This window comes from Eisenbergiella porci, assembly GCF_009696275.1.
GTDB lineage: Bacteria > Bacillota > Clostridia > Lachnospirales > Lachnospiraceae > Eisenbergiella > Eisenbergiella porci.
On record NZ_VUMI01000046.1, the window covers coordinates 1 to 46,510 of the forward strand.

Annotated in this window: 41 protein-coding genes; 9 read left to right on the forward strand and 32 right to left on the reverse strand. The window is 49.3% G+C overall.

Annotated elements, in window-relative coordinates; translation table 11 throughout:
• The first annotated feature begins 235 nt into the window (after positions 1-235).
• Together FYJ45_RS21595 and FYJ45_RS21600 are read left to right on the forward strand one after the other, a co-directional pair.
• On the forward strand, positions 236-1,174 hold the full coding sequence (locus FYJ45_RS21595) for a hypothetical protein (RefSeq protein WP_025490607.1): 939 nt from the start codon (positions 236-238) through the stop codon (positions 1,172-1,174).
• A 302-nt stretch (positions 1,175-1,476) separates the two neighbouring features.
• On the forward strand, positions 1,477-2,865 hold the full coding sequence (locus FYJ45_RS21600) for a transglutaminase-like domain-containing protein (RefSeq protein ID WP_154467185.1): 1,389 nt from the start codon (positions 1,477-1,479) through the stop codon (positions 2,863-2,865).
• A 373-nt stretch (positions 2,866-3,238) separates the two neighbouring features.
• Here the strand turns inward: FYJ45_RS21600 and rhaM are convergent, their stop codons facing one another.
• The 5 genes from rhaM to kduI form a co-directional block, all read right to left on the reverse strand.
• Positions 3,239-3,550, reverse strand: a complete 312-nt coding sequence (gene rhaM / locus FYJ45_RS21605) for an L-rhamnose mutarotase (RefSeq protein ID WP_025490606.1) — start codon at positions 3,548-3,550, stop codon at positions 3,239-3,241.
• 80 nt (positions 3,551-3,630) lie between these two features.
• On the reverse strand, positions 3,631-5,418 hold the full coding sequence (locus FYJ45_RS21610) for a heparinase II/III family protein (RefSeq protein WP_195841930.1): 1,788 nt from the start codon (positions 5,416-5,418) through the stop codon (positions 3,631-3,633).
• A 167-nt stretch (positions 5,419-5,585) separates the two neighbouring features.
• Positions 5,586-6,377: a DUF7402 domain-containing protein gene (locus FYJ45_RS21615; RefSeq protein WP_035321544.1), complete on the reverse strand. Its 792-nt coding sequence runs from the start codon at positions 6,375-6,377 to the stop codon at positions 5,586-5,588.
• 237 nt (positions 6,378-6,614) lie between these two features.
• A complete protein-coding gene (locus FYJ45_RS21620; RefSeq protein WP_154467187.1) occupies positions 6,615-7,418 on the reverse strand; it encodes a gluconate 5-dehydrogenase in 804 nt (267 codons plus the stop codon).
• Between the two features lie 28 nt (positions 7,419-7,446).
• Entirely contained in the window at positions 7,447-8,310 is an 864-nt protein-coding gene (gene kduI, locus FYJ45_RS21625) for a 5-dehydro-4-deoxy-D-glucuronate isomerase (RefSeq protein WP_021635356.1), read from the reverse strand.
• A gap of 334 nt (positions 8,311-8,644) precedes the next feature.
• On the opposite strand from kduI, the gene FYJ45_RS21630 reads away from it, so the two are divergent.
• Complete coding sequence (locus FYJ45_RS21630; RefSeq protein WP_154467188.1) at positions 8,645-9,508, forward strand: helix-turn-helix transcriptional regulator; 864 nt, start codon at positions 8,645-8,647, stop codon at positions 9,506-9,508.
• Positions 9,509-9,513: 5 nt separating this feature from the next.
• Here the strand turns inward: FYJ45_RS21630 and FYJ45_RS21635 are convergent, their stop codons facing one another.
• A complete protein-coding gene (locus FYJ45_RS21635; RefSeq protein ID WP_154467189.1) occupies positions 9,514-11,235 on the reverse strand; it encodes an ABC transporter ATP-binding protein in 1,722 nt (573 codons plus the stop codon).
• 222 nt (positions 11,236-11,457) lie between these two features.
• On the opposite strand from FYJ45_RS21635, the gene FYJ45_RS32830 reads away from it, so the two are divergent.
• Entirely contained in the window at positions 11,458-11,613 is a 156-nt protein-coding gene (locus tag FYJ45_RS32830; RefSeq protein ID WP_276918010.1) for a DUF1905 domain-containing protein, read from the forward strand.
• A gap of 170 nt (positions 11,614-11,783) precedes the next feature.
• Positions 11,784-12,095, forward strand: a complete 312-nt coding sequence (trxA, locus tag FYJ45_RS21645; RefSeq protein WP_025490601.1) for a thioredoxin — start codon at positions 11,784-11,786, stop codon at positions 12,093-12,095.
• A 141-nt stretch (positions 12,096-12,236) separates the two neighbouring features.
• Here the strand turns inward: trxA and FYJ45_RS21650 are convergent, their stop codons facing one another.
• The 5 genes from FYJ45_RS21650 to FYJ45_RS21665 all read right to left on the reverse strand — a co-directional run bounded on the left by FYJ45_RS21650 (position 12,237) and on the right by FYJ45_RS21665 (position 17,305).
• Complete coding sequence (locus FYJ45_RS21650) at positions 12,237-13,154, reverse strand: glycoside hydrolase family 43 protein (RefSeq protein ID WP_025490600.1); 918 nt, start codon at positions 13,152-13,154, stop codon at positions 12,237-12,239.
• Positions 13,155-13,227: 73 nt separating this feature from the next.
• On the reverse strand, positions 13,228-13,680 hold the full coding sequence (locus tag FYJ45_RS31010; protein WP_235930943.1) for a hypothetical protein: 453 nt from the start codon (positions 13,678-13,680) through the stop codon (positions 13,228-13,230).
• An 8-nt stretch (positions 13,681-13,688) separates the two neighbouring features.
• Complete coding sequence (locus FYJ45_RS31015; RefSeq protein ID WP_235930944.1) at positions 13,689-13,970, reverse strand: hypothetical protein; 282 nt, start codon at positions 13,968-13,970, stop codon at positions 13,689-13,691.
• Positions 13,971-14,345: 375 nt separating this feature from the next.
• Positions 14,346-15,815: an alpha-glucosidase/alpha-galactosidase gene (melA, locus tag FYJ45_RS21660; RefSeq protein ID WP_154467190.1), complete on the reverse strand. Its 1,470-nt coding sequence runs from the start codon at positions 15,813-15,815 to the stop codon at positions 14,346-14,348.
• Between the two features lie 161 nt (positions 15,816-15,976).
• A complete protein-coding gene (locus FYJ45_RS21665; RefSeq protein WP_154467191.1) occupies positions 15,977-17,305 on the reverse strand; it encodes a glycoside hydrolase family 27 protein in 1,329 nt (442 codons plus the stop codon).
• Between the two features lie 190 nt (positions 17,306-17,495).
• Here FYJ45_RS21665 and FYJ45_RS21670 point away from each other — a divergent pair, with 190 nt between their 5' ends.
• The 3 genes from FYJ45_RS21670 (at position 17,496) to FYJ45_RS21680 (ending at position 22,431) form a co-directional block, all read left to right on the forward strand.
• Positions 17,496-18,347 (forward strand): helix-turn-helix domain-containing protein, encoded by an 852-nt coding sequence (locus tag FYJ45_RS21670; RefSeq protein WP_154467192.1) that lies wholly within the window; start codon positions 17,496-17,498, stop codon positions 18,345-18,347.
• A 266-nt stretch (positions 18,348-18,613) separates the two neighbouring features.
• Positions 18,614-21,013, forward strand: coding sequence for a glycoside hydrolase family 2 TIM barrel-domain containing protein (locus tag FYJ45_RS21675; protein WP_235930945.1), 2,400 nt, complete (start codon positions 18,614-18,616; stop codon positions 21,011-21,013).
• A 29-nt stretch (positions 21,014-21,042) separates the two neighbouring features.
• The gene (locus tag FYJ45_RS21680) at positions 21,043-22,431 is read left to right on the forward strand and encodes an MATE family efflux transporter (RefSeq protein ID WP_154467194.1); all 1,389 of its coding nucleotides are present in this window, start codon (positions 21,043-21,045) and stop codon (positions 22,429-22,431) included.
• Between the two features lie 58 nt (positions 22,432-22,489).
• Here the strand turns inward: FYJ45_RS21680 and FYJ45_RS21685 are convergent, their stop codons facing one another.
• Together FYJ45_RS21685 and FYJ45_RS21690 are read right to left on the reverse strand one after the other, a co-directional pair.
• Positions 22,490-22,888 carry a helix-turn-helix domain-containing protein gene (locus tag FYJ45_RS21685; RefSeq protein WP_207708442.1) on the reverse strand — a complete coding sequence of 133 codons (399 nt, stop codon included), beginning with the start codon at positions 22,886-22,888 and terminating at the stop codon, positions 22,490-22,492.
• Positions 22,827-23,321 (reverse strand): helix-turn-helix domain-containing protein, encoded by a 495-nt coding sequence (locus FYJ45_RS21690; protein WP_025490592.1) that lies wholly within the window; start codon positions 23,319-23,321, stop codon positions 22,827-22,829. The genes FYJ45_RS21685 and FYJ45_RS21690 overlap by 62 nt, the downstream gene beginning before the upstream one ends.
• Positions 23,322-23,537: 216 nt before the next feature.
• Between FYJ45_RS21690 and FYJ45_RS21695 the strand changes: the two genes are divergently transcribed.
• Positions 23,538-24,146: a hypothetical protein gene (locus FYJ45_RS21695; protein ID WP_154467196.1), complete on the forward strand. Its 609-nt coding sequence runs from the start codon at positions 23,538-23,540 to the stop codon at positions 24,144-24,146.
• Between the two features lie 9 nt (positions 24,147-24,155).
• On the opposite strand, the gene FYJ45_RS21700 is transcribed toward FYJ45_RS21695, so the two are convergent.
• The 19 genes from FYJ45_RS21700 to FYJ45_RS21785 form a co-directional block, all read right to left on the reverse strand.
• Positions 24,156-25,079, reverse strand: a complete 924-nt coding sequence (locus tag FYJ45_RS21700) for an AraC family transcriptional regulator (protein WP_021635376.1) — start codon at positions 25,077-25,079, stop codon at positions 24,156-24,158.
• A 71-nt stretch (positions 25,080-25,150) separates the two neighbouring features.
• Positions 25,151-26,185: a LacI family DNA-binding transcriptional regulator gene (locus FYJ45_RS21705; RefSeq protein ID WP_154467197.1), complete on the reverse strand. Its 1,035-nt coding sequence runs from the start codon at positions 26,183-26,185 to the stop codon at positions 25,151-25,153.
• Between the two features lie 243 nt (positions 26,186-26,428).
• Positions 26,429-28,180, reverse strand: coding sequence for a glycoside hydrolase family 35 protein (locus FYJ45_RS21710; protein ID WP_154467198.1), 1,752 nt, complete (start codon positions 28,178-28,180; stop codon positions 26,429-26,431).
• Between the two features lie 40 nt (positions 28,181-28,220).
• A complete protein-coding gene (locus tag FYJ45_RS21715) occupies positions 28,221-28,382 on the reverse strand; it encodes a hypothetical protein (RefSeq protein WP_235930946.1) in 162 nt (53 codons plus the stop codon).
• 43 nt (positions 28,383-28,425) lie between these two features.
• Complete coding sequence (locus tag FYJ45_RS21720; protein WP_195841933.1) at positions 28,426-28,704, reverse strand: hypothetical protein; 279 nt, start codon at positions 28,702-28,704, stop codon at positions 28,426-28,428.
• 102 nt (positions 28,705-28,806) lie between these two features.
• Positions 28,807-30,477, reverse strand: coding sequence for a DUF3502 domain-containing protein (locus tag FYJ45_RS21725; RefSeq protein ID WP_154467200.1), 1,671 nt, complete (start codon positions 30,475-30,477; stop codon positions 28,807-28,809).
• A 108-nt stretch (positions 30,478-30,585) separates the two neighbouring features.
• Complete coding sequence (locus tag FYJ45_RS21730; RefSeq protein ID WP_154467201.1) at positions 30,586-31,512, reverse strand: carbohydrate ABC transporter permease; 927 nt, start codon at positions 31,510-31,512, stop codon at positions 30,586-30,588.
• Positions 31,513-31,531: 19 nt separating this feature from the next.
• On the reverse strand, positions 31,532-32,494 hold the full coding sequence (locus tag FYJ45_RS21735; protein ID WP_235930947.1) for an ABC transporter permease: 963 nt from the start codon (positions 32,492-32,494) through the stop codon (positions 31,532-31,534).
• A 486-nt stretch (positions 32,495-32,980) separates the two neighbouring features.
• Positions 32,981-33,988 carry a hypothetical protein gene (locus FYJ45_RS21740; RefSeq protein WP_235930948.1) on the reverse strand — a complete coding sequence of 336 codons (1,008 nt, stop codon included), beginning with the start codon at positions 33,986-33,988 and terminating at the stop codon, positions 32,981-32,983.
• Positions 33,924-34,319: a hypothetical protein gene (locus FYJ45_RS31020; protein ID WP_235930949.1), complete on the reverse strand. Its 396-nt coding sequence runs from the start codon at positions 34,317-34,319 to the stop codon at positions 33,924-33,926. The genes FYJ45_RS21740 and FYJ45_RS31020 overlap by 65 nt, the downstream gene beginning before the upstream one ends.
• Positions 34,316-34,699 (reverse strand): hypothetical protein, encoded by a 384-nt coding sequence (locus FYJ45_RS21745; protein WP_154467202.1) that lies wholly within the window; start codon positions 34,697-34,699, stop codon positions 34,316-34,318. The genes FYJ45_RS31020 and FYJ45_RS21745 overlap by 4 nt, the downstream gene beginning before the upstream one ends.
• 114 nt (positions 34,700-34,813) lie before the next feature.
• Positions 34,814-36,130 carry a hypothetical protein gene (locus tag FYJ45_RS21750; RefSeq protein ID WP_154467203.1) on the reverse strand — a complete coding sequence of 439 codons (1,317 nt, stop codon included), beginning with the start codon at positions 36,128-36,130 and terminating at the stop codon, positions 34,814-34,816.
• A 34-nt stretch (positions 36,131-36,164) separates the two neighbouring features.
• Complete coding sequence (locus FYJ45_RS21755; protein ID WP_154467204.1) at positions 36,165-36,782, reverse strand: tetratricopeptide repeat protein; 618 nt, start codon at positions 36,780-36,782, stop codon at positions 36,165-36,167.
• Positions 36,783-36,932: 150 nt separating this feature from the next.
• Positions 36,933-38,726, reverse strand: coding sequence for a S8 family peptidase (locus FYJ45_RS21760; protein WP_154467205.1), 1,794 nt, complete (start codon positions 38,724-38,726; stop codon positions 36,933-36,935).
• A gap of 133 nt (positions 38,727-38,859) precedes the next feature.
• Positions 38,860-39,501: a type I phosphoribosyltransferase gene (locus FYJ45_RS21765; protein WP_154467206.1), complete on the reverse strand. Its 642-nt coding sequence runs from the start codon at positions 39,499-39,501 to the stop codon at positions 38,860-38,862.
• Positions 39,502-39,877: 376 nt separating this feature from the next.
• Complete coding sequence (locus FYJ45_RS21770) at positions 39,878-41,587, reverse strand: coiled-coil domain-containing protein (RefSeq protein WP_154467207.1); 1,710 nt, start codon at positions 41,585-41,587, stop codon at positions 39,878-39,880.
• A 684-nt stretch (positions 41,588-42,271) separates the two neighbouring features.
• Positions 42,272-43,114, reverse strand: coding sequence for a carbohydrate ABC transporter permease (locus FYJ45_RS21775; protein WP_154467210.1), 843 nt, complete (start codon positions 43,112-43,114; stop codon positions 42,272-42,274).
• 59 nt (positions 43,115-43,173) lie between these two features.
• Positions 43,174-44,034 carry a carbohydrate ABC transporter permease gene (locus tag FYJ45_RS21780; RefSeq protein WP_276893452.1) on the reverse strand — a complete coding sequence of 287 codons (861 nt, stop codon included), beginning with the start codon at positions 44,032-44,034 and terminating at the stop codon, positions 43,174-43,176.
• Between the two features lie 12 nt (positions 44,035-44,046).
• On the reverse strand, positions 44,047-46,398 hold the full coding sequence (locus FYJ45_RS21785) for an extracellular solute-binding protein (protein ID WP_154467208.1): 2,352 nt from the start codon (positions 46,396-46,398) through the stop codon (positions 44,047-44,049).
• Positions 46,399-46,510 lie beyond the last annotated feature (112 nt).

The following is a 46,510-nucleotide window of genomic DNA, read 5'->3' on the forward strand; positions in this document are numbered from 1 at the left end:
TTTGAATTACATTTTAAAATCCCATGGCAATGGGTTTATTAAGGTTACCCTTTTTTACATCAGCTGCTTGAAAAAAACTTTGTAAACATTTTTCATTTTACCTATTGACATTTCTTAGCTGGACTTTATATCCACTTCGCGTTCACTGGCTTTACAATAAATATATTTCCAACACTGAACAAAAAGAAGCGGGATGCATAGGATATAGTAAGTATTTTTATAAGGAGCATTCCATATGCCTAACTGCAAATCCAAAAACTGCAAATGCTGCTCAAAAAGATATGTCAGCTGCGGTATTGACAAAAAAGGCAACTGCCTGGATGTCTGCACGGATCCTATCTGCGGTGACCCGGACTGTCTTACGGTCCTGACCCCGGTTGTATATGATGAGCTTGGTATCAACCTCTGCCGGAATATCCCGCTGGAGCCGCCCTCCACAAATGTAGAAAGCATTTCCGTACAGGTTATGGATATCACATTTGAAACCTGCGGCGACGCAGCCGTATCCGCTGTCCCGATCAGCGGAAGGCCCAACTGCTATCTTGTGACGCTGACTAATCTGCAGGTTGTTTTTTTCGTAACTTTTTACGACTGTGCAAAACGGGTACTCTGTACACAGACCGTATGCGCAAACTACCTGCCCTATGACGAGTCCTCCGCAGACTACGAATACATGGATGAAGATACCAATCCCTCCTCTGTGGAACTGGAAATTTATGCACCTTACGGCGTAGCCCATGCCGATACGGCCGATCTCCCGGCTATTGTCCACGTTATCGGCTTCGGAGCCTGCAATACCTCGCTGACCCAGGGACTGAACCTGATTGCAATCCCCAAGGTCCTTAACTATGATACAGAAGATGATATTGCCACAATCGGGCTGAGCGTTATCCTGAAATCCGTTTATTTCTCCCAGTATAAGCTTCCCCACAATGGAAAAGCGGTGGTCCCCAAGGCCTGTACCCGTCCTACGGATGATACTATCTGCCTTGATTTTGTATGCGGTGATCTTCTTGATCTGGCCATTAAACCGCTGGAGCTGGGCCCGCCCAAATACGAAGAGACTCTTAAGGATTCCTGCGATGTCCCCTGTGACGTTCCCTGCGACCCCTGCTGCGCCGCCACACCAGGTTCCAAGGGCTGCAAGCAGACGCCGACGGCGGAAAACGACTGACCTTCCGGCAGCAGAAGGGTGCTGCTAAACCAGCACCTTTCAAGCTGCGGTTCAGCCATACAAAAATGATTGCCCAACTGCCTTCAGCGCTCCGCTTTCCATGGCCAATCCGTCCATTCCTTTCCACATGGCAAAACTGCTGCCTTATTTTACTTTTTTGTCGCCCGGAACGGTAAAGTATGATAAAATCAGTAGAAAAGACATAACTGTTATATATTAAACAAACAGTTATTAAACCTGCCCATTTGCCGCCGGGCTCAGGCGGATACCAGTGCTCTCCCCAGCAAAAGAAAGGACATGCCATGACTATCAATGATAAAATCCCGTATCTGTCAACCCCGCTCCCGGAAGATATCCTGCGTTTTAGCAGGGCCGGATATTTTTCAAAGGCGCTTTCCCTCATCGAAGGCTATCTGGCTGAAGATATTCCCGAAGCCCTCCGGGGACGTCTGGAGCTGGAAAAAATCAGGCTTATCCACCTTCCCGCGGATTTTCCCTACACCTATCCACAGGCAATGGCGCTCATCCATGAAACCATTCCTGATTTTACCGACGAAGAATTTGCCGCCCTGGAGGATGCCGGACGAATTGACTGTCTTTTTGTGGAGGGGGAGAAAAAATATTTTTCCCGTTTCTTTGAAACGCTCACCGCCACCCACCCGGACATCGCAGCACGCTCCAATCCCTCGCTTACCCTGGAAGCCGTCCGCAAAGCGCAGTTCCGACGGGAAACCATGAAAAAGATCATGGAAGACGGCGGACTGCAGTATCACATCCATCTCCGGGCCGGACTGCAGGTCAAAGACGAATTCTTTGCCCCCGGAAAGGAAATGCTTGTCCACCTTCCCTTCCCCAAGGAAAGCAGCCCTACCTCCCACATCCGCATTCTCCGGACAAGCCATAATCCTACCGCGCTCGCGCCCGTGGATGCGCCGTCCCGGACCATCGCCTTCCGGACCACGCTTACGGAAAACGCCGCCTTCTGGGTGGAATATGAATATGACAGTACGATACGTTATCAGAAGCCCGAGCCCGACGGGGTATCCCCCCTGCAGCCGGACTTTGATACGGACGAAGTGCTTCCCCACATCCGCTTCACGCCCTTTTTACGTTCTCTTGCAGAGGAAATCACCGGCAGTGAAACCAATCCTCTTTGCAAAGCGGAAAAAATATATGACTACATCACCACCCACGTGAAATATTCCTTCATGAAAGAATATTTTCTGCTGGATGATATCCCGGAATACTGCGCCATCAACCGGAAGGGGGACTGCGGTGTCCAGGCGCTGCTTTTCATCACCCTCTGCCGTATCGCAGGAATCCCTGCGCGCTGGCAGTCCGGGCTGTCCGCCACGCCGGAATCCATTGGCCCCCACGACTGGGCACAGTTCTATATCGCCCCTTACGGCTGGCTGCATGCCGACCTCTCCTTTGGCGGAAGCGCCTTCCGCGCCGGGGATGAGGAACGCAGGAAATTCTATTTCTGCAATCTGGATCCCTTCCGCATGGTTGCCAATACGGAGTTTCAGGCGCCGCTGCTTCCCGAAAAGAAAGGGCTGCGGGCAGATCCCTATGATAACCAGGTAGGGGAATGTGAGATTGAAGGCGTGGGGCTTTATACCACACAGTTTGAATATTTCCACCAGATGATCGATATCCATCCGGTTCCCTGCGATTTCCCGGAGGAGTAAAGACGTGACGGAAGCTGCCCCTGGAAACCATTTTTAAGCTGGATGCCATTCGGAAGACATCCCGGAAGCCGTTTTTAAGCCGGAAGCTATGAAGCCGGGCTTATTCTTCCGGCCTAAAAACGCTGCCGGCATCAAGGTGCCTGCGGCAATCAAATACTCCGCTGCAAGCAGCGGGGTATTTGACCCTCGCGGCAGTCGCCAAATATCCATGCAAGCATGGCTACTTGGCTCGTTGCTCGCGGGAATAAAAAAAGACCGTATTGTACCGGCGCATCCACCGTCCCGAAGACGGCGGCGCGCCGGTTTCCTGCCGTCATGCGGTCAGGAAATGCAATCGGTCTTTTTTCATTCCAAGTTTACAGCCGGTGTTTCCTCAGTCCAGATGAAACACTGTCTGTAAGTCAATGCTCACCGGGCTGTTGTCAGGGTTTGTTTCCATGATATCAGCCATATAATCCCACCATTTTCTGTTGATGGCGGTATCCGCGCCTTTGGCCCAAAGCTCCTCGTCCTCTATCTCTATGTAACCAAACAGCGTCAGCGTTTCCTTATCCAGGAATATTGTATAGTTCTTTCCGCCATGCTCATGAATCATGTCCTTCATTTCCGGCCAGAGCAGGTTATGCCTTCTTTCATACTCCGCTTCCTGTCCTTCATACAGCTTCATTTTAAATCCTTTTACCATTTTTATGCCTCCTGCATATCGCAGGCCTGCCTGCGATACTGCCTTAATAAGTAGTTTAAAGGGAACTTGCCTGCAAAATATTACTTCAGGATTTTTTCCACACGGAACCTGCATGTTCTTTTTTCCGCGGCCGGATCTGCCGGCACCTCCCAGCTGATGCAGTACACGTTTTCCTCCAGGCCCTTGTGGTTCATGTGCTTTTTCTGCTCCCAGCGGATGCTGCCTTCCAGCTCCTCCACCGTGATCAGGCATGCATATTTTTCACCTTCGATCCGTATGGTATTGCCTTTTGCAACGGGGACAAACTGCGTTACAAGGTTCTCACTCATGGGAACCGGCTCCGAAGACTCCGGCGCTCCCCCGGGCAGCTTTGCCGCCGTGAGGCAGTCCTCCACGCAAAGGGTTTCCATCGCACAGTCATAACGGAGCGTACGCGTAAGCTCCTTCACCTTATCATTTCCATAAGCGCCCGCAAAGGAAATGATGGTTTCTCCCCTGCCGTCCGCTTCAAAGCGGCTGCAGGAATATTCCCCGCCTTCCTTCTGTCCTTCGCCGTCAATCACCGGAACGCTGTGTCCAAAGGAATTATTGCAGAGGATCCGGTACCTGCCCTCATGAAAATATTCCTTCGTATACTCTCCTGCGCCCAGATCCGTCAGCAGCATTTCATCTCCCACAAGGTAGAAAAAGCTTCCCACGTCATTATGGTTGTGAGGCTCTCCGTTATTGCCGCCCTTGGCCGCCATACCGCCGCCGGAAGCGCCTTTGCAGATACTCCACTGGGCATCGGCAAGCACGTCGCAGCCGCGCTCCTCCCCGTTTTTCTCCGCCTGGGGAAGGGCGCCCTTTTCCGCCCGTTCCAGATACTGCTGTGTCCAGAGCACATCCCTTATGTTGGCCATAAAACGGTAGCAGCTGTCCCCGTCGAAGCCGCCCGCACAGGACACGGGAGGAATCTCCATCCCGGCATAACGCATGGCAAGGAAGCATGTCAGTCCCATCTTATATTTGTCCCTGCTGTCGCCGTCGGAAAAGCTGAGCGTCCTGCCTGACGGGAAAAAGCATTTCTGCTGGAAGAGGGCGATCTGCCTGCATTTTTCCTGATCCATCAGATCTGTCTTTCCTTCCGTATACCGGTAAAGCATATCGGCAAAACCGGTATAGTAGGTCATACCATATACGAAATAGCTCAATCCCTCCATACATGCGCCGTCATCGGAAAAACCGCCGATATAGGAACGAAGGGAACGCTCCAGACGCTCCAGCAGCGGCTGCAGCCGTTCCGGCTCCTCCTGCATCAGGGAGAGCGCCGCGCAGCCGATGCTGCCGCAGCATACCGCATTCCAGTTATTGTCGCCGCCTTCCCAGAAATTATAGGGCGGCCGGGAATTCATAAAAGGCTCCAGGATACGGCGGAAAACATTGTCCCGTACCTTTTTCCGCAGGCTTTCCGGCAGCCGGTCTCCCACCAGGCTGATGATCTCAGCCAGAGCCTGGGCTGTTTCGGAGGCGAACAAATCCACGCGGATACGCCAGTCCGGATCACTGTCCCTCTCCACATGGGCGGGCAGCGCCCAGCATTCCTCTTCACAGATCCCATCCAGAACCTCTTCCAGCTTATGCAGGTATTCCGGCTTTCCTTCCAATATGGAAAGGCAGCCGAACACCGCCAGCATCTTGCGTCTGGTAAAATACACTTCTTCATAAATCAGCCGGTTCCCTGTCTTCTCATAAAGGGCAAACAGTTCCTCTCCGGCCACCGGCATGGGCTGATCCATCATCTCAGCCGCATGTGCTCTCATACATTCACAATAGGCCTCCAGATAGGCCTTTATCTCTTCTGTCCGCACCTGTTTCTGCTCCGTCATTTCTGCTCCCATCTGCGCACCGCAGCGCGCATATAACTAAAACCGCCCGCCGGTCAGGCCTCCGCAAGGTTACGTCCGGCAGCCGGCGTTTTTTTCCGACAGCCGGACGGCTTTCATTCAGCATCCGAAGGTTCTTTTTCCGGCTTTCCCTCTGTATCAGGCGCGCGTCAGTTGCCTGCGGCCTCTTTGCCGTACACCTCGATCTGTGTCAGGGCCGGGAAAGGAGACGGATCATCCGCTTTGATTAAGTCGCCCATTTCCAGCCAGGTAATGGTTTTCTTTTCAAAAGTAAAGGTATGGGGAAGCACCGATTTTTCCATGGGAAGCTGCATTTCGCTTCCGTCTGAAAATGTGATTTTCCCGTCCACCCACCAGTTGTCGTGGGGGAAATCTGCCCTGGTATACAAAACAATGGTATCCACCTCAACCGGACGGCCGAAATCCAGACGGATCCTGGCGTCATCCTGGCGGTTAATTCCCCAGGAAGCATAGGGCCACGCCCCATGGGAACGGTTTTCCGTCACGCCGTCAATGGCATTCATCGCCGCAAAAACGGACTCTCCCCTTGTTTCCACATTGGCAGAAGCCCTGGGATAGCAGACCTCATTGCCGTGCTGGTCATTTACATTCAGCGCCAGATTGCGGTAGGCGCCGATTTCATAAGCCCTGGCCTTTTTCACACACAGAAGGTGCCTGTCCCCGGAAAACACCTTGGGGGAATAGCAGATTCTTTTTTCACCGAAGGGGATGGTATATTCATAAGTATCCGTCAGGTAAACCAGGGATTTTCCCAGCGCATCATCCACCTGAAGCCAGAGGAAGCAGTTTTTCTCCGTGGTCTCCACCAGGATTTTATCCCCCTCCTCATATGCACTCAGCACGGCCAGGCTGGTTTCCTCTTCCCCGCTGCTCATGCATTTTACCTGCCGGTCTTTATCGATCACTTTTAATGTCAGCAAGATTTTTCCCTCCTAAATCAAGAAAAACGGCAGAAGCCGCAACGATCCGGATAACCGGACTGTTGCGGATATCCGGCCATTTCAAAATCGCTGCGCGATAGGCCGGATGCTTGCTGCCGCCATGTTTTCATACGATACGCGTAACTGTCCAGTACACTCACAGTTACCGTTCCACAGCTTACCCTGATGCTTGCCGTGTCTTCTTGCCGGGACTGTCTGCCGGGGCTATAGGGCTGCTTACTGGGGCTGTTTTCCGATGTAAGCCAGGATACCGCCGTCTACGTAAAGTACATGTCCGTTTACGAAGTTGGAAGCATCGGATGCCAGGAATACGGCAGGTCCCTGCAGATCTGCGGTGTCTCCCCATCGTGCGGCAGGAGTCTTTGCAATAATGAACTGATCGAAGGGATGTCTGCTTCCATCAGGCTGGATTTCACGCAGGGGCGCAGTCTGGGGTGTGGCAATATAGCCGGGCCCGATGCCGTTGCACTGAATGTTGTATTCGCCATATTCGGATGCAATATTTCTGGTGAGCATCTTCAGACCGCCCTTGGCAGCCGCATAAGCGGAAACGGTTTCACGGCCCAGCTCGCTCATCATGGAGCAGATGTTGATAATCTTGCCGTGGCCCTTCTTAATCATGCCGGGAATTACGGCCTTGGATACGATGAAAGGAGCATTTAAGTCCACGTCGATTACCTGACGGAACTGATCAGCGGACATCTCCAGCATGGGGATACGTTTGATGATACCTGCATTGTTTACCAGGATATCGATTACGCCCACTTCTTCTTCAATCTTCTTAACCATTTCCGTTACCGCTTCTTCATTGGTAACATCGCACACATAGCCGTGTGCTTCGATTCCCTCTTCCTTGTAAGCGGCCAATCCCTTGTCCACCAGCTCCTGCTTGATATCGTTGAAAACGATGGTCGCGCCGGCCTGGGCATAAGCGGTTGCAATCGCAAAACCGATGCCGTAGGATGCGCCTGTAACGAGAGCCACCTTGCCTTCCAGTGAAAAATCATTCAAAATTCCCATTTTTGTTTCCTCCTTATATGAAATAAAATTACATCAGTTCCGTCATTTTAACGCCGTCCATGTCATCGAAATCCTGATTTTCCCCGACCATGCCCCAGATAAAGGTATAGGCTCTGGAGCCGCTGCCGGAATGGATGGACCAGCTGGGTGAAATCACCGCTTCTTCATTTCTTACCACAATATGTCTTGTTTCTGTGGGCTCTCCCATGTAATGCATCACGAAAGCATCCTCGGGAAGGTCAAAATAGAGGTAAACCTCCATCCTTCTGTCATGGGTATGGCAGGGCATGGTATTCCATACGCTGCCCGGTTTCAGGGAGGTCATTCCCATTACCAGCTGACAGCTTTCCACCTGGCCGGGAAGAATGTATTTGCAGATAACTCTGTGATTGGATTCCTCCAGGCTGCCCAGTTCCACCTTATTTTCATCCTTAATGATGACCACGCCGTCTTCCGGTGTGCCTTCCCGCTTAATCAGCACGGTGGGGTAGGTTGTATGCGCGGGAGCGCTGTTTAAATAAAATTTTGCAGGATTTCCTGCATCTACGCTTTCAAAGCTGATGTCCCTGGAACCCATGCCTATGTACATGCCTTCTCTGGAAGCCACTTCATAAACTCTGCCGTCAACGGTAATTCTTCCTGCGCCGCCGATATTGATAACGCCCAGCTCTCTTCTCTGCAGGAAATATTCCGCACGAAGCTCGTCTCCTGCCGTAAGTTCCAGCTTCTTTGCAACCGGAGTTGCCGTTCCCGTAATAATACGGTCAATGTGGCTGTATACCAGCTTGATTTCATCTGCCGGGAAAAGCCCCTGAATCAGGAACTCCTCACGCAGTCTTTCTGTTGTGTAATGCTTTACGTCTCTGGGTGATGATGCCGTTCTTAATTCCATTTCTGCTCCCTTCCGCCCGCTTCATCGGGCATGCGGCTGCGCCGCCTGCAGGCAAAAGGCCGGATGCCGCCATTACCGCTTGCACCTTCAGCCCTTTCTGCCCTGTTCCGTCATTTCCAACTGCCTTAACTGCATTTATCATATCATGCTTTATATTCCGGTTCTTGTGTTATTTTCTTTAAAATCTTGCTTATTCTGAACTTATGTCGTATACTGTACAAAAAGGATATTTCTCCTGTAACTATATGCCGCAGATTTACCATAGCGCCGGCTGATTTTCAGGAAAAACAAGGGTTCTTTTACTAAATCAGAGAAAGGATAAAGCGAACACATTATGAAAGAATACAGCTCCTGCAAATCAGCCATTCAGTCCTGCATAGAGAACAAAAGTTTTGCGGTAGCCCACCTGTATAATGATGAGAGACCTATGGATATGCATATCCATGACTGCTATGAGATCTATTATTCCATCTCAGGAGGCAAGCAGTTTCTCATTGACAACCGCTTCTACGATATTCAGCCTGGGGATATTTTTTTTATTAACCAATATGAAAGCCATTACCTGTCCCAGATTGATCAGGCTGTCCATGAACGGATTGTCCTGTCGATTTATCCTGATTTCGTTAAAAGCATTTCCTCCCAGGCAACGGATCTGAATACCTGCTTCCACTACCGCGGCAGCGAGGTTTCCCACAAGCTCCATCTTTCCGAAGAGGAGCAGAACCGTTTCCGTTATTTTATACATAAGCTTACGGGCTTTTCCGGCTTTGGCTCCGATCTGGAGGAAAGGGCCGTTTTTACAGAGCTCATGGTGTTCCTGAACCGTATTTTCTACAGCAAAAGCAAATCCGGTAAGCTGCCGCTTGATGCAGCGGCATACCATACACAGGTGGACGACATTCTTACCTTTATCAACCAGAACATTGATTCCCAGCTGAGCATTGACGATCTGTCCTCCCATTTTTACCTGAGCAGCTCATATCTGTGCCGTATTTTCAAAGCTGCCACAGGCACTACCATCAACAAATATATTACCGCCAAGCGTATTACGGTGGCCAAATCCCTGCTCAGCACCGGTTATTCCGTCACGGAAACGTGCGAGAGGTGCGGCTTTAACGATTACAGCAATTTTCTTAAGGCCTTTACGAAGGCTGTGGGGATTTCACCCAAAAAGTATGCGCAGTGTTCGGCCAGCTGATGGGCTTATTGGGTGTTCTGCATGCGGTAGTAGGTGCCTTTTTGGGCCATCAGCTGGTCGTGGGTGCCGCGTTCTATTATTTCACCTTCCTGAATTACGAGTATTAAGTCGGCATTGCGGATGGTGGAGAGGCGGTGGGCTATGGCTATGATGGTGCGTTTGCCTGTGATGCGGTTGATGGCTTTCTGGATCTGGCGTTCGGTTTCCACGTCTACTGAGGCAGTCGCTTCATCGAGGATGATAATGGGGGACTGGCGCAGGATAGCTCTTGCTATGGCTACGCGTTGTTTTTGTCCGCCGGAGAGGCGCAGACCTCTTTCTCCTACTTTTGTTTCATAACGGTCGGGCATGTGCATGATGTCTTCATGGATGTTGGCGGCTTTTGCGGCTTCTTCGATCTCCTCCCGTGTGGCGTCCGGTTTTGCATAGCCGATATTATCGGCGATGGTGCCGTTGAAGAGGAACGTGTCCTGAAGCACGGGGGAAATGTTGCGGCGGAGGCTTTGGAGAGTGACGTTTTTAATATCCTTGCCGTCTATGAGAATCCGGCCTCCCATCAGATCGTAAAACCGGGACAGAAGCTGTGTCATGGTTGTTTTTCCCACGCCGGTGGGGCCGACCAATGCCACCATCATGCCGGGTTCACAGGAAAAAGATACTTTTTTGAGCACCGGTATTTTATTGGCATAGTGAAAGCTCACATCTTCGAAGGTAATGCTTCCCTGGGCCTTTCCCAGATCCTCTGCCTCCGGTGCATCCTGAATGGCTGAGGGCGTATCCAGAATCAGGGTGACACGTTCCGCTCCGGCCAGCGACTGCTGCAGATTTTCCAGCAGATTGGCAAGTCCGGAAACCGGCGCGTAAAACAGGGAGAGGTACAGCATGAAGGCAACGATGTCTTCTACGGAAAGCTGCCCCCGGTACGCCAGCACGCCTCCGAAAAATACCACGAGCACAGTACCTACAGAGGACAGGAATTCCACGCTGGGGTGGAATACGGCGCTGGCGCGCAGCGCGCGGAGCATGGCGCGTACCTGTTCAAAGTTTTTCTTTTTTACCTGTTCGTCTTCAAATTCTTCCTGGCCGAAGGACTGGATCTCATGCAGGCCGGAAAGGTTATCCTGGAGCTTGGCATTCAGTTCACCCATGCATTTCTGGGAAGCCTTGAAGAAAGGGCGCACTTTCTTGGCAAAAATTACGCCGGAAAAGAGAATCAGCGGAATCGGGCAGCAGGTAATCAGCGCCAGCTTCCAGTTTATCATAAGAAGAATGATGAGGACTCCCGCAAAGGTCACCAGGTTAGTGATCATTTCGGGTATCATATGCGCATAAAGCAGTTCAAAATCCCTGGTGTCATTTACTACCCTGCTCATCAGATCTCCGGTCTGCTTATCATGGAAGAAGCCCAGATCCAGATGCTGCAGCTTGTCATACATCCTGCTGCGCAGATCCCCTACCAGGTACCAGGCAGCTTTATGCGCCAGATAATTGCTTAAAAACCGGAAAGCTATCCGCAGCAGATAGAGTCCCAGCAAAATCAGCGTCAGCTTCGTAATTATGGAGAAGGACGTATTTTCCAGCCTCTTTTCCACTATGCCGGTCATGGTTGACAGTACCTTGGGCGCCGCCAGATTCACCGCGGTCAGACAGAGCGTGGACACGATAGCCAAAATATAGAGTCCCTTGTATCTCGCCGCTTCCTTTGTCAGCTTCCATAGCATTTTCATTGATATTTTTCCCCCTTTATCTGTTATGCCTGTTTTGTTTTGATTTATCTAAAGGATTTCAGATTACTATTAAGTATAACGCCATTCTGCATTGGTAAAAAGAAGAAATCAGATTTCTTTTTCGTTTTTTTCCTGTTATGCGTTTTTTTCCGGACACTGCTCTTGACGGCTGTTACGCCGGCGGATCGGTATTCCGGCAGAAACAGGCGGGAATACTTACTTATACCAGCCCGGTTTGGGGTGAAAACGGCCTATGATGGCAGTCTGGTGCGCATGCAGACGCCGGGACATATTATTGGACTCAGGAAGGATATCCGGAGCCTGATTGGAAAACAGCCGGGAGATACGGTACATGTTGTGATTACGGAAAGGGAATGAACGGGATAATTTTGTTATCTCTCCCATTTTATCCGTTGTGTGACATCGTCACGGAAGTTTACGCATATAACAGTTAAAATAAGACCATGAATTAAAAACACCCGCAACTGTTGAGGTTCGGAACAGTTATGGGCACATTAACAATTATAAGCGTAAAAGGAGTGAATGATATGTCAGTAACAAACATCACATCAGACAATTTTCATAAAGAGGTACTTGAGTCCGAAAAGCCCGTGCTGTTGGATTTCTGGGCGCCCTGGTGCGGCCCCTGCCGCATGTTTTCGCCCACGGTGGATTCTGTGGCCGAGGAGCGTGAGGATATCAAGGTCGGGAAAATCAATATTGATGAAAACATCGAGCTGGCAAACCAATTCGGTGTGGCCAGCATCCCCACTCTTGTCCTTGTGCAAAATGGAAGGAAAAAAGCGGCCAGCGTAGGCCTTCGTTCCAAAAAAGATGTTTTAAAAATGCTGGATGCCTGAGCGGCTGCCCTTGCAGGCTCCCGTCCGGAGTTCATCCAGTCATGATGTGCTTTCCCGATAAATCAAAGCCTTGCTTTGCAGCCGGTAAAAGGCTGGAAAGCAAGGTCTTTTTATCTTTGAAGCAACACGCCTGAAGGCTTTTTATTTTCCCCACTTGCCTTCCAGCGCCTGAAATTCCTCTTCCGTCAGGTTAAGCACGCTGCCATGTCTCTTTTTGCTCTTTCCCAAATCGTATTCCGATTCCTCCGGGATTCTGAATTCGCCGCTTCCGAAATCCGGGCTGAACAGGGGAAGATAGCCTTTTCCCTCCGCAAAACGATCCACAAGGACACACCATTCCTCTCTGTCGTTAAACCGGAAGGATGCGGGTCCTTCCACGCCGGCCAGCGCGTTCAGCACCGGCGCGTACACCTCCGTAAAGCTGTCCTTATCCAGGCTTCTGCTTTTTTCCAGGCGGATATTTTTCTCGGTTTCATCTTTGGAGAATCTGTAATAATAATCCCCGGCTTTTAATATCGTGGTGTCAATGATATGGTTTTCACCCTCCTGATATTTGACAGGCTCCGTAAAGGCATGGAAGTCCGTCGTATAGGAAGCGTAAATGCGCTGCTTTGATTCAGTGTCGCCCGGTTCCTTCACCTTGGAAGCCCAGAATACAAGGAAGGCCTGCTTCTTTTCATCAAAAATTGCTTCCGGCGCCCAGACGCAGCCGGCCTCCGGGATTCCAACCTCCGCGCAGAACGGGCCGTCCCAGTTCACCATATCCTCCGACTCCCACACAATCAGGTTCCTGCTGCCTTCTTCCTGTGCAGCCGTCCAGCCTTTTCCCGCTTCGATCCGAAGATCCGTAGCGATAATCACGTATTTTCCGTTCAGAGGATTCCTGAGGATAAAGGGATCTCTCACGCCCGCCTCTCCGATATCCGAAACCAGGACCGGTTTTCCTTCATTCAAGTCCATCCAGTGCAGCCCGTCCCTGCTCAGCGCAAAATAAATCTGCTCTCCCAGCTTTTCCTCTCCTGTAAAATGTACGAACAAATATCCTGTGTATGCTGCCATATTTCTTCCTTTCTCTCATGCCGTCAAAGCGGCTGTTGCTGTTTATACTTTTTATTAATATAGGTACAGGCCGTTACAGCCCGTATTTTCTGTACAGCCGGCTCCGCAGGGATGCGTCCTCAGCCACACGCAGGATGTCCGTAAAGCGTTCTTCCTCTCCCAGCCGCTGTATCAGCTGCGCCAGGCGGTTTTCCCCTTTTTTCATCCCACGCCTTTCTCCTCGTCTTTCTCCTCGTCTTTCTCCGCGTTCCTCACCGATTTTAATTCCTTCCTTACGGCAGGCGTCCATCCATTCGTCAAAAGCTCTGCACATATCGATGCGTCCTCCTTCCCTGTTTTCCCTGATATATTTCTCCAGCCTCCGGGAATTGGTGCAGTTTACTATCACCGCAAATCCCCTTTCTGTCATGCGTGTGAAGGCATCCCTGTTGGCATTCACAAAAGCGCACATGGCAGCTTTATCATCCACTCTCTGCAAAATGCCCATCACCTCCCGCAGCTCCGTACGGAACAGTTCGATATCCAAATCCTTTCTTATAGAGAGCCGCCGCAACGGGTAATCCGGCAGTCCGGGTTCTCCTGGTTTTCTACGGCCAGTACTGCGGCCGGGCGGTGTCTGTAAAACAGCTTCTTTGTATCCCGAATCCTTTTTCCCGGCTTTCCGCTACTGTTTTCGGTGCCCTGCACGCTGTCCATGGGCAGAAGCTCCTCCGGGCGGATTTCCTGTCTTCCCCGGAAAAAGCAGCCATTGAGCAGATCTGCAAAGATATGCGGATCTCCCAGAAATTCATTCAGGGTAATGTCTTTTTTCCCCATTTGTTTCTCCTACATATTATAAACTTTTGTGCGTGAAATATCAATCATTTTTTAGTTGTGGTCCAGAGGTTACAAACCGGACCGAACTGTTACAGTTCAGCCTGGCCGCCCTGTAACTGCATCAAAAAAATGATTTCTTTTGACTGGCTTATGCCTGGGGAAACACCTGAGAGAGTTCTCGGGATTTTTCAAGATTAACTCACTTAATTTCGTTTATGATATAGAATAACAAAATTTGTGGAAGAGGGCAAGTTTTTTCAAGCTTTTTTACTTATTTTTAACTGTTTCGAAGCAGGATGTCAACTGTAACCCTGAAAGCGGCAGGGGCAGCCCGCATAACTGACGGTTCTGCTCCCTGCCGTAAATTTTGATTGTTTACTCCGCCGTAATCGTCCTGCTTTCCCTTTCCGCTGAAATTTCTTCCACGGTTTTTTCACGGATTCTTACAGCTCCCTGATATCCGTCTTTTGTAGGAATCAGATCGCCTTTGGCAAAGCGTTCCTTGGCCTCTGCGATGGCCTGGGTATACTGGGGCAGCCATTCCGCTTCCGCGATCAGCATTTCATCTATCATCTGCCAGATTTCCGGAGGGTTGCACACGGCTCCGGTCAGAGGATCCATGAGGGCGGCCTGCTTCAGAAGCTTCACATCGCCTGCCACCGCTGCTTCTACGGCCAGACGCTGTACCCATATGGACTGGGAACAAACGGCGGCACAGCCCAGGGGCAGATCCCCCAGCTTAGGAACGGAGATTCCGTTGCCGTCCACATAGCAGGGAACTTCAACCACACACTCATAAGGCAGGTTGGTAATGCAGCCTTCATTCATGATATTAAAATGGCCCCTGTATTTTCTGCCGGTTTCCAGGGACTCCATGATGTAGGAGCAGTGCTCCTTTCCCCTCTGGCTGCCGTCGTATTTTTTTGGAGGCTCCGATGCAATCTTGGGGTATTCCGTTTCAAACCAGTTGCGTTCCTCTCTGGTAACGCGCAGATAGCCGCCGGTTTCTCCATTAATCCAGCTGTCCGTATTGATCCAGTCCTTGATTTCATCCGGACGCTTCCGGTACCATGCCACATATTCGGATAAATGGCCGTTGGATTCGGTGGAATAATAGCCGAAGCGTTTCAGGATATCAATTCTGACCTTCTCCTCTTCGCTGAAGCGTTCATGGGCCTCAAAACCGGCAAGCAGCTTATCCTTCAGCTCCACGCCTTTATGCTTTACGCTCACATACCAGGTCTGATGGTTGATGCCGGCGCAGGTGATGTCCAGATCCTCCCTGGGGATTCCCAGAACCTCGGCAATCTGGCTCTCGCCGTGAATCTCACCGTGGCACAGGCCGATGGTTTTGACCCCGCCGTATTTATTGCATGCCCAGGTGGCCATGGCGTTGGGATTGGAGTAATTAAGCATAATTGCCCCCGGCTCCGCCACTTCCCTGATATCCTTACAGAAATTCAGCATTTCAGCGATTACGCGCTGTCCGTACATGATGCCGCCGGTGCAGAGGGTATCGCCCACACACTGATCCACACCGTATTTCAACGGAATGTCCACATCCATTTCAAAAGCGGGCAGGCCTCCGATGCGGACGCAGTTGATAATATATCTGGCGCCGCGGAAGGCTTCCCTTCTGTCTGTTGTCGCCTGAATGGTAATCGGGATATTGTTGCTGTCCAAATCCCGCTGGCACAGACGGGTTACCTTATCCAGATTGTCCGGATTGATATCCGTAAAGGCCACCTCAATATCATGAAATTCCGGTACGGACATGATATCTGTAAATAATGTCCTGGCAAAAACCAGGCTTCCCGCCCCAATCACTGCAATTTTAAAGCTCATAATACTTCCCCTTTCCTGATGTCAACTGTATCGCTGTTCATGTGTAAAAACAGGAATCCGAATGAACCACATAAAATAACGGGTTCCTTCCTCCCTACGCTGTTTTTACAGCCGGTCCGGCAGGCGTTCACCTGCCGGGCAATTGCCTTATCTCCTTATTTTCAGGCTCTGCGGATACAGAAAAGCTTCGCGCCATGTACCTTCACAGCGCTGGAAATCACGCTTCCCCTGCTTTGCTGCACTTCTCCGGTCCAAAGCTCCTCCATCACAAGCTCCTGATCCAAATCAGGAACCTCCGCGGATACGGCGGCATACACATCCTCCGTCTTAACGCCGACTTCCTTTTCTTCATCGTTGAAATTAAACAGCGCGGCATAAACGGCATCCTCTCCGTTTTTCCTGCTGGCCCATACCGCATGCACGCCGTCCCGTTCCACCTGTACGCCATGGTACTCCGATCCCATAAGCGCCAGCACCCTTTCATTGGTGAGCAGGGAAAGCGTCCATTCGTCCAGCTTGGGCATTTCCGCGCCCAGCATCAGGGGAGAACGGAAGATGCACCACAGGGTCATCATGGTCACCTGCTCTTCTTTTGTAAAATTGGTCTGTCTTTCTTCACCGAAGCCCTTGCCCAGCCAACCCAACGGCAGCATGTCGCAGTCCGGATAGCAGCCCTGTGTCACGTGGTTCTGCCACAGCTCGCAGCGGTAGAACATGTTCAGGAGAAGTTCCCATTTATCCCAGAAATCATCGGTAATACGCCACATATTGGCATACTTCTCATAATGCCACGCCTTCTCAATCAGCGCAGGACCGGGAGAAAGACTGAGAACGATGGAACGGCCGCATTTTTCAATGGCCTTGTGGAGCATTTCGATCTCATGGGCGGCCGAATACTGGTTTTCCCGATAAATACTGGTGTTGCAGATGTCGTCACATTTGATATAATCCACTCCCCACTGGGCATACAGCGCAAGCAGGGAATCGTAGTAAGCCTGGCTGCCCTCCATATCCTTTCTCAGGCCGTACATATCCGGATTCCAGCCGCAGATGGAAGAAGGATTGGCAACCTCGTCCGCTGTCTGGCTGCTTCCCAGCACCGGCAGATGGTTCTGTGCGGCCGCACGGGGAATCCCCCTCATAATATGAATGCCGAACTTCAGGCCCAGGCCGTGTATGTAATCCGCCAGAGGCTTAAAGCCCGCCCCGTCCGCAGCGGAAGGAAAACGCTCCGGGCAGGGAAGGAGCCTTCCGTATTCATCCATTTCCAGCTTGCTGAAGGGGATATACTGATGCTTATCGCGCATGCTTCCCGCCCCATAGGCATACCACTGGATGTCCACAACGATGTACTCCCAGCCGTACTGCTTCAAATGAGCCGCCATATAGTCGGCATTGGCCTTCACCTGTTCTTCATTCACCGTGGTATCATAGTAGTCATAGCTGTTCCAGCCCATGGGCGGCGTCATGGCAAACCTGTTTTTATCCATTATCAAATCCTCCTTGTTTTGCGGAGCAAAATGCGAGTCCTCTGACGAGCAGAGGATTTTCCTCCTGCATGGTATTTTTTTGACACCGGAAATTATTGTTCTGTTTTCATTGTCTTTCCTGTCTGACTTGATTATAATATTCCCATATTGACAGCACAAGAATAAAAAAACGATAACGGAGGGTAATTTTTTGACCTTGCAAACTTATGGAACCTTCGGCTTCCTCAATCCGGGACAATTGGCGGAGGAACCGCTTATGCTTCTGGATTTCGGCATCGAAAAAAGGCAGTCCGAGAAGTACGATTTTTATAATAACGACCGGGATTATGACGGCTTTCTGTTTCAGTATACCTTTCAGGGGGAGGGGGTTTTTGAGACGGAGGAGGGCAGCCGCAGGCTTTCCGCCGGCACCGCCTTTTTCTCCTGCATCCCGGAAAAAAGCAGGTACTATCTGCCTGCGGGAGAACCGGAAAACCGGTGGGAATATCTGTATGTTCATTTTCAGGGTCCGGCAGCCGTTCCTTTTTTCCGGAAAATAAGAGACAGCTTCGGCCCGGTGGTTACAGTGCCCGCGGACAGCTTTCCGATACAGCTGTGGCTGAACCTGCACGAGGATATGACAAACGGACGGCAGCTGCGGCGGTATGAGGGTGGAGATCTGGTTTACCGCTTTCTGTCTTCGCTGCTGCGGACCCTGGAGGAACCGCAGCGGCCTGCGCTGACGCCCTGTGTGGAGGAAAGCATCCGCTACATGAAGGAGCATTTCCCGGAGCATTTTTCCATAGAGGAGCTGGCGGCGTACAAGGGGCTTTCCTCTGCCTATTTCACCCGGCTTTTTACCAGGGAAACCGGACAGTCCCCGGTCAGATATCTGACCGGGCTGCGGCTTTCCCATGCGCTGTCCCTGCTTTTGAACACCACCATGCCCGTGGAAGCGGTGGCCCGGGACTGCGGTTTCTCCTGCGGGAATTATTTCTGTAAGGTGTTCCGCAGGGCATCCGGCTGCACGCCTGCCGAATACCGGCGGCGCTATGGGGGCTGACCGGCTGCGGGCGTCCCACTTCCTCCCTGCAATGCCTGTTATTTAAGCCGCACAGAAACAGAAGTCGCTAAAAGATAAAAAGAAGCATCTTATCTCCATTGTTTTCCGGCAGATTTTATTTATACTTGGTTAGAGCGTGATTAAAAATTACGTGGGAAAACGGCGGGTAAAAACACTGCCGCCGGCACCAAATAAGGCCTGGCCGCAGAAAGGCAGCTGCCAGTTATCAGCAGCGGACGGGCATGAAAAAAACGGAGGACAGATATATGGACAGTTTGACGATGAGGCTTGAAGAAAATTGGAAATTTCACCTTGGCGAGGCGGAAGACGCCTGGTATAAGGGTTATGATGACAGCAGCTGGCGCGACGTGGTAATTCCCCACGACTGGTCGGTGGAACAGCCCTTCAGCCAGGAATATTCCAGCGGTACGGGATACCTGGCAGGCGGGACCGGCTGGTACCGGGTTCGTTTTACACTGCCGGAGGAATACCGGGGGAAGAAAATCTCACTGCTGTTCGACGGAGTATATAAAAACAGCCAGGTATGGTGCAACAGCTATTACCTGGGAAAACGTCCCAACGGTTATGTCCCTTTTGCATATGACATCAGCGAAAAGGCCTTTTTCGGGGATATGGACAATGAGGTAAGCGTTAAGGTAACCCACACGGATGTGGCGGATTCCAGATGGTTTACGGGAACCGGCATCACACGGAAGGTGTGCGTCCTGGTGGAAGAGGCGGTGCATCCCGTACAGAACGGGATCTTTTTTTCCACGCTTTACGGTGATGACGGAAAATCAGCCCAGGTGGAGGTTTCCCATGAAATCGTGAACGAGGGGACGGATAAGGCCAGCGTTTCCCTGATCAGCTCCCTTTGGGACGCAGAGGGGAAAAAAGTGCTGGAGGTATCTTCCTGTGCGGAGTTTGCCCCGGGAGAGAAAAAGACCATTGCTTTAAACGGATGTGTGAAGCACCCCAGCCTCTGGTCCCCGGAATCCCCTTATCTGTACCGCCTCAATACGGTGCTCTCCGTAAACGGGGAAAAGGGCTACGAAGTATTTTCAGGTAAAGTGGGCATCCGTACCTTCCGTTTTGATGCGGATAAGGGATTTTTCCTGAACGGGAAAAACCGGAAGCTGAAGGGCGTCTGCGTCCACCATGACGGAGGCTGCCTGGGAGCCGCCATGACAAAAGAAGTCTGGGAGCGCAGACTGACCGCGCTGAAGGAAATGGGCTGTGACGCCATCCGCACCAGCCATAATCCCCATATGCCGGAGCTGTACGATCTGTGTGATGAAATGGGCTTCCTGATGATGGATGAAGCCTTCGACGAGTGGGAAAACCCGAAAAACAAATGGTCCACAGGACATAATGTGTACCCGCCCAAGCATCAGGGTTACTTTGAGGATTTCCCGGAATGGCATGAAAAGGATCTGGCGGCCATGGTTTTAAGGGACAGGAACCATCCTTCCATTATCATGTGGAGCATCGGAAATGAAATCGACTACCCCAATGATCCCTACTGCCATCCTTTATTTGGAGAAATGACAGGCAACAATGACAAAAATAAGCCCGCCGCGGAGCGGATGTACAATCCTGATAAGCCGAACATGGAACGGCTTTCTCCCATCGCGGCAGAGCTGGCCGGCATTGTAAGACAGTACGATTCCACACGCCCGGTAACGCTGGCCGCGGCATTCCCGGAGCTTTCCTCCAGGCTGCATTATTTCGACGCGCTGGATGTGGTGGGCTACAACTATAAAGAGCATCTGTATGAAGAGGATCACCGCCGTTTTCCCACCCTGCCTTTCCTGGGCAGTGAAAACGGACACAGCTATCAGGCCTGGAAGGCTGTAAGGGATAACGATTATATCAGCGGCCAGTTTCTCTGGACCGGCATTGATTACCTGGGAGAAGCGCACGGATGGCCTATCCACGGCTCCGCCGCCGGGCTCCTGACGCTTGCTGGCTTCCCCAAAGCACGCTATTACCGCAGAAAGTCCTTCTGGTCAGAAAACCCCATGGTATATCTTGCCACGGTAAAATACGAAGGAAACCACGAGGAATGGATGCCTTTATATGAATCCTGGAACTATGAATCCGGCGATAAGGTTCTGGTCCGCCTGTTCACCAACCAGCCTGAAGCGGAGCTTTTCCTGAACGGGAAATCCCTGGGCGCCCGGAAGGAACTGGGCGAGGACGGCTGCATGGAATGGATCGTGGATTATGAGCCAGGCGAACTGAAGGCCGTGGCCGGGAAGCTTTCCGCAGCCTCCAGTGAAGGCTGTGTAAGCTTTACCCTTCATACCACAGGGGATGCGGCGAAGCTGCTGCTTTCCCGCTGGCGCTCTGCACGGGAAAAAGGAGAAAACGCGGATGACCTTCACCCTGTTTATCAGGTGGAGATCACGGTTGCCGACAGCGAGGGATGCCGTATCGGCAATGCGGACTGCCTTGTAGAGGCGCAGGTTACCGGCAGCGGCGTTCTCCTGGGGCTGGAAAACGGTGACCTGGCTGACAATACGCCTTATTCCGATTCTTCCAGAAGGGCGTACGAAGGCCGTCTCATCGCTTACATACGCCGCACGGGAGACGGAGCCATCACCCTGCGCGCCCACGCGGAAAACCTGCCCGAAGAAACACTTATTATAGAAGAAAATGCCTGAAGCTGACGGAATCGAGGAAATGACAGAATATGGATACTTTGACCGGGCAAAAAAAGAGCTTTCAATTGTATGACAAATCCCTGAGCCGGATTGAAACGCCTCAGGGGACGTTGACGCTGGTATCGGTGTTTCTCCCCTTCTTTGTGGAAATGCTGCTTACCAACTCCATGGGAACCGTCAACACGCTGGTGCTCAGCCACTATTCCGATGAGGCCGTGGCATCCGTAGGCGCAGCCAACCAGCTGATGGGCATGATATTTACCTTTTATACGGTTATCAGCACCGGCGCCAGCATTTTTATCAGCCACCGGCTGGGGGCAAAGCAGAAGGAGGCGGCTTCGGACGCCGCCTTCACCTCCATATTCTGCGGGCTGGCGCTCAGCCTCGTGGTGGGGACCGTGCTTTCCTTCTTTGCCCACAGGCTGATGGAAATGATGCAGCTAAGCGGCCAGGTGCTGGAGGATGCGGCGGTTTATTTCCGAATCTGCATCTCCTTCTCCTTTTTCCAGGCGCTGATATCTTCCATTTCCGCCATCTTCCGGAGCTACGGCCTGCCGAAAATAGCGGTCTGGGTATCACTGTTCATGAATTTTCTGAATGCCGTGCTGAATGTAATCGTTATTTTCCGGCCGTTTGAAACTCCGCTTCATGGGGTCAGCGGCATTGCGATTACCAACGTAATCAGCCGCGGAGCTGCCTTTGTACTGATTGTGGTATGCCTGCTGAGAAGCTCCCTGGAGCTAAACTTCCGTAAAAAGAACCTGAAAACGCTGAAATGCATCGGAAATATCCTGCATATCGGTCTTCCCGGCGGAATCAGTTCACTTTCCTATTCCACTTCCCAGGTGGTATCCACCTCCATTCTCGCGGTTCTGGGGACGGCGGCCATCTCTACTAAAATATACCTGTCCACCATATTCTTTTATGTCTATGTGATCGGTATGTCCCTTGGCATGGCAACCTCCCTCATCATCGGCTGGATGACCGGAGCAGGGGAATATGATAAGGCTTACCGGCTGAACATGCAGAACCTGCGCATTGCCGTGCTGCTAAACGCCGCCGGCTCCACCCTGATTTTCCTTTTCGGCGAACCGTTGATGGGCCTGTTTACAGACAGTGCGGAAATCATGGCTCTGGCACGTCCCATCCTGTTTATCGATATTTTTGTGGAAATCGGCAGGGCCTTCAACCATATCGAGGATAACTCCCTGCGCGGCGCCGGGGATGTGATATTCTCCATGATCGTTTCCATTATTTCCTGCTGGACCATGAGCATCCTCTTTTCCTATATTCTGGGAATCCGGCTGGGACTTGGGTTGACAGGCTGCTGGATTGCCTTCATGATGGATGAACTGTTCCGTGGAATCACCTTCTTCTTCCGCTGGCGGTCGCGGCGTTGGACGCTGCGGAAGGTATAACCGAATCGGCGTAACCGGATCAGGCATTTTGATGTTGAAAAGCCTCTGTCGTTTTCCATTACGGCAGAGGCTTCTTTTGTATTTTTCTTTGTTTACCTTTTATTTTCTTAGATTCCATTTCTTCTATTATTTTTCTGAAATCCGAACTGTCCCTCAGCGTTTTCTTACTCATTTTCAATACGTAAGAGAGAATTCTGGTCTCATACTCATCGCAATCCTTAAGCAGCTCTATATATCCTCCCGGCAGCTGGGGTTCCTTTCTGTCAGGCTCGTCATAGAGAAGTTCATCCACAGATACATACAGCGCATTGGCTATATTTACAATGATCTCCAGACTGGGATTTCCGAGTCCTGATTCAATCCGGCTGACATATACCGGAACAATACCGACTGCATCAGCCAGCATTTCCTGAGTCATGTCCGCCCTGATTCTGGCTATCTTGATCCGTTTTCCCATCTCTTTCTTCTCCGCCTGCGTCAGCTGCTTCTTTTCCCCTTTCCTTCTTCCCATTCCATTTCTTCCTCTCCAACAGCTTTATAGCTTCCGTATAGTCCTCGTCCATCCGCAGCGTTGCTTTATACCATTTTAAAATATAAAGCAGCTGACGCTGTTCGTTAGCGCTGCAGTCCTTCAGCGTATCCATTATTTCCCATCTGAACACTCTGCCGGATTTCAATACACTGTCACACAGAAGCTCATCATTTCGGACAGAAAGAGCCTTGGAAATACTGCATAAAACAGCCAGGCTGGGCCTCTCATTTCCCGATTCCAAATTCGATATGCGGGACGGTTCCACCACAGCCAATGACGCCAGCTTTTCCTGACCAATTTCCATCCTGTTTCTTGCTGCTTTTATTCTTTCACCAAGCGCTTTCGTATTCACCGTCACAAAGACCAGCCTCCTGCATTACGTCTTATATGACTCATTGTAACCTTAGATATAGTATATTATAATAAACTATATAATTAATTTATTATTATAGTATAATTACTTAATCCGTAATAAAAGATTGTTTTCCGGGAATGCTTATATAGATGCGCGCTGCTTACAAATTTACATAACATAATAAACGGGGATCTTTTTTCTCCGATGAAAGGAAAAATCATGGAATTTGAATCGGTAGAAATCCGCAGGCTGCTGGCCGCGCTTACGGAACGCACCCGGAAAGGGACGATTAGCTGGGAAGTGGCGGAATACGATCCCATCTGCTTTATGACTGAAATGGGTGTGGAATTTGATGGCTCGGAGACAGAAAATTTTGCCCAGAACATCGCCTTTTGCTGCCGGCTGAAAACTGGCCGCTCCATCTGGCTGGAGGCCTATGAATCCATAGGCTTCCCGTCTCCCCGCGGCTTTCCCTCCCCATCGGCCGGGCCGGCCCTGAGGGGCCTGGGGTTTTACATCATCCGTTTCCTCTCCCCTTCCGGGAAGGTGCTTTACCAGTCGGAACGGATTGTGACCAAAAGAGAGCAGCAGCTTCTCATATGTCTTCTCTGTGACGCTGTTTTTCAGAATACGGAACCTTATTTTCTCCATCTGCCGCACAATAATACGGCACAGTTCCAGAAATACCTGCACCATCATGATCCGGGCGGCGGCCTGGAGGACCATCCGCTCTCCCAGCTTATGAAAAAATTTTACAGGGATAACCGCTGTCTGGAATTTCATTTGCTGGCCATAAGCTGTGCCAACGGAATCAAAAACGGGAAATGACGCATTCTGTCATTTCCCGCTTTTTCTCCCGTTCAGGCCTTCCCTGGCATATTCTGTAGGCGATTTTCCCGTATACTTTTTAAAAACCCTGCTGAAATAGTATTCATCCGGGAATCCAACGCTCTCCCCGATTTTGGACATTTTCCAGGGGGAATTGAGGATCAGCGCCTTGGCATGGTTGATCCGCACCCGGTTCAGATACCTGAAAATCGTCTGCCCTGTCACCTTCTTAAAGGTACGGTTCATATAATCAAAATTGCCGCCGAATTCCTTTTCCAGAAGCTGACCCGTGATATCCCCGGCATATTCCCTGTTCAGGTAATTCAGCATTTCCTGTACATTCCGGTAGGAGCGGGGCTGCTCCTCTACATAAGCAACCGTCTCCGTGGATACATAGCTTCTGCCAATTTCCACAAAAGCCTCCAGTATCTTACAGGCCAGCATGGTTTTATAATTCTCCAGCTGTGTCGTGTTATTTTCCACCGCCTCATTCAAAAGCTCCGTCACCTTAACAAGACTGCTGTAATCGGCCATGTGGTAATGCTTCGGAAGATACAGGCTCTGGCCTTCGCACTTTTCATAACTGAAAATATCACTCTGGATCGACTCCTGCCTGTTCTCCAGCAGAAGCTTCTGAAATCCCTTTTCTTCTTCAAAGGGTTCTATTTCAGGATGCCTGAAATGTACGTAAAAATACTCGCACCAGGAGGCTTTCACTCCCACATGCGTAAACCGGGGATCCAGTACAAATACATCCCCCGGCTGAAGGGTAACCGCCCGTCCGTCCTCCTCCAGATACATGACGCCCTTCTTAATGAGATAAACTATGTATTCGTCCGCCTTTCTTCTCCGGTGCACGTAAGGCGGTTCAATCACCACCGAATCCGCCAGCCTGACCGATGGCAGAATCCGGGGATTCATCCGGTAAAACATTCCCTGCTGTCTCCCTTCCTCTCACCCCTCCGGGCATACCGCCGGCCAGCCCGAAACCGGAAATCCAATACTTAACGCACCTGCTTGCAGGAATCCCGAATCACCAGCCGGGATTTCACCATCTGCACCCGCGGCGGCTCCTCATTGTGGATAGCCTGTATGGCAGTTTCGATCAGAGTCTTCCCGAACAGCTTATAATCGTAGCCGACACAGGTCAGCCTTGGCATACAGGTCTCTGCAATATAAGTATTATCAAAGCTCACCACGGAAATATCATCCGGAATGCTGTAGCCCTGCTCCCGCAGCGCACGGACAATCCCCACAGCCGTAAAGTCATTGATGGCGATAATCGCGCTGGGCATGGGATGATCTTCCCGGATAAACCGGTACATTGCGTTGCTTCCGCTTTCTATATCGTAGCTGTGGCCATCCACAATATATTCCTCCCGTACAGGAATCCCGTACTTGCGCAGCATCTGACGGTAACGCAGACGTTTATCCAGGGTGGATTTTACATTGTCGCGCCCTCCGATGAGAGCGATGTCCCTGTGTCCGTTTTCTATCAGGAACTGCATCAGCAGCTCCATGGACTGCCCCTCGTCAATATTCACCTGATAGCAGTCCGCGCCGTCCAGTTTGCCTGTAATCAGCACCGGTGTGGTATTGGCAATTTTGTTAATATTCTCCACATAGCTGGTGTCGGATATCAGTTCATCCACCTTTCCGCCTATCTGGATAATCGCATCCACCCTCTGGCCTGAGAACTTTTCCAGATAGGAAACCTCCATCTCATTGCTTCCCAGGGAATTGCAGAGCATGAGGAGATAGCCGTTTTCATTGGCCACCTTTTCGCATTCCACCGCCATGGTGGCGTAAAAAGGGTTTCGGATATCAGAAACCATCAGGCCGATTATTTTGGTCTGAACACTGCTTAAGCCTCTGGCCAGGGCATTAGGCCGGAAATCATACTTCCTGATCAGCGCCTCAACCCTGAATTTCTTTTCCTCGCTCACCTTTGCATTCCCAGTCAGCACTCTGGAAACCGTAGCCGGGGATACGCCCGCTTCCTTTGCAATTGTATATATACTGATCGTTTCTTTTTCCATTACGCTCCTCCCCGTTCCAGGCATTTCTGTCATTCCCCGAAAACACACCGTTGAAACCGGTATCATTATAATTCTATTATAATACATACAGCGGAATTAACCAATCCTTTTTTCAAAAAAATCGGTAATCTGCAAATTTTTATAAAATTTGCTTTCCGTAAGTTTTTTGCGGCGCGGTTATGGATAAAATGTAACGGTTCAGATACCTGAACCGTTACGGGTATGCCGTCAGGAAAACGCTTATCAGCCCACGTCCGGCTCTGCCTTCAGGCTGATTTCCGGCGCGGTCTTTCCGTCCGTTTCAAACATGATAATTTCATTGGTCCCTTTCTTAAGAAGCGGCGCGGGAATATACAAACGCTTCTGCGGCCCGATTTCCCAGAACCTGCCCAGATTAAAGCCGTTTAAGAAAGCACAGCCTTTTCCCCAGCCCGCAAAATCCAGGAAGGTATCCCCGGCCTCCTCCACTTCAAAGGTAAACCGGTAAAAGCCGGGCCGTCCCTCCTCATATCCCTTTGTAAAATCCAGCTTTTCCAGATTATCAAGCGGCAGCGTATACATTTCCCAGTTATAATGCATATGACCGTTGAGCTGCACACATCCCTCGATTCCCTTCCTCTGGTATTCCATACGGGGACCGAAATTCACACGGCCCATATTTTCCACAAGGATATCCATGGTCGCACCTGCCTCAAAGTCCGCATTGACCTGCACCTCTTCCAAAAGCTGCCTGTCATAAAGGGCTGCCACAGGTTTTTGCTCCACGAAAATGTTAGCTCTGTCATTGGCGCCCCAAAGGCGGATTTTTTCCAGATTCTGTTCCCGTTCCAGAGCCGTGCGGTACAGAATATAGCCGTAGCTCTGATCCAGCTTCTCCATGGGAATCGGGAACGTATTTTTCACAGGAACCGAAATGTCCTTAAGCGCCTCAAACAGTCCCACCTTCTCCTGCACCTTCAGTGTGCCGTAAGTCTTTTTCCTGATTTTCGATGAAAAATGAACCTGGGGAAGCTGCGTATATTTTCCGATGACCTGACGGTATTTTTCATATTTTTCCGTAAAATCCCCGGCCTCCGTCAGCACGGCGTCATAATCATAGCTGGTGACGTCCGGCGTCAGCTCGTCATAATAGTTGGATCCGTTCATGAATCCGAAGTTGGTTCCGCCTTCAAACATGTATATATTCACATGGCCCAGCTCCAGCATTTTATCCAGATCCCTGGTGCTCTCTTCCAGGTTTCCCCGCATATGGCCGCCGTTGCCCCAGTGATCGAACCAGCCGACCCAGAACTCCGTACACATCAAGGGACCGCCGTTTGTGTATTTCTTAAGCACCTCAAAACGTTCCTCCGTTTTTGAGCCGAAATTCCCGGTGGGCAGCACGCCTTCCAGCCTGCCGCAGGAAAGGGATTCATCCATGGGGCCGTCGGAGGTGACAAGGGGAACCACCGTACCGTTATCCAGCATCAGCTGCTTCATGGCTTCCATGTAATTGGTGTCATCCCCATAATAGCCGTATTCATTTTCCACCTGCATCATGATAACAGGGCCGCCGTAATTGATCTGTAAGGGCGTAATTATGGGAAACAGCACCTTATAATATTCCCTGACCTCCTTCATAAAAGGTTCATAGCAGCCCCGCAGGCGCATGCCGTCCTCCTTCAAAAGCCAGGCTGGAAGCCCGCCGAATTCCCATTCTGCACAGATATAGGGAGAGGGCCTGACAATGACATAAAGTCCTAGCTCCTGGGCGGTGAGGATAAACTTTTTGATATCCAGTATGCCGTCGAACACAAACTGCCCCTTCTTGGGTTCATGCACGTTCCAGGGCACATAGGTTTCCACCGTATTGGCTCCCATGGCCTTCAGCTTTTCCAGTCTGTCGCGCCAGTACTCGGGAACAATTCTGAAATAGTGAATCGCCCCGGATATGATTTTAAAAGGTTTGCCATTCAGGTAGAAATCATCTTTAATTTCAAAAATTCCTTCTTTCATCTCACTTCTCCTTTTCCCTCTGAATCGATGTGCATTCCTGCTATAAGGAAGGTATTATTTTTTTCATAAGGCCGTTCTCATCGAATTCCACGCTGTCAAGGCAGGTTTCCCTGTGATAACCCTTTCCCTCCGGATATTCTGCCAAAGGCAGGGCAAAACGGTGATAGGCGATTATCCAGGCATCCTGTGCCGGCGTTTTCATGATGCAGTGATGTCCGGTTCCCAGGATTCCCTCCTCCGGCCGTTTAATATCTATGACAAGATAATTGGGGATTCCCGGCGGAAACAGGGTTGAAGGTCTCTATATAAAACGCTGCCTTCCCGTTATTTTCCACGCATTCCCAGGCCGTCATGGCATGGTAATCCGGATTATCAATTTTCTCAAATTCAAAGGAGCGGTTCTGTATTAGCTCCGCATATAAGCCGCCGTCGGCAGCATGGTTCAGATCCTCAAAAAAAATGCCGAACAGATCATTCATTTCATTCTGTTTTCCGTTTGTGTCAATAAGCAGTCTGTTTTCCATTTTAATTTTCCTGTCTGTGGTGGTCATGGATCTATTATGTAAATTGCCGGCTGCATACCGGAGTATGCAGCCGGCAAAAGGCTTCATGCTATATTCAGAAATTTATTTATACAATGCATCAAACTGTGCCTGCAGTTCAGCAGTTACATCTTCAATGCCGGCCTGCTTCAGAGCCGTCTGCATCTCAGCTACAATATCTTCTGCTGTTCCGGAGTATTTACCAAAAGCAATCTGCTTCATATAGTTTACATAGGTTTCGTTTACGTTGTTAATCTTTGACTGAATATCATCTACTTCAGGAACAAACTGTCCATAAGGATAGTCAATCTTAATCTTGTCATACTCTGCATATAGAGCATCAATCTTATCCCAGTCTCTTGTGGCATCTCTGATTTCCAGGTCGTCGTTACGTCCCCACCAGAAGTTGGTTGTTTGGTTGATATTATCTGTATCTGCATTATATCCTTCAGGTTCTACGCGAAGTCCTTCGTCATTAACATCCCATGACACACCCTGGATACCGTAGCAAAGAAGCTGATAGCATTCAGGATCATTTCTCAGAAGGTCATATACCATAAGTGCTCTTTCAGGATTTGCACTTCCAGCTGAAACCGCCATAGCACCGTGTGTAATTGACAGAGCAGTAACATTTCCTGTCTCCTGTCCGAAATAGAAGAATCCGGATTCAGCATCAGGATCGTCCTGATAAATCTTGTTCTGGCTGGTAGGGCTCACCAGGTCTGTCCAGGTCTGAGTATGATGCTGATCTGCAGCAACCTTGCCTACACGATAGTCATCACGGTTTGTAGTGGATCCAACATTGAGTACGTCAGTTCTCCATACGCCAATTTCATCCCATTCTTTCATGGTTTTCGCAAATTCTACCATCATTTCCGTATCGGAATACGCAGGTGTAGTAACGGTGTAAAGATTGTCTCTTGTACCGCCCCACAGAGCTCCGGAACAGATACCGTCAATAGCTACAAAGTTTGTATGAGAACTAATCCAGCCGCCTGCCAGCTGTGTATGGTGTGTTCCATCGGAATCCCAGGGGATAATGTCAGGATAAGTTTCCTTTACATAGCGGAAGTATTCTGTCATATCTTCCCAACTGTCAACTCTGTCCAATCCGGCTTCTTTTGCCCAGTCAAGACGATATATGAAACCATGGTTGGTCCACTGTGCATAATTGTCTTCAGGCATCAGATATATTTCACCGTTGTATTTGCACATATCCCAATGTTCAGGGCTTACGCTTGCCCAGGTCTGGGGCGCATAAGTCTTCAGCATATCTTCGGACAGTTCCAGGAATGCACCGTTCTTGGAATTCGGCCATGCATCCAGCCAATCGGAAGCGGTACCAACCAGATCTACCGTACCATCCATCTGAGCCAAGGTAAGGTTATAGTTTGTAAGATAATCGGTCCAGGGAATGAAGTAAATTTCGAGTTCTGCATTTACCTTTTCAGTAAGGATCTTGTTTAACTCTGTCATCATCTCTTCATACTTTGCTTCTGTTCCGGAAGGTCTATCACCAGTCGTCATATAAGTGATTTTTACATGTTCTGATGTGTCAACATTTGCCCAAGGGTCAGATGAATCAGCAGTTGCCGCATCTGTTGCGTCGTCTGCAGCTGCGCTGTTGTCAGCTTCCGCAGAATCTGTAGACGCAGTTTCTTTGTCCGTAGCAGTCTCAGAGCTACTGCTTCCGCATGCTGCCAGGCTTGCTACCATAGTAGCTGCTAAAAAAATTGCGAGTAATTTCTTTTTCATACTCAACCTCCATTTCGTTATTTGTTCCCTATGTTATCTCTGCTTGTGCAGAGTAAGAACCTTAATTCTCTAAGTTAATATGGTCCATAAATCAATTGCTGTCTGCCATCATCCTTTTACTGCTCCGACTGTTATACCGCTGATAAAGTATTTTTGGACAAACGGATAAAGGAGAATAATAGGTCCTGTCGCCAATACTGCATTTGCCATCTTAACGCCTTCCTGAGGTATATCAACCACATTGACAAATTGTCCTGCGACAGAATTCTTTAAAGCATCAATCTTATTTACAACTTCATATAAAGTATACTGCAGAGGCTTAATTGCCACTTTCGTACTAAGGAACAGGGATGACTGATACCATTCATTCCAATAGCTCAAAGCAAGAAACAGTCCTATAGTTGCCAGTGCAGGCTTAAGCATAGGGAGGATTAATGATGTAAATATTCTCATGTCTCCGGCGCCGTCAATCTTGCCGGATTCTGTAATTTCATGAGGTATTGCTTTCACAAAGTTCTTCATAAGGATAATCAGCCAGGGTGACATTAAAAGCGGAAGCAATACTGCCAGATAGCTGTCCTTCAAATGGTAGGTCTGTGTCATCAACAGATAGTAAGGAGCCAGGCCTGCTGAGAAAAGGCTGGTAAAATAAATATAGAAGGAAATTGCATTACGGAAAGGAAAATCCTTTCTCTGAAGTGCATAACCTGTCATTGAAATAATGGACAGTCCCAAAAACGTTCCTACTCCTGTCATTACTATGGTTAATATGTAAGATTTCCATATATTTCCGTTCTTTGTTACCATCTGATACGCTTCCAGTGAAAACTCCTTGGGGATAAGCTGAACACCCTGCGCATGAATAATTGCCTCACTGGTAAAAGATGTCCCAATAATAAGAAGGAACGGAACAACACAGGCAAGTGCATAAATCGTAATTATCACATAGCCAAAACTTCTGATTATTATATCTGATGTTCCGAGCTTGACTTTAGCGCCGGACATCTCTAAATCCATATCTTTTTTCTTCGCCATGATTGACCTCCATTTCTATTTAGAACAGGGAATAATCCGGTTCAATTTTCTTTACAATATAATTGACTGCCATTACAATCACAAAACCAATTACTGACTGATACAGGCCTACTGCAGAAGCTGTAGAGAAGTTAAAGTCCGTCATAGTTGCTCGATATACAAATGTTTCAATAATATCTGTTGTCGGATACAAAATGGAGTTTGAACCAATAATGTTATAGAACAAACCAAAGTTTCCTTTTACTATACCGCCAAGGGCAAACAAAATCAGAATAACAATTGTCGGTTTCAGCGAAGGGAGAATTATATAGCGTATTTTCTGAAATCCGTTGGCACCGTCTACCCTTGCCGCTTCGATTGTTTCCGCATCAATACCCATTATTGCGGCGAAATAAACAACCGAGTTATATCCTGTCTGCTGCCAGAGATAGATGATTACCATAAGCACCGGCCAAACCTTAGGATCCGCATAAGGCTGCCATTTTTCCATACTCATCGCAGTCAGAATGCTGTTTATAAATCCTGTATCAAAATTCAGTAAGCTGTATACCAGCAGGCCTACCAGAACCTGTGAAATGAAATAAGGCAGGAACATTAATGTTTGCGAAACTTTCTTGAACCATTTACTTCTCATTTCATTCAACAGAATTGCGATGAATACTGCCAGCAGATTCCCCAGTAATATAAACGCCAGGTTATAAAGAATCGTATTTCTGGTAAGAGACAGCAGTTTTCCTGATTCAGCTAAAAATTCAAAATTCTGCAAACCAACAAATTTACTTCCGAAAATACCGTTCCGGTAATTATACTTTACAAATGCTACCCAGATACCCGGCAATGGCATATAGCTGAATGCAAAAAAGAACAAAATCGCCGGCAGGCACATTAAAAGTAATACGCGATATCGGATTACATTCTGTATAAACGACCTTTCTTTTCTCTTTGGTACGGCGGCAGCCGCATTTGATTTCTTCTTACTCAACCTTTTTCCCTCCTACTACTTATAAATTACAGTTTTTTATTAACCGTTTCTCTGAAACCCATTTCATATTTTAATTATATGTATTATTTTCTAGTATGTCAACAGTTTGTATATAAAAAATTTTCTTTAATTATTTTTTTATGCATTTAGCATAATTTTACTGTTATTTATAGTGGAAAAGGAAAGGCTTTTATATCTATTTTTTCCATAAGCAATTGAATTTACATTTTTTTGCTCTTTAAAAATCAAGGAAATTAAGAAACCGATTTCATTATTGAATTTATTTATCCTGAATTATTCACGGCACTGTGCTCTAACTATAGAAAAGGGGCACAGAGCAAAAAATAATCAGGAAGAGTGGTACCCTATTTTTAATACTTGAATATTAAAATACCCGCGGCTGACTGGCAATGATGTAAACTCATCACCCTGACAACTACGGGTATTTTTATTTTCAGGTTCAGACTTCTCTGTCTTATATTTCTTTCACCCACGAGGCCGCTTGATACCGCCACGGCGCTTTAAACCAAATCCATGAAGATAAATTTCCGGAGCATTCATACGTCCAGCTATTGTTTCAATGAAAATCCCCAGTTTCTCAAGAGCTTCCAGCAATTCCTCCGGTGTTGTCCCGGGCAATGTTTCCCTCTCTCCTTCAGGCCAGTTATCAAGGGTAAGAAACTTCAAAAATTCTGATCGTTCCATAAGAATCGACTGTCCCTCCAGTTTTTTAGACAACACCTCGAGCCAGTCATATTCATCTTCAATCAGCTCATTTACTCTGTCATTTGAGACCTTGGTAAGAGCCCCCTGCAGTCTGGGGGGATACAGCAGTCTGTCATCTTCCAAAGACTCAACTTCACTTCTATGAGCCACTTGATCTTCTGCCGCAAACACAAAAGATTTCAGGAAAGGCCTGGGAACAACTTCTCCATTCGCATCCTGTATGTGATTCGGTACCCAACTGAAACTGGATCCTTTCTTTGGATTTTTTCCCATATACTTCCCTATTAATTTCTCTATAAACTGCTTCAGCGCTTCTTCTGAATCATTTGGAAAATATCCCAACTCACCTTGCCTTCTGTCAGCCAATAAGCCCGGTATACTCTGAAGATATTCCACAGCCACTGGATTCCCGCTATTTGCCAGACGTTTTACCAGTAAACGGTAAAGTGATAAAGAATCCCATTGAAGTTCCAGATGGTAAGCACGCATTTTGGAAGAATCTACAAAGTGGAGTACCTTGGAATTATACAAATCGCTCCGCAAAAAAATTTTAGCTTTCAGGTTTACCCATCTGTTATTATGGGCAAACCAGAAATTCAATAAATTACGTATATATAAAAATAAATCTTTATATACAGAACATACCCGATCTAATTCATCATATGTTATAAAAACCGTTTTTTTATTTTTATTGAAATAGCTGTCACAATGATCCACCCCAAATACTGGTAAACTGCTCTTCTTTACGGACTTTTGCATATCTGTCAAAAACCGTTCTCACAGGAAATCTTTGACTTTCTTTTCCTGAAGCCTGATATCCAACTAAAAACATAGGCTGTTTTAATTTTGTATGACGTTTTCTATCTGCTTCACTCAGTAAATGATTTAGCCCGCCTTCTGAAGTAAGCACCTTGAATAATTCTGATTTACCTGCACCTCTTCCTCCAGTCACCAAAAACACTTTTTCATCTGCCAGTTTACTATAGCTGCGCAATGGAAGAAAATAAGGGATCAAATTGTTTTCATCTTCTGCAGAGGCATTTGCCGGCGCTATTTCGGAAAGTGATTCTAATACTGATATTTTTTCTTCTAATGTCATGTCAAATCCCCCTCGTCAAACCATGCTTCTATCCTTACAGTTACTGTCTGGTAGGCTTCTGTCGTTAACTGCCTGGCAAAAGCTTTTACCCTTTCATCTTCTTCAGTTCTTCCGGTTGAATACAAAACAATTTCCTGCCGCAAAGAAGGATCATAAGGTAAAAAAACCGGCGCATGAGGAACATCCGCTGCTTCTATTCCCCGAAGAGCCTCACCCTCTGCATAATAATTCTCTATAAAAACGGAATATGCCTTTTGGACAAAACGTTCCCTTGCCTGAATAAATGAAGTTGATGTAGCGCTGTCACACATACAATCCACAATCACAATGGGCATATTATCTGCATGGCTTTCAGAAATTGTCCGAATCACCTGTGTCATACCATCCCATGATTGTCTGGAATGATTACCAAAAAGAATGCAACATGAGGCATACTTTAAGCTCATATTCAATGCTTTTCTAGCTTAAAAACAGCTCCCAAAAGCTGCCTTCCCCTATAATCCCTTCAGCATTGCAATAAAATTTTTCTTTCGCTTATTTTTATCTTTAAATTCGTCAAACATGCTTACCCACTGCGACTTCTGTCCGTTCTCCCTCATAATCCCTTTTATTTGTTTCAACAGCCCTGCCGCTGTTTTATATCTATTGTTGCTGCTTACACGAATTAACTCATTTACGTCTTTCCAGTAAAGCTCAAGTATTTCGTCTGGATATTTTTTTGCTAATCGGCTGCTGAAATACTGATTATAATCCACATCCCAGTAATCATAGCTGTGTATGGCATTCTGAATATCTTTCAGGACAATTTTTTCTCTGCCTGTTTCCATACATATATCCAGGTACAGCTTATGGTTTTTTCGATTTATCTTATCCAATATATTTTCATATTCTTTCTGCCAGTCCTCTGCCGTTAATTCCTTTTTACATATTTCAAACCATTCTTTAACCTCTCCTTTTTCACAGGTATCCAGAATAAGCATCAGCATTTTTTTCTTTTTATCATAATCTTTCAGCTGCCGCGCATATCTATAAAGATGCTTTGCTATTGCGGAAATATTTATATCCCATTTTGTTTTTACGGCAATTTTGTATAACCGTTGGAGTTGGGCATCATTGCGTTCTTTAATATAAATCGGCGCTGCATAATCAATCAGCTCATCCAGTTTTCCTCTGCATTTTTCCATCCCTTCCCATATGTAATCTAACGCTTTCCGGCGATCTCCCTTTTCTTCAAAATATTCTGCAATCCGTACATAATCAGAACCATATACAAGATTGCCAAGCTCCGTTTTTAAATACTGCTCCTCGTCTCCGATTTGCAAATAGAGGTCTGCTGCATATTTCCCATAATAGCCGCCCCCCTTTGATAATTCATCCGCAAGATATCTCTTTTCTTCCTTATTTTTGCAAAATGACTCCGCAACCTCGATCAGTATATCATCAAAGCCGCTGTTTCCTTCATAAAATTCCTCTAACATTTCATCAAGAATTTTGCTTCGGATATCCCATAATATATCATTATCCTTAATCAGCCCGTCCATTTTCCATAAATTATCGCAGGCCTTGTCCTCATTCCTCTCAGGGCCTCCTCCGTACTCGTTAAAATCACTGATTATTTCCCGTGCTTCCTCCCACAGGTTCTCCAATTCAACCTCCGCAGCCTTGTTTTTGTGCTTTTTATTATTTTTTCTGCACCAGTCTATAACTGCCTTCTCCGTATTTGGGCTTTGCAGCGTCATTTTTGATATAATTTCTATATAATCCTTCTCTTTTGCCCCTTCCAGCATTTCCTTAACCGTTTTTTTATCCATATCAACCTCCATAATAATATTTTTAACTGTTTTTTCACAAACCATGATCCTCTTTCAGCGCCTCCATCAGGCGGTCCATATCCACACTCTTACGCAGCTTCGCCCTGGATATCAGTTTTTTCGCCGTTGCGTTGTCCTGTCTCTTATAGACTGACCTGATCAGGTACAGGAAAACCGTCAGGTTTTCCTTGCATTTTTCCAATGCCAGTCTGCACGTTTCCTCCGCTGCTTCATAGTTTTCCAGACTGTCATAACAGAGTGTGAGTTCAAGGTAAGTTTTGCTGTCCCGATTCAGATGCTCCTTTAGGCAGTCTATATTTTTTTCTGTTTCTCCGTACTTCTGGTATATTTTTACCCCATCTTCCCACATATTGCTGCGTTCCAGCTTTACCATGAAATCTGCTTGTTCCTGTATCTCTATCCAGGATTCTTTCAGCAGGGATTCCTCTCCCTTGTCCGTCAGCTTGACGGCTTCTTCGTAAATAATTTTCCAACCGCATGCATAGACTGCTTCTTCTATGCGGGAAAGCAGTTTCCTGTCCGGCGATAAGAGCCGATGTACCGCGTCTTCCCCAGTTTCTATGCCCGCCACCCTCAGCGCCGACTCCAAATCGGACATTTTCCATTCTACTGTAAGTAAGCTTTTGTCCATTTTCTTCTCTCTTTTGTGAAATCAACACGCTGACCTGCCGAAAGTTTTATACTTATTATACACGAGATTCCTAATAAGTCATATATCCATAAACATAATCATTTTATATTTTAGGCAATTAAAATGACTTCCCTGCTTTAATACCTTCCGCTACCCAGGCAGACTATCCTCCAAACACAACGCCCCATATCCAGTCCTTTCATTCGGATATCTCGTCTCCCCCCGCACGCTCCTGGCCCCTCTGCGCAGATGCGCTTTCAGCTTCTCTCCGTACATATACGGATCATTCCCCCTCACAATCCCCCACTCCATCATCAGCGCCGCCGCCCCGGTGACAAGCGGTGCGGAAAAAGACGTACCTGTATACGCCTCATAACCGCCGCCGGCCCGGGCGGCTATAATATTCACGCCGGGCGCGGCAAGATCCGGCTTGGTATTGGGAAACCCCGGCAGTTCTTCTTCTCCCCGCACCCCTCTGCCTGAAAAATCCGCATAAGCATCGTAGGCTCCATAAATAGCGCCCACCGTAATCAGCTTCCCGGCCGTGGATGGGACCGTAAGCGTCAGCTCCGGCGTCGGGGCAAAAAAACGGGTATCCACCGAACGTACCGCCTGCCCGGGCAGATACAGCTGGTATTCCCCTGTTATCAGAAGGACCGGCTCCAGCTGAAATACCCAGATACCAGCGTTAATGTAAGTTTCCACAGGGATAAAATCAAAATATATCTCCTGATTTACTGAATAAGGCGACGGCTCCCCCACATAAATGAGTATCCGCGTCTGATCGATAACAAGCTCCGTCCGCCCCGGCCTGGTCATCGGGACCTCCTCCCTCTGCCCGGAAGGGGCCTGCAGAATCACCCGGAAGCTGTCCGCGAAGTTTTTCCACAGCTGGACATTGGTCGTGCTCTCATAATTTCCCACAGCCAGCTCCACGCTCTGCCGGCCGGCAGGCTGCCCTGGCCCGCCTTCAGAAAGCCTCCCGGAAACATGGCCGGCAGAAGCACCCTCATTGCCGCTCCCCGCACAAATCACATTTTTCCAAATCTCAGAAGCATTATCCATAAAACGCTCCAGAAGGGAACTGCCGTCATGCGCGCCGTAGCTGTTCCCGAAGCTTAAATTTACTGCCATAGGCATACCCAAAGCCTGCGCCTTGCCCAGTGCATAGGTCATTGCCCGCATCAACTGGGTCGTACGCGGATAAGCACCGCTGCCAGCCTGCCCCAGCTTTACAATAAGCAGAGCCGCACCGGGCGCCGCACCCGTATACCGAGCATTGGGATTACTACCCGCAGCAATGGCGGCCACCGCAGTCCCATGCCCGGAAACATCCGTACTCGGCACTCTGCGGAAGGTTTCCTCCCCGCCAGCCTCCAGCGCTTCCGTAATCTGCGCCTGCGTAAACTCCACCCCAACGGAAAACCCTTCCGGCGGGAAAAATCCCCTTTCCGGATCCGGCGCCAGTGTCTGATCCCACAGATAAAGAATCCGGCTGCCTGCATTGTCCCTGAAATCCGGCAGCGAATAATCAATTCCCGTGTCAAATACAGCCACAATGCAGCCGCTTCCCGTCAGCCCCCCTCTGCCCGTCTGTCCGCCCGTAAAACTCCCGCCGCCCGTAGGAAAACAGGATTGCTGTTTAGCATCATAAACGCTGTATAAAAGCTCCTTCGGTTTTTCCACATATTCGATCTCTTCCGCTGCCACAAGCACCGGAATCAGGCTTTCAGGTATGGTGACTATGGCATAGCCGGCCAGCAGAATTTCCACCTTGATATATTCATTTTCCAGCCTGCCGATATCCCCATGGAATTTAACAATCAGCTCCCAGGTCCTGTCTGAAACATCAAAGCCCACGTTAAGGGTCCTGGAGAGTTCCCGCTCCTCCTGCGTGGAATCCAGGCTCAGATTCAGAATATTTTCCAGCTTCTGTGAATTCATCCCATTTCCTCCCGGCAAAAAGCAAAATGCATTACAGGATTAAAAGAGCCGGCGGAAGCAACGTTCCGCCGGCACAACTCTTACTCTTAATCTATGAACTTTCGGAAAAAATGTGTAACCGCCCAGCCAACTTCTACAGCTTGGAATAGCCATACCCGTTCACCATGGCGTCAAGCTTCTGTTTTGCCTTGCAATACGGACAATTATGTACCTCATATGCCTGATACCCGGGAATGTCGCTGGTATCAAACATGGACTCCACCATCATGCCATTAATAGACTTGATAGCGCTGAATACCGCACAGATCCCCTGTACCTGTCCGCCATAGTACTCAATACACTCAAGGCTCCTGCGCATCGTCATGCCGGTGGTTGCGGTAGCCAGCAGCAGCAGAACGTTTTTCCCCTGGATCTCCCCAACCAGGTTATCCCGGAAAATCATCTGGTTATTCACATTAAACTCCGGCGTTACCACATAAACCGTGTTGTGCATATTCATGGAAGGAAAACTCCCTTTTTCCAGCTCCTCCGCCATATATGCCCCGATTACTTCACAGCCGTCCAAGCAGACTATGGTATCCACCACCGTCTCTATGGGCAGTCTCTGCACAAAGGCCTTACCTACTGCCGCAGCCTCACTGCGCCTTGTTTTCAGCCCCGTCATATCCACATAGTAATTGATATGGGAGTGACTCGTTGCAAAATGGCCCGGTATTGCCCTGAGAATAATATTGCTTCCGGCCTTTGAATAGAACTTCATCACCTTATTTTCCATACCTTCTCCTTCCCTGCGCCGTACGCACCTCTACCAGATTTACAATTTGAAGTATAACCCCCCTGCTGCCGCGGCAATCCACTCTTCCTGTATAACCGGTTCTCCTGCCCATCCGCATCTACTGCATACCCGGTTCTCCTACATTCCCGCTTCTCCTGCATCCCTGTTTCTCCACCATACCGGAAAAATGCGCCTGTCAGGGAATCACTTTTACTTCGAATCATACTTTTATTATAAGTGTTTTGGAATATTTTTACAAGTTTTTATAGCGCCAGCGCACTTTTATAGGCATTTCAAACAATTTTCTCTCCGACAATTCAGCACTTTTTTCACAGTTATCCATACCTGCGGCCATCCTCACAACTTTCCCCAACCATCATTCCTTCATTCTCACCGGATCTCCTTCTGCAAAATCCCTGTCCGCCGCATTGATAACCTTAGTGTTACCATCCAGTGCCCCTGACTGCAGCGCGGCATACCTGTTATTCTTATCCAGAACCTCTACCATAAGCTTCTCCGCCGTCAGCTCTTTTCCAAGAATCCCGCTCCGTTCCCCCAGCACATACACAAAATTACGCTGGTTTTCATCCGTATGAAGCGCATCGATGGAAATACAGCAGTTATATAGCTCAGACTGTACGGACAACCGGAAACTGCCGCTCTGCCCTATCGTACCCACGCCCTCCGGCAGGTTCATCAACGCCCGGAAGCTGCCGGGACTGGACTCCTCCTCCGTCAGATAATCCACTGTTACCTCCGTTTCCACGCTGCCCAGGCTGACACTTGCACTACTTCCCTGATTCACATATTTCTTATCCTCTTTATCCAAAATCACCTCAAACTGCAACGGTTTTTCAGTATCAGCAAACACTACCGCCGCACCTGCCGGAGTATTCTCTCCTGCCGCCACTCCCACACGCGTCACAATCCCGGCCTGTTCAGCACTGATCAGCCCCTCTGCCTTCACCAGCTCCTGAAGCTTTGCCAATTCTTCTCTCGCAGCCTCCAAATCCAGCCGGTAAATCCCTAACGAACTGTCCGAAAGCTCCGGACGCATACTGTCCTCCAGCCCCCGATCCGCTTCCAGCTTCGCCTTTTCCAAAGCATCCTCCGCATCCTCCACAGCCCGTTGGGCCGCCATGCTTTTATCCTCCAGACTCTTCCTGGTGCTTCTCCAGCTCTCCCACTTCGCATCCTCAGACGTAAAGTCAGGCTGCCCAGGCGCATTCCCCTGAAGCGCCCCCACCTCTTCAGAAATATCCTCCTGCGCATACCCCGCCTGCGCCAATTCCTTTTTTACCTGTGAAAGCTCCGCCTCCTTCTCCGCCAGCTCCGCCTTCCAGGCCTCCACCTCATCCTTATCCACTCCGCCCGAGCCTTCGCTGCCACTTTTCTTCAGCTCATCCACCTCAGCCTGCAGACTCTCCGCCCGCCTCTGCAGCTCCCGCACCCTGCCGGAAGCCGATTGCACCTCCTGCGTTCCCTGAGAAAGCCTTGCCTTCCACTCCTGATAAGCCTCCTCCTGCCGCTTACGCTCCTCCTCCGAAGTCAGCTTCAAATTCTTATCCAGATGCTCCTGCAGCTGCGCCCGCGCAGCCGCCTCATCCTCCAAAGCCCTGTCAAGCGCCTTCTGCGCCTGCTCCACAACCCGGACCGCATCCTCCCCGGCCCTGCTCATCTCCACATTCTTTTCTGCCCCTGCCAGCTCCAGATTCCCCTCAAGCGTTGCCACCTGAAGCTCCAGCTTCGCAATACTCCGCTCCTGAGCCCGCACCCTCCCCATCAGATACTCCCCATCCAACGAAAAAAGCGCCGTTCCCTCCTCTATCCGCTCCCCCGGAACCACAAACACCTCACTCACCCGAAGCCCCTCCGCCACATTCACAGCCAGCTCCCCGCTCCCCTTCACATTCCCCGCCTTCTCCACCACATGCTCAACCGCCATCTGCCCCGGATTCTCCACAGAAACCCGCGGCAGCCCATTCGCATAAATCCCCCTCGAAACCAACGTCAAAACCAACATCCCCACCAAAAACCCCCCAAACCACTTCAAAATCCTCTTCCTGCTCTCAATCAATCCACCCATCCCACATCTCTCCTATCAAAATTCCGTAACTACTCCAACCAAACTCCCAACCCCACCACCCCAAAAATCCACCTATCCCCCAATCCCCTCCTACCCTCACTTTATCCATATCCAACTCTAATCCATGCTCTTGTCCTTTGCTCTTGTCCTTTGTCCTTGCCTTTTGTCCTTGCCTTTTGTCCTTGCCCTTTGTCCTTGCCCTTTGTCCTTGCCCTTTGTCCTTGCCCTTTGTCCTTGCCCTTTGTCCTTGCCCTTTGTCCTTGCCCTTTGTCCTTGCCCTTTGTCCTTGCCCTTTGCCCTCCCTACGCCCCACACTCCCCCAGGCTCTGCGGCTTTCCGCAGTCTTTCCCGGATTGCCCCTCGTCCCGTCCTCCTGTCCGGAGGGGGGTTGCGGGGGATTTTGACTGGAAGTTATGAAAAAATGGAGACATTTCTTACTTCCCGGATTTTCATGCCGCGGTCTGCCCAAATGGTGCTGTCCGACGACGGAAACGGCCAAGTCGCCGGCGACGCAGGCCGCTTCCGGAGGAGTTCCACCATTTAGACCGCGACATGAAAACCCGGGAAGTTAGAAATGCCCCATTTTTGAATACGCACAGACAAAACCCCCGCAACCCCCTCCGGACAGGAGGACGGGACGAGGGACAATCCCAGGAAAGACTGCGGAAAGCCGCAGAGCCGCCCCTACTCCTTCAAAGCGGAGGCTACGATGCCCTGCTCGAGATAATCCTGCCCCAGCAAAAAGACAAACACCGAAGGCACCAGCGTCACCACCGAAGCCGCGAATGCGAACCCGGCCCTGTTCTGGCTGATTTCCGGCAGATACAGGGACAACGGCCAAAGCGACTTATCCTTAAGAAAAGCCAACGGCTGTTCAATCATGTTCCAGTACTCCAGAAATCCCAGCACCATGGCGGACAAAATCCCGCCCGATGCCAGCGGGAGCCCGATCTGCCAGAACAGCCGCCACTCCCCCGCCCCGTCAATTCTTCCCGCCTCCAGCAGCCCTGACGGAATTGTGCAGAACCCCCTGTAAATCAAAAACACCGGGAACGTGGAAAAAACCGCCGGTAAAATAACCGCCCAATGCGTATTCATCACTCCCACCCTGCAAAGCACCAGATACTGGGAAAGCATGGTCACCTGGAAAGGCAGAAGCATAAGCACAATATATATGGTAAAAAAAAGCTTTTTCCCCCGGAACCTGTATACGGCAAAGCCCCAGGCCGCAGGCACACCTACCAGAAGCTGACCCGCCAGGATAATCGTCACCAGCCTGGCCGAATTCCAGAACACCGTAAAAAACTGCGGCGTATACAAAAGAAGGCTGCGGTAATGCTCCAGCGTTGGATAAAATGGCAGCGCCCTCCAGCTGATGTAACCCTCTCCGCCCTGAAACAGCGGCTGCAGATAAACGGACAGCTCCTGGCTGCTCATTATGGAACCGGACAGCAACAGAAACACCGGCGCGCACATCAGCAGTACCGGTCCTGTCAGGAGCAGGCAGAAAAATCCCCGCCTCGCCATGCCTGTCAGCTTCCTCAGCCTTCCGCGCAGCCGCCCTTTCCGCCGTTTTCTCCGTTCCTTCACTGCTCATCACCCCCGTCCCAAAGCCTCTGCAGCAGCAGAATGACGATTAACAAAACGCCTCCTACGCATACGGCGGCGGCAGCCATCTTATCAAGATCCAGGTAGGTAAACCAGTTGTTGAACAAATGCTGCAGCATGTACATACTCTCATGAGGATAGGCCCCCGCCACCAGATAGCTTTCCCTGAAAACCTTGAAGGAATTTAAAAAGGAAAGCACCGTTATGGTATACATGCTCCCTTTCAGCTGCGGCAGCATGACTGACCAAAATACCCGGAAGCTTCCCGCGCCGTCCACCCTGGCTGCCTCAATGAAATCCCCCGGAATTGCCAGGATCCCGGCCAGCCACAATATCACCGTATAACCCAGGTTTTTCCACACATAACTGAAAACCAGAACCCAGAAGGCATCCTCCGTCCACATAAAATCCACATGTGTTTCCAGCAGCCGGTTCAGAAAGCCGTCAGCGGAAAAGGTCATTTTCCAGACAAGCACGATGGTAGCCGACGGCATTGCCATGGGAAGCAGGAAAAAAGATTTGAACAGCTGCACCTGTTTTAACTGCGAAAGCATAAGCGCCGCCGCCAATCCCAGAATAAGCAGAAGAGGCAGACAAATACATGTAAACCGCAGAGTATTATATACCGCCAGCCGGAAAGGCCCATTTTCAAATATGGTCCGGTAGTTCTCCAGTCCCGTAAATTCTCCTGTAACCGCCGTTGTAAAGGAACGCCGGAACACATCGATAAACGGAACCAGCACAAATACCGCTACCCCCAGAAAGCTGGGAAGCAGAAAGGCCAGGAAGGCCCTTCTGCTTCTGTGTTGCTTTTGTTGTGTACGAGGTTTTCCTTTCACACTGCACACTCCTTATTCTGCCAGATAAATGGCCGATTTCTGCTGTATCTCCCTCACGGCCGTTTCCACAGTCATGGAGCCGTTCAAAGCAGAAACACCATACTGCACCACAATGTCCTCAAGAAATGTGTTTCCCTCCAGGGAATGATCCGCCTGCTCTGCAAGCTCCTTCAGCCTCTCCACCGAAGCCCTGGACGGACCGCCATAGGAGAAATAGATTTCCCTGCCTCCGACTTTCCAGCTGCTTCCCATGGAAATCTGATCGTCCATATCACTCAATATACCAAAGGCTTCTGTGTTTACCGGTAACCCGACTCCTGAATTCGTTTTCTGGATTTCCGTGCTGAGCATCATTTTTACAAAGCTCTTCGCAAGCTCCGTCTGGCTGCTTCCTGCGGCTATGGCCAGCTTGTTTGCCGGGATAAAACCGGTTCCATCCATGCCCGGCCATAAATCAAATACATAGCCATTATCTTCCGAAACCTTGCTGACGGCGCCCATATCAGACAGCATCCCTTCTGCATTTCCGGACATAATTCCAACCATATCCCCCGCTGTCAGGGTCGCTATCGAACCAATCGTCCAGGCGTTCTTATTATCGCCCCAGACCTCCAGCTCCTCCTTGCCGATTCCTTCCATGTCCGCCTGGTATATCCGGGCCGCCTGGGTTAGAAGCTCTGTCAGTGCCTGCGTATTCAGTTTCCTGTCCTCCAGCAGACTGCTGCTGTTCACGAGCAGCAACTGCTTCAGCTCCTGTGTTGCATTAAAAGCTCCCGTAATACTGCTTTCAGGCCTTTCTGTACGGAGCTTTTCCACCAGCTGCGCATAAGTGGCCAAATCCTTTACCGACTCCACATCCTCCTTTTTACCGCATATCATAGGAAGCTTAAACGCAGCGGGAATGATGAAGGTTCCGTTTTCCTCTTTATAAGCGGATGCTATATTTTCAAATACCTTTTTTTCTCCGGTCATTTCGTCCAGGATATCTGACAAATCCGCCAGCATTCCCTTCCGCACATAAATATCCGCATCCATATCATCCAGCAGAAGCACATCCGGCCCGTTCCCGCTCATCAGTTCCACATTGAGGTTCTTCAACGCATCCTGAGGCGTTATGGCGCTGCCGCTGTCATCTCCATACAGATAGGCATAACCATAAATATATTCGTAATTGATATATACATCCGGGTTTTCCTTCTGGAATATGGATATCGCCTGCCTGATTGTATAATTTTCCACCAGGCTGAATACCTTCAGCTGCTTTTCAGGAACCGTGGGTTCATCCGGGTCATAGGTAAAACGTACCGTCTCGTCCCCGGTAGTCAAAAGAAGGAACTCCCCGCTTTCCAGCCGGAGCATGCCGCACAGTCCAAGCGCGGGATCTCCAAGGCTGCTGAAGCTTCCGTCAATGAGCTGCTCCATGGCATTACCGTTTTCCACATGACGGTACAGCCCTCCGCTGTATGCCACATAGATGGCCCCGTCTTCTCCGGGAAAAAGGATGCCGCCGTAGCTGTCGGAGCTGTTATTAAGCTTTGCTCCCATTTTTTCCCTGCAAAACTCATCCAGCACCGCATCCTTTTCCAGGGTGATTCCCTGTACCATATCATAGGACGTAACACCGCTGTTGCCCAGGCACAGCATCCTGTCGTCAACAAAAATTACCATTTCAGGCTGTTCCGGAAGCGTAAAAAGCTGCTCCAGTTCTCCTTTTTCCCAGTCTGCCATAAAAACCCGGCCTCTTATACTGAGCGCGATGCTTTCCGATTCCGATTTGGCGAACACCTTACCCACATAATCGCCGTCCTCCATGTTTGCCGGGACTTCAGACATATTCCCATCCACGCCGATTCGGATAACTAATGAATCTGCCTTCAACGAAGCCCCTTCGCCTTCAAACGTCAGATAGCTCAGCAATATACTCCCGTCAGGCGCAATGGAAGCGCCGGACACATAACCATCCTGGGAAATATTTTTTTTAAGCTCCTCATTATGTTCCGCCGGTATCCAGCTTTTTCCCTCATCCGATGACAGATGAAGTCCTGACTTTGCGTCAAAGTACGCCAGCCTTCCGTCAGTCAGCATAGTCATGGTACGTCCTTCTACCGATGCCCCTTCCGGCAGCGGCGCCGTACTTTCCATATATCGGCCCATGGCCGCCACACTGCCGCTCTCCGCCTGCGTATCCCTGCCGTTTTCCTCCGATGCCGCCCCGGACTCCTCCGAAGCCGTTCCCCCTGAGCCCGTTTTCTTTGTCCCGCATCCGGTCATACTCAGCAGCACAGTCATAGTGTACAGAATACAAATCAACAGTGCCGGAATTCTTTTTCTTATTTTTTTATGTTTCAGCATATAAATCCCCATTCCGCCGCCTTCGGCTGGCGGCACAAATAGTAATGAAAGTGTTCCAACTCTCTACGCTGTGTTGTAAAATAGTTTGTGAGAAGCTACACTACAAAGCACGGGAGGAGGAGTT

Bases quoted from the DNA above. Each gene is read 5' to 3' on its own strand.
- FYJ45_RS21770 (WP_154467207.1), bottom strand. From the start codon at position 41,587: ATGGGTGGATTGATTGAGAGCAGGAAGAGGATTTTGAAGTGGTTTGGG.
- FYJ45_RS21620 (WP_154467187.1), bottom strand. From the start codon at position 7,418: ATGGGAATTTTGAATGATTTTTCACTGGAAGGCAAGGTGGCTCTCGTT.
- trxA (WP_025490601.1), top strand. From the start codon at position 11,784: ATGTCAGTAACAAACATCACATCAGACAATTTTCATAAAGAGGTACTT.
- FYJ45_RS31015 (WP_235930944.1), bottom strand. From the start codon at position 13,970: ATGGGGAAAAAAGACATTACCCTGAATGAATTTCTGGGAGATCCGCAT.
- FYJ45_RS21635 (WP_154467189.1), bottom strand. From the start codon at position 11,235: ATGAAAATGCTATGGAAGCTGACAAAGGAAGCGGCGAGATACAAGGGA.
- FYJ45_RS21745 (WP_154467202.1), bottom strand. From the start codon at position 34,699: ATGACACAGGTGATTCGGACAATTTCTGAAAGCCATGCAGATAATATG.
- FYJ45_RS21775 (WP_154467210.1), bottom strand. From the start codon at position 43,114: ATGGCGAGGCGGGGATTTTTCTGCCTGCTCCTGACAGGACCGGTACTG.
- FYJ45_RS21600 (WP_154467185.1), top strand. From the start codon at position 1,477: ATGACTATCAATGATAAAATCCCGTATCTGTCAACCCCGCTCCCGGAA.
- FYJ45_RS21760 (WP_154467205.1), bottom strand. From the start codon at position 38,726: ATGAATTCACAGAAGCTGGAAAATATTCTGAATCTGAGCCTGGATTCC.
- kduI (WP_021635356.1), bottom strand. From the start codon at position 8,310: ATGGAATTAAGAACGGCATCATCACCCAGAGACGTAAAGCATTACACA.
- FYJ45_RS21765 (WP_154467206.1), bottom strand. From the start codon at position 39,501: ATGGAAAATAAGGTGATGAAGTTCTATTCAAAGGCCGGAAGCAATATT.
- FYJ45_RS21630 (WP_154467188.1), top strand. From the start codon at position 8,645: ATGAAAGAATACAGCTCCTGCAAATCAGCCATTCAGTCCTGCATAGAG.
- FYJ45_RS21715 (WP_235930946.1), bottom strand. From the start codon at position 28,382: ATGAAAACGCCGGCACAGGATGCCTGGATAATCGCCTATCACCGTTTT.
- FYJ45_RS21755 (WP_154467204.1), bottom strand. From the start codon at position 36,782: ATGGACAAAAGCTTACTTACAGTAGAATGGAAAATGTCCGATTTGGAG.
- FYJ45_RS21710 (WP_154467198.1), bottom strand. From the start codon at position 28,180: ATGAAAGAAGGAATTTTTGAAATTAAAGATGATTTCTACCTGAATGGC.
- FYJ45_RS21695 (WP_154467196.1), top strand. From the start codon at position 23,538: ATGGAATTTGAATCGGTAGAAATCCGCAGGCTGCTGGCCGCGCTTACG.
- FYJ45_RS21685 (WP_207708442.1), bottom strand. From the start codon at position 22,888: ATGGGAAAACGGATCAAGATAGCCAGAATCAGGGCGGACATGACTCAG.
- FYJ45_RS21680 (WP_154467194.1), top strand. From the start codon at position 21,043: ATGGATACTTTGACCGGGCAAAAAAAGAGCTTTCAATTGTATGACAAA.
- FYJ45_RS21785 (WP_154467208.1), bottom strand. From the start codon at position 46,398: ATGGGGATTTATATGCTGAAACATAAAAAAATAAGAAAAAGAATTCCG.
- FYJ45_RS21700 (WP_021635376.1), bottom strand. From the start codon at position 25,079: ATGTTTTACCGGATGAATCCCCGGATTCTGCCATCGGTCAGGCTGGCG.
- FYJ45_RS21750 (WP_154467203.1), bottom strand. From the start codon at position 36,130: ATGGATAAAAAAACGGTTAAGGAAATGCTGGAAGGGGCAAAAGAGAAG.
- FYJ45_RS21725 (WP_154467200.1), bottom strand. From the start codon at position 30,477: ATGAAAAAGAAATTACTCGCAATTTTTTTAGCAGCTACTATGGTAGCA.
- FYJ45_RS21720 (WP_195841933.1), bottom strand. From the start codon at position 28,704: ATGGAAAACAGACTGCTTATTGACACAAACGGAAAACAGAATGAAATG.
- FYJ45_RS21595 (WP_025490607.1), top strand. From the start codon at position 236: ATGCCTAACTGCAAATCCAAAAACTGCAAATGCTGCTCAAAAAGATAT.
- rhaM (WP_025490606.1), bottom strand. From the start codon at position 3,550: ATGGTAAAAGGATTTAAAATGAAGCTGTATGAAGGACAGGAAGCGGAG.
- FYJ45_RS21650 (WP_025490600.1), bottom strand. From the start codon at position 13,154: ATGGCAGCATACACAGGATATTTGTTCGTACATTTTACAGGAGAGGAA.
- FYJ45_RS21705 (WP_154467197.1), bottom strand. From the start codon at position 26,185: ATGGAAAAAGAAACGATCAGTATATATACAATTGCAAAGGAAGCGGGC.
- melA (WP_154467190.1), bottom strand. From the start codon at position 15,815: ATGAGCTTTAAAATTGCAGTGATTGGGGCGGGAAGCCTGGTTTTTGCC.
- FYJ45_RS31020 (WP_235930949.1), bottom strand. From the start codon at position 34,319: ATGACATTAGAAGAAAAAATATCAGTATTAGAATCACTTTCCGAAATA.
- FYJ45_RS21665 (WP_154467191.1), bottom strand. From the start codon at position 17,305: ATGGATAAAAACAGGTTTGCCATGACGCCGCCCATGGGCTGGAACAGC.
- FYJ45_RS21675 (WP_235930945.1), top strand. From the start codon at position 18,614: ATGGACAGTTTGACGATGAGGCTTGAAGAAAATTGGAAATTTCACCTT.
- FYJ45_RS21610 (WP_195841930.1), bottom strand. From the start codon at position 5,418: ATGACGGAGCAGAAACAGGTGCGGACAGAAGAGATAAAGGCCTATCTG.
- FYJ45_RS21730 (WP_154467201.1), bottom strand. From the start codon at position 31,512: ATGGCGAAGAAAAAAGATATGGATTTAGAGATGTCCGGCGCTAAAGTC.